Source organism: Microbacterium memoriense (assembly GCF_025398275.1).
In the GTDB taxonomy this organism is placed as follows: domain Bacteria; phylum Actinomycetota; class Actinomycetes; order Actinomycetales; family Microbacteriaceae; genus Microbacterium; species Microbacterium memoriense.
This window is the reverse complement of sequence record NZ_JAODOR010000004.1, coordinates 339,740-394,601: the sequence shown is the minus strand read 5'-3', so window position 1 is coordinate 394,601 and position 54,862 is coordinate 339,740. Positions and strand designations below refer to the sequence as shown.

General features: G+C 66.5%; 60 protein-coding genes and 3 tRNA genes (2 of these 63 cut by a window edge). 18 read left to right on the top strand and 45 right to left on the bottom strand.

Features of this window, described 5'->3' with window-relative positions:
- Positions 1 to 369: the 3' portion of an arsenate reductase ArsC gene (locus N4R40_RS04705; protein WP_261606226.1), read on the top strand. Its footprint begins 48 nt before the window's first position; the window shows 369 of its 417 coding nt (coding positions 49–417); the start codon falls outside the window, past its left edge; it ends in the stop codon at positions 367 to 369.
- Between the two features lie 242 nt (positions 370 to 611).
- Here N4R40_RS04705 and N4R40_RS04700 read toward each other — a convergent pair whose 3' ends face one another.
- The 12 genes from N4R40_RS04700 to N4R40_RS04645 form a co-directional block, all read right to left on the bottom strand.
- Positions 612 to 1,172 (bottom strand): DUF3887 domain-containing protein, encoded by a 561-nt coding sequence (locus tag N4R40_RS04700; protein ID WP_261606189.1) that lies wholly within the window; start codon positions 1,170 to 1,172, stop codon positions 612 to 614.
- A gap of 82 nt (positions 1,173 to 1,254) precedes the next feature.
- Complete coding sequence (locus N4R40_RS04695) at positions 1,255 to 1,425, bottom strand: tetratricopeptide repeat protein (RefSeq protein ID WP_261606225.1); 171 nt, start codon at positions 1,423 to 1,425, stop codon at positions 1,255 to 1,257.
- Between the two features lie 452 nt (positions 1,426 to 1,877).
- Positions 1,878 to 2,177: a transcriptional regulator gene (locus N4R40_RS04690; RefSeq protein WP_261606188.1), complete on the bottom strand. Its 300-nt coding sequence runs from the start codon at positions 2,175 to 2,177 to the stop codon at positions 1,878 to 1,880.
- Positions 2,174 to 2,536: a hypothetical protein gene (locus N4R40_RS04685; RefSeq protein ID WP_261606187.1), complete on the bottom strand. Its 363-nt coding sequence runs from the start codon at positions 2,534 to 2,536 to the stop codon at positions 2,174 to 2,176. Before N4R40_RS04685 ends, N4R40_RS04690 begins: the two co-directional genes overlap by 4 nt.
- A gap of 536 nt (positions 2,537 to 3,072) precedes the next feature.
- Positions 3,073 to 3,378, bottom strand: coding sequence for a transcriptional regulator (locus N4R40_RS04680; RefSeq protein ID WP_261606186.1), 306 nt, complete (start codon positions 3,376 to 3,378; stop codon positions 3,073 to 3,075).
- The gene (locus N4R40_RS04675; RefSeq protein ID WP_261606185.1) at positions 3,368 to 3,694 is read right to left on the bottom strand and encodes a hypothetical protein; all 327 of its coding nucleotides are present in this window, start codon (positions 3,692 to 3,694) and stop codon (positions 3,368 to 3,370) included. The genes N4R40_RS04680 and N4R40_RS04675 overlap by 11 nt, the downstream gene beginning before the upstream one ends.
- 158 nt (positions 3,695 to 3,852) lie before the next feature.
- Complete coding sequence (locus N4R40_RS04670) at positions 3,853 to 4,731, bottom strand: phosphotransferase (protein WP_261606184.1); 879 nt, start codon at positions 4,729 to 4,731, stop codon at positions 3,853 to 3,855.
- Positions 4,732 to 4,942: 211 nt separating this feature from the next.
- A complete protein-coding gene (locus tag N4R40_RS04665) occupies positions 4,943 to 5,527 on the bottom strand; it encodes a dienelactone hydrolase family protein (protein ID WP_261606183.1) in 585 nt (194 codons plus the stop codon).
- Positions 5,528 to 5,700: 173 nt separating this feature from the next.
- Complete coding sequence (locus tag N4R40_RS04660; protein WP_261606182.1) at positions 5,701 to 6,363, bottom strand: hypothetical protein; 663 nt, start codon at positions 6,361 to 6,363, stop codon at positions 5,701 to 5,703.
- A 16-nt stretch (positions 6,364 to 6,379) separates the two neighbouring features.
- On the bottom strand, positions 6,380 to 7,183 hold the full coding sequence (locus N4R40_RS04655; RefSeq protein ID WP_261606181.1) for a nuclease-related domain-containing protein: 804 nt from the start codon (positions 7,181 to 7,183) through the stop codon (positions 6,380 to 6,382).
- Positions 7,184 to 7,421: 238 nt separating this feature from the next.
- Entirely contained in the window at positions 7,422 to 8,390 is a 969-nt protein-coding gene (locus N4R40_RS04650; protein ID WP_261606180.1) for a hypothetical protein, read from the bottom strand.
- Positions 8,383 to 8,658, bottom strand: a complete 276-nt coding sequence (locus tag N4R40_RS04645; RefSeq protein WP_261606179.1) for a hypothetical protein — start codon at positions 8,656 to 8,658, stop codon at positions 8,383 to 8,385. Before N4R40_RS04645 ends, N4R40_RS04650 begins: the two co-directional genes overlap by 8 nt.
- A gap of 95 nt (positions 8,659 to 8,753) precedes the next feature.
- Here N4R40_RS04645 and N4R40_RS04640 point away from each other — a divergent pair, with 95 nt between their 5' ends.
- A complete protein-coding gene (locus tag N4R40_RS04640; protein ID WP_261606178.1) occupies positions 8,754 to 9,044 on the top strand; it encodes a hypothetical protein in 291 nt (96 codons plus the stop codon).
- A 3-nt stretch (positions 9,045 to 9,047) separates the two neighbouring features.
- Here N4R40_RS04640 and N4R40_RS04635 read toward each other — a convergent pair whose 3' ends face one another.
- The 12 genes from N4R40_RS04635 to rplU form a co-directional block, all read right to left on the bottom strand.
- Positions 9,048 to 10,199: a site-specific integrase gene (locus N4R40_RS04635; RefSeq protein WP_261606177.1), complete on the bottom strand. Its 1,152-nt coding sequence runs from the start codon at positions 10,197 to 10,199 to the stop codon at positions 9,048 to 9,050.
- Positions 10,200 to 10,315: 116 nt separating this feature from the next.
- Positions 10,316 to 10,507, bottom strand: coding sequence for a helix-turn-helix transcriptional regulator (locus N4R40_RS04630; protein ID WP_200919445.1), 192 nt, complete (start codon positions 10,505 to 10,507; stop codon positions 10,316 to 10,318).
- Between the two features lie 199 nt (positions 10,508 to 10,706).
- A tRNA-Ala gene (locus N4R40_RS04625) sits at positions 10,707 to 10,782 on the bottom strand.
- Between the two features lie 73 nt (positions 10,783 to 10,855).
- Complete coding sequence (gene rsfS, locus N4R40_RS04620; RefSeq protein WP_261606176.1) at positions 10,856 to 11,233, bottom strand: ribosome silencing factor; 378 nt, start codon at positions 11,231 to 11,233, stop codon at positions 10,856 to 10,858.
- Positions 11,230 to 12,261 (bottom strand): hypothetical protein, encoded by a 1,032-nt coding sequence (locus N4R40_RS04615; protein ID WP_261606175.1) that lies wholly within the window; start codon positions 12,259 to 12,261, stop codon positions 11,230 to 11,232. The genes rsfS and N4R40_RS04615 overlap by 4 nt, the downstream gene beginning before the upstream one ends.
- Positions 12,258 to 12,854 carry a nicotinate-nucleotide adenylyltransferase gene (gene nadD / locus N4R40_RS04610; protein ID WP_261606174.1) on the bottom strand — a complete coding sequence of 199 codons (597 nt, stop codon included), beginning with the start codon at positions 12,852 to 12,854 and terminating at the stop codon, positions 12,258 to 12,260. Before nadD ends, N4R40_RS04615 begins: the two co-directional genes overlap by 4 nt.
- A gap of 8 nt (positions 12,855 to 12,862) precedes the next feature.
- Entirely contained in the window at positions 12,863 to 13,090 is a 228-nt protein-coding gene (locus tag N4R40_RS04605) for a hypothetical protein (RefSeq protein WP_261606173.1), read from the bottom strand.
- A gap of 39 nt (positions 13,091 to 13,129) precedes the next feature.
- The gene (locus N4R40_RS04600) at positions 13,130 to 14,398 is read right to left on the bottom strand and encodes a glutamate-5-semialdehyde dehydrogenase (RefSeq protein ID WP_261606172.1); all 1,269 of its coding nucleotides are present in this window, start codon (positions 14,396 to 14,398) and stop codon (positions 13,130 to 13,132) included.
- 31 nt (positions 14,399 to 14,429) lie between these two features.
- On the bottom strand, positions 14,430 to 15,263 hold the full coding sequence (proB, locus tag N4R40_RS04595) for a glutamate 5-kinase (protein ID WP_261606171.1): 834 nt from the start codon (positions 15,261 to 15,263) through the stop codon (positions 14,430 to 14,432).
- On the bottom strand, positions 15,260 to 16,783 hold the full coding sequence (obgE, locus tag N4R40_RS04590) for a GTPase ObgE (protein WP_261606170.1): 1,524 nt from the start codon (positions 16,781 to 16,783) through the stop codon (positions 15,260 to 15,262). Before obgE ends, proB begins: the two co-directional genes overlap by 4 nt.
- 70 nt (positions 16,784 to 16,853) lie before the next feature.
- Positions 16,854 to 17,117 (bottom strand): 50S ribosomal protein L27, encoded by a 264-nt coding sequence (gene rpmA, locus N4R40_RS04585; RefSeq protein WP_261606169.1) that lies wholly within the window; start codon positions 17,115 to 17,117, stop codon positions 16,854 to 16,856.
- 18 nt (positions 17,118 to 17,135) lie between these two features.
- A complete protein-coding gene (gene rplU / locus N4R40_RS04580) occupies positions 17,136 to 17,444 on the bottom strand; it encodes a 50S ribosomal protein L21 (protein WP_261606168.1) in 309 nt (102 codons plus the stop codon).
- 192 nt (positions 17,445 to 17,636) lie between these two features.
- Between rplU and N4R40_RS04575 the strand changes: the two genes are divergently transcribed.
- Complete coding sequence (locus N4R40_RS04575) at positions 17,637 to 17,909, top strand: DUF4031 domain-containing protein (RefSeq protein WP_261606167.1); 273 nt, start codon at positions 17,637 to 17,639, stop codon at positions 17,907 to 17,909.
- A gap of 6 nt (positions 17,910 to 17,915) precedes the next feature.
- Here the strand turns inward: N4R40_RS04575 and N4R40_RS04570 are convergent, their stop codons facing one another.
- The gene (locus N4R40_RS04570; protein WP_261606166.1) at positions 17,916 to 20,204 is read right to left on the bottom strand and encodes an Rne/Rng family ribonuclease; all 2,289 of its coding nucleotides are present in this window, start codon (positions 20,202 to 20,204) and stop codon (positions 17,916 to 17,918) included.
- Between the two features lie 282 nt (positions 20,205 to 20,486).
- Here N4R40_RS04570 and N4R40_RS04565 point away from each other — a divergent pair, with 282 nt between their 5' ends.
- Positions 20,487 to 21,101, top strand: a complete 615-nt coding sequence (locus tag N4R40_RS04565; protein ID WP_261606165.1) for a vitamin K epoxide reductase family protein — start codon at positions 20,487 to 20,489, stop codon at positions 21,099 to 21,101.
- A gap of 183 nt (positions 21,102 to 21,284) precedes the next feature.
- Here the strand turns inward: N4R40_RS04565 and ndk are convergent, their stop codons facing one another.
- The 4 genes from ndk to ileS are packed head-to-tail and all read right to left on the bottom strand — an operon-like array spanning position 21,285 to position 26,827.
- Positions 21,285 to 21,698 (bottom strand): nucleoside-diphosphate kinase, encoded by a 414-nt coding sequence (gene ndk, locus N4R40_RS04560; RefSeq protein WP_261606164.1) that lies wholly within the window; start codon positions 21,696 to 21,698, stop codon positions 21,285 to 21,287.
- A 1-nt stretch (position 21,699) separates the two neighbouring features.
- The gene (locus N4R40_RS04555) at positions 21,700 to 22,098 is read right to left on the bottom strand and encodes a DUF4233 domain-containing protein (RefSeq protein ID WP_261606163.1); all 399 of its coding nucleotides are present in this window, start codon (positions 22,096 to 22,098) and stop codon (positions 21,700 to 21,702) included.
- A complete protein-coding gene (locus N4R40_RS04550; RefSeq protein ID WP_261606162.1) occupies positions 22,086 to 23,438 on the bottom strand; it encodes a bifunctional folylpolyglutamate synthase/dihydrofolate synthase in 1,353 nt (450 codons plus the stop codon). The genes N4R40_RS04555 and N4R40_RS04550 overlap by 13 nt, the downstream gene beginning before the upstream one ends.
- Complete coding sequence (gene ileS / locus N4R40_RS04545; RefSeq protein WP_261606161.1) at positions 23,435 to 26,827, bottom strand: isoleucine--tRNA ligase; 3,393 nt, start codon at positions 26,825 to 26,827, stop codon at positions 23,435 to 23,437. Before ileS ends, N4R40_RS04550 begins: the two co-directional genes overlap by 4 nt.
- A 249-nt stretch (positions 26,828 to 27,076) precedes the next feature.
- On the opposite strand from ileS, the gene N4R40_RS04540 reads away from it, so the two are divergent.
- Positions 27,077 to 27,736 (top strand): hypothetical protein, encoded by a 660-nt coding sequence (locus tag N4R40_RS04540; RefSeq protein WP_261606160.1) that lies wholly within the window; start codon positions 27,077 to 27,079, stop codon positions 27,734 to 27,736.
- Positions 27,737 to 28,058: 322 nt separating this feature from the next.
- On the opposite strand, the gene N4R40_RS04535 is transcribed toward N4R40_RS04540, so the two are convergent.
- Entirely contained in the window at positions 28,059 to 28,289 is a 231-nt protein-coding gene (locus N4R40_RS04535) for a hypothetical protein (protein WP_261606159.1), read from the bottom strand.
- Positions 28,290 to 28,658: 369 nt separating this feature from the next.
- Between N4R40_RS04535 and valS the strand changes: the two genes are divergently transcribed.
- Positions 28,659 to 31,229 carry a valine--tRNA ligase gene (valS, locus tag N4R40_RS04530; RefSeq protein WP_261606158.1) on the top strand — a complete coding sequence of 857 codons (2,571 nt, stop codon included), beginning with the start codon at positions 28,659 to 28,661 and terminating at the stop codon, positions 31,227 to 31,229.
- Position 31,230: 1 nt separating this feature from the next.
- Positions 31,231 to 31,479 (top strand): hypothetical protein, encoded by a 249-nt coding sequence (locus N4R40_RS04525; RefSeq protein WP_261606157.1) that lies wholly within the window; start codon positions 31,231 to 31,233, stop codon positions 31,477 to 31,479.
- A 7-nt stretch (positions 31,480 to 31,486) separates the two neighbouring features.
- Here the strand turns inward: N4R40_RS04525 and N4R40_RS04520 are convergent, their stop codons facing one another.
- A complete protein-coding gene (locus N4R40_RS04520) occupies positions 31,487 to 31,705 on the bottom strand; it encodes a hypothetical protein (RefSeq protein ID WP_261606156.1) in 219 nt (72 codons plus the stop codon).
- Positions 31,706 to 31,715: 10 nt separating this feature from the next.
- Positions 31,716 to 32,327: an ArsR/SmtB family transcription factor gene (locus tag N4R40_RS04515; RefSeq protein WP_261606155.1), complete on the bottom strand. Its 612-nt coding sequence runs from the start codon at positions 32,325 to 32,327 to the stop codon at positions 31,716 to 31,718.
- Between the two features lie 90 nt (positions 32,328 to 32,417).
- Between N4R40_RS04515 and N4R40_RS04510 the strand changes: the two genes are divergently transcribed.
- Together N4R40_RS04510 and N4R40_RS04505 are read left to right on the top strand one after the other, a co-directional pair.
- On the top strand, positions 32,418 to 34,475 hold the full coding sequence (locus tag N4R40_RS04510) for a M3 family metallopeptidase (RefSeq protein ID WP_261606154.1): 2,058 nt from the start codon (positions 32,418 to 32,420) through the stop codon (positions 34,473 to 34,475).
- Between the two features lie 24 nt (positions 34,476 to 34,499).
- Positions 34,500 to 34,991 (top strand): GyrI-like domain-containing protein, encoded by a 492-nt coding sequence (locus N4R40_RS04505; RefSeq protein ID WP_261606153.1) that lies wholly within the window; start codon positions 34,500 to 34,502, stop codon positions 34,989 to 34,991.
- Here N4R40_RS04505 and N4R40_RS04500 read toward each other — a convergent pair.
- From N4R40_RS04500 to N4R40_RS04470, 7 genes are all read right to left on the bottom strand, one after another.
- The gene (locus N4R40_RS04500) at positions 34,972 to 35,394 is read right to left on the bottom strand and encodes a dihydrofolate reductase family protein (RefSeq protein WP_261606152.1); all 423 of its coding nucleotides are present in this window, start codon (positions 35,392 to 35,394) and stop codon (positions 34,972 to 34,974) included. The genes N4R40_RS04505 and N4R40_RS04500 overlap by 20 nt on opposite strands.
- A gap of 33 nt (positions 35,395 to 35,427) precedes the next feature.
- Positions 35,428 to 36,216: a hypothetical protein gene (locus tag N4R40_RS04495; protein WP_261606151.1), complete on the bottom strand. Its 789-nt coding sequence runs from the start codon at positions 36,214 to 36,216 to the stop codon at positions 35,428 to 35,430.
- Between the two features lie 16 nt (positions 36,217 to 36,232).
- Complete coding sequence (gene clpX, locus N4R40_RS04490) at positions 36,233 to 37,501, bottom strand: ATP-dependent Clp protease ATP-binding subunit ClpX (RefSeq protein WP_261606150.1); 1,269 nt, start codon at positions 37,499 to 37,501, stop codon at positions 36,233 to 36,235.
- Positions 37,502 to 37,644: 143 nt separating this feature from the next.
- Positions 37,645 to 38,328, bottom strand: coding sequence for an ATP-dependent Clp protease proteolytic subunit (locus N4R40_RS04485; RefSeq protein ID WP_407665828.1), 684 nt, complete (start codon positions 38,326 to 38,328; stop codon positions 37,645 to 37,647).
- Complete coding sequence (locus tag N4R40_RS04480) at positions 38,325 to 38,927, bottom strand: ATP-dependent Clp protease proteolytic subunit (protein WP_261606149.1); 603 nt, start codon at positions 38,925 to 38,927, stop codon at positions 38,325 to 38,327. Before N4R40_RS04480 ends, N4R40_RS04485 begins: the two co-directional genes overlap by 4 nt.
- A 159-nt stretch (positions 38,928 to 39,086) precedes the next feature.
- Complete coding sequence (tig, locus tag N4R40_RS04475) at positions 39,087 to 40,586, bottom strand: trigger factor (RefSeq protein ID WP_261606148.1); 1,500 nt, start codon at positions 40,584 to 40,586, stop codon at positions 39,087 to 39,089.
- Positions 40,587 to 40,659: 73 nt separating this feature from the next.
- A tRNA-Pro gene (locus N4R40_RS04470) sits at positions 40,660 to 40,733 on the bottom strand.
- A gap of 96 nt (positions 40,734 to 40,829) precedes the next feature.
- Here N4R40_RS04470 and N4R40_RS04465 point away from each other — a divergent pair.
- Positions 40,830 to 40,903 (top strand) — tRNA-Gly (locus N4R40_RS04465).
- Positions 40,904 to 40,997: 94 nt separating this feature from the next.
- Here N4R40_RS04465 and N4R40_RS04460 read toward each other — a convergent pair.
- Positions 40,998 to 41,534, bottom strand: coding sequence for a gamma carbonic anhydrase family protein (locus N4R40_RS04460; protein WP_261606147.1), 537 nt, complete (start codon positions 41,532 to 41,534; stop codon positions 40,998 to 41,000).
- Positions 41,535 to 41,656: 122 nt separating this feature from the next.
- Between N4R40_RS04460 and N4R40_RS04455 the strand changes: the two genes are divergently transcribed.
- Positions 41,657 to 42,142, top strand: coding sequence for a Dps family protein (locus N4R40_RS04455; RefSeq protein WP_261606146.1), 486 nt, complete (start codon positions 41,657 to 41,659; stop codon positions 42,140 to 42,142).
- Positions 42,143 to 42,237: 95 nt separating this feature from the next.
- Here the strand turns inward: N4R40_RS04455 and N4R40_RS04450 are convergent, their stop codons facing one another.
- The 4 genes from N4R40_RS04450 to N4R40_RS04435 are packed head-to-tail and all read right to left on the bottom strand — an operon-like array spanning position 42,238 to position 45,925.
- A complete protein-coding gene (locus N4R40_RS04450) occupies positions 42,238 to 43,734 on the bottom strand; it encodes an amidohydrolase (protein WP_261606145.1) in 1,497 nt (498 codons plus the stop codon).
- Positions 43,731 to 44,381, bottom strand: coding sequence for an FMN-binding negative transcriptional regulator (locus tag N4R40_RS04445; RefSeq protein ID WP_261606144.1), 651 nt, complete (start codon positions 44,379 to 44,381; stop codon positions 43,731 to 43,733). The genes N4R40_RS04450 and N4R40_RS04445 overlap by 4 nt, the downstream gene beginning before the upstream one ends.
- A 7-nt stretch (positions 44,382 to 44,388) precedes the next feature.
- The gene (locus N4R40_RS04440; RefSeq protein WP_261606223.1) at positions 44,389 to 45,384 is read right to left on the bottom strand and encodes an Fpg/Nei family DNA glycosylase; all 996 of its coding nucleotides are present in this window, start codon (positions 45,382 to 45,384) and stop codon (positions 44,389 to 44,391) included.
- A 7-nt stretch (positions 45,385 to 45,391) separates the two neighbouring features.
- Complete coding sequence (locus N4R40_RS04435) at positions 45,392 to 45,925, bottom strand: ribose-5-phosphate isomerase (protein ID WP_261606143.1); 534 nt, start codon at positions 45,923 to 45,925, stop codon at positions 45,392 to 45,394.
- A 97-nt stretch (positions 45,926 to 46,022) separates the two neighbouring features.
- Here N4R40_RS04435 and pepN point away from each other — a divergent pair, with 97 nt between their 5' ends.
- The 6 genes from pepN (at position 46,023) to N4R40_RS04405 (ending at position 53,719) form a co-directional block, all read left to right on the top strand.
- Entirely contained in the window at positions 46,023 to 48,566 is a 2,544-nt protein-coding gene (gene pepN, locus N4R40_RS04430) for an aminopeptidase N (protein ID WP_261606142.1), read from the top strand.
- A 107-nt stretch (positions 48,567 to 48,673) separates the two neighbouring features.
- Positions 48,674 to 49,582, top strand: a complete 909-nt coding sequence (locus N4R40_RS04425; protein WP_261606141.1) for an ABC transporter ATP-binding protein — start codon at positions 48,674 to 48,676, stop codon at positions 49,580 to 49,582.
- Complete coding sequence (locus tag N4R40_RS04420) at positions 49,582 to 50,394, top strand: ABC transporter permease (RefSeq protein WP_261606140.1); 813 nt, start codon at positions 49,582 to 49,584, stop codon at positions 50,392 to 50,394. The genes N4R40_RS04425 and N4R40_RS04420 overlap by 1 nt, the downstream gene beginning before the upstream one ends.
- 75 nt (positions 50,395 to 50,469) lie before the next feature.
- Positions 50,470 to 51,564, top strand: a complete 1,095-nt coding sequence (locus N4R40_RS04415; RefSeq protein ID WP_261606139.1) for a mechanosensitive ion channel family protein — start codon at positions 50,470 to 50,472, stop codon at positions 51,562 to 51,564.
- The gene (locus N4R40_RS04410; protein ID WP_261606138.1) at positions 51,561 to 52,055 is read left to right on the top strand and encodes a globin; all 495 of its coding nucleotides are present in this window, start codon (positions 51,561 to 51,563) and stop codon (positions 52,053 to 52,055) included. Before N4R40_RS04415 ends, N4R40_RS04410 begins: the two co-directional genes overlap by 4 nt.
- Positions 52,052 to 53,719: an FAD-binding dehydrogenase gene (locus N4R40_RS04405; protein WP_261606137.1), complete on the top strand. Its 1,668-nt coding sequence runs from the start codon at positions 52,052 to 52,054 to the stop codon at positions 53,717 to 53,719. The genes N4R40_RS04410 and N4R40_RS04405 overlap by 4 nt, the downstream gene beginning before the upstream one ends.
- 1 nt (position 53,720) lies before the next feature.
- Here the strand turns inward: N4R40_RS04405 and N4R40_RS04400 are convergent, their stop codons facing one another.
- Positions 53,721 to 54,392, bottom strand: coding sequence for a hypothetical protein (locus N4R40_RS04400; protein WP_261606136.1), 672 nt, complete (start codon positions 54,390 to 54,392; stop codon positions 53,721 to 53,723).
- An 88-nt stretch (positions 54,393 to 54,480) separates the two neighbouring features.
- Between N4R40_RS04400 and N4R40_RS04395 the strand changes: the two genes are divergently transcribed.
- A protein-coding gene (locus tag N4R40_RS04395) for an acyl-CoA thioesterase (RefSeq protein WP_261606222.1) crosses the window boundary here: on the top strand, positions 54,481 to 54,862 show its beginning. Its footprint extends 455 nt past the window's final position; only the first 382 of its 837 coding nucleotides appear in the window; its start codon is at positions 54,481 to 54,483; its stop codon lies off the right edge, out of view.

Genomic DNA, 54,862 nt, shown 5'->3' with positions numbered 1-54,862 from the left:
CGCTCGCAGATGGCCGCCGGATTCCTCCGCGAACTCGGAGGAGGCAACATCGACGTGCTCTCTGCAGGGTCGGCGCCGAAGGATCAGATCAATCCGATCGCGATCGAGGCCATGGCCGAGGAAGGCATCGATATCGCCGACAGCGTCCCGAAGGTGCTGACCGTGGACGCCGTCAAGGAGTCCGACGTGGTGATCACGATGGGCTGCGGCGACGTGTGCCCGATTTTCCCTGGCAAGCGCTACGAAGACTGGGTGCTTGACGATCCGGCCGGACAGGGAATCGAGACCGTGCGTCCGATTCGCGACGAGATCCGTCGTCGGGTGCAGTCTTTGATCAACGATCTACTGCCCGAGCGGGTCGGGGCATGACACTCGACAGGGGGCAGGACGCTCTCTTGGCCACGGACTCGGTCCTTCACCGAGCGGCGGAACGGTTGGCGCGGAAATTCGACGGGATGGTGAGTGAGGAGACCGTCGAGCGATCCCAGACGCGGTGTGTCGTCGTCTTCAGCCCCAATGGGAGAGTCAGCACCCGCAAGCGGATCTGCGAACGAACGACATGCTGGGGCCGGGACGTCCACTACCAGCGGCCAATCGAGCAGCACGTCCCGCTAAAAGGGGAGTGGCTCGTAATCGACCGGGACGATGAGCAGTCCCACTACTCTCGATTGCTCGTCGAACGCCACGCGGCCTTGGAGTCGTCCGGCCTCGCACTCGAGGATGGTCGAGCCCACGACCGTTCCGATGATCTGTTCGTCGTCCGCCAAGGGCGCGCCGCCAGGGAGTTCCAGGCTCGTATCGACGCAGTGCTCCAGGGTCCCCACCTCTGATAGTGCCGAGCGCCATGTGTCGGCGATCAGCTCTGCAGGCAGTTCCTGCGCGGTTTGGGGATGCATGAACAGTCCAAGATCGTCATACTCGCTTGCCGCTATGAGGGCAAAGACCTTCTCAGTGCGCTCTCGCAGACTCGTGATGCTTCGGGCGACGATCCGCTCGCCGGTTGCCGGATTGACGGGTTCTCCGAATCGCTTGAATGCTGCCTGCCTGGACATATTTAGTTCCTTTCCGATATCTGCCCACGTCCGCCCCTCAGCGCGCGCGGCCAAGACTGCCTGCGTGAGTCTGGTTCGCGCCTGCGCGACGGCAGCTTGGGCTTTCCGCAACTCATCCATGATGATTAGTCAACCTCAGGTTGACAGGCGTGTCAACCTGAGGTTGACGCGGCCACTACGGTTCTTCCCAGAAGGCGGTCCCTCAGCGAGTTCCATTCTTGTCTGTCAGCTCATCGGCGCAAGACAAGATTGCTCGGCGGTAGAGGCGGAGCGTCGGGGCGAGCGGGCGCAGTGCCACTCGCAACGCCTCGAGGGGCTGTCCCGCGTCATAAAGAGCCAGGGCAAGAAACGCTCGTCCGGCTGAACCGGTGATGGCGTGTTGACCCGTGCCCGTCAGAGATCAGGACACCCTCGCCCGCGGCGCGTAACGCCTGGTCTCCCCCTTGCCAACAATCCCGGACCGCAACGCTCACTGTCACGTCGGCGGCTCGTGGTCAGGGCTATTGCGAGTCAGCGCTGTCGACCGCAGACGTAGACGCCTCAATTTCGCGAAGTCGTTTCACCGCCGACCAGGGGTAGAACGCTGACCACGCGATTGAAGCGATGGAGGCTCCCATAATCATCGAGGCGATATCCATGCGTTCACGCTACGCGCGTCTCTCCAACGTTCCCTCCGTCTTGCGACGGAGATGTAGCCCTTGCGGGCATTCCGCTTAACCGATCCTCCACAGGCGTCGGGCGATGCGCAGTCACAGCGGCCCGCCCTACCAGAATCGATCGCTTGGGTGCCACTGCGCGGCGCAGTGACGTGCGGGTGGTTTGCGCTCAGTGCTCTCCGTGGAGCAGGGCCTCAAGCGCCTGGCGGTGTCGGCGATACGCAGCGCTGCCGGCTCGCGTGATCATGTAGGTAGTGGTGCTTCCGTGCCCGCGTCCGGACTTGGTGACCTTGACGTAGTCGGCGGCTCGCAGCACTGACATCTGCTTGGACAAATCTGAATCCGAGAGCTGGAGGTGGTCGCGTAGGAAGGCGAAGTCAGTGCCATTGGTGGCAGCGAGGATAGCCATGGCCGCGAGCCGCTTGGGGGCGTGAATGACCGGGTCGAGGTCGGTCAGGGGCGAGCTCACGCCAGTCGATCCCGGACCTGCTGGACGGCGCGAGGGTACACGACCCGCTCATATGCCCAGGTCATCACCAGCGTCGTGACGAAGATGGCGCTAAGCCCGAACTGCCACCCGAGGAGCATCCACACCGCAACGCTGACCACCGCGGATCCAGCGAATGCCACGAAGCACCAGCGGTACGCGTGCTTGATCTCGCGGGGCGCAGACCTCATTCTCGGGGAGGTGCCGGACCTGACCCGGTGGGTGACGTAGAACACGCTCACGGCAATGATCGCAGCAGCTTGCAGGGTGAACCCCGCCGCCCCGCGACCCTGGCTGATGAGCACAGGTCCTGCCGCCATCGCGGTGAAGAAGCTTGCCATCAGTGGTGGGTACCACCACGGGGTCACGGGATAGTTCACGAACGGAGCGGCGGCCGCCAGTTCAACTTCTCGCAGGGCATCTTGGGCGTTTTCCATAGTGGAAAGTACAACAGGAACTTTCCAGTTGCGCAAGTGTCAAGTACCGGTGCATCTGACGGTGACTTTGCAGCTATTGCCAAGCAGTAGACCGGCGATCACCCCGCCAGACAGATGGCGAACCAATCCAGCATCCCTTCCCTCTTCACGTGCCATGCGTTGGACCATACTCACTCGAGAAGTGTGTTGAGAATCCCTTGACGCCCGGAGACCAGACAGGTATCCGGTGCATATGGAGGCCTGGTGCCGCGGGACGAATCAGTTAAGCTCGTCTCGGTGGCGCCGGTATTCTCACCGGCCCCTGTGCGCTGCAGACCTTCGGGCCGGGCTGAGCTGGCACAGCAAGAACGATCCTGACGTGTGCCTAACGGGAACTGAGCTGATCCGGACGGCAACTTGGCCAGAGGGTTCCCGCGTGCGCAAGCGCAGAATCCTGTCTGCTACTCGCCGAGCGCGATCGCCCGGAGCGCTGCGACATGCGAGTCAAAGGCCGCAGTTCCCTCGGGCGTCAGTGACACCCAGGCGACACGACGGGCGTCGGTGCGAGCCGCCGAGGACGTCTTGGCCACGGTGACCAGTCCGGCTGCCACGAGCAGCTTCAGGTGCTTGGACAGAGTTGCATCGCTCACGCCGAGGGTGTCGCGCAAGACGCCGAAATCGATGCCGGAGCCGGCGCGCAACATCCCGCATATGCGAAGGCGGAGCGGCGAGTGGATCAGCTCATCGAACCGTGCCTCAACTGACATGGCGCATTCGTTCGCGAGCCACCTTGGTGAACACGAAGGTGAGCGCCGCGATCGCCGCGAAGGCGACGACCGCCGGCGCGGCGATCCACCAATGCAGGTCGAATGATGCAAGTCCGAGGGCCACGCTGAACAGTGCAAGCACGAGGGTGAGTCCACCAAGGATGATGATCCACGGCAGCATCCCGGAACCGCTCAACTTGATGCCCGTCTTCGCTCGGTAGGCCGCGACGAGGGCAATCGTCAGTACGACCGATGCGATGATCACGGCGTTGGCGTTGCCGTCGAACGCGGGGATGACCACGAACGCGGCTGCCATGAGCCCGAAGCCAGCTGCCAGCCACCACGGTGTGCGCAGTCGCTTTGCGAGCGCAGTCCGGTCTGCATCGAGCTCGTTGAGATGGTGTGCATGAGTAGCTAGGCGACGAAAGGGTGCGTCGCCATAGACTCTGACCTGGATTCGCGGTTACGGATCCCTCAGCGGGGAATGTCCGGGGCCGCTGTCAGGCGTTGGAGAGTGGTGGTGCCGAGGTCGCTCATTGCGGGATTCGTGTGCTGGTAGTACCACACCAGTCCCATCGCCTGCGCGAAGGCCCAAGCAGCCCCGCGCAGCCACTCGTCGTCGGCGCTCCCGAGGCGTGCTCGCACAAGCTCACGCCGTTCGCGGTCGAGCATGTGCCAGACCGAGACGAGATCGAGCGCGGGATCGGCCGGCCCGAAACCGCCGGCATCCAGGACCCCGCAGACTCGATCTCCCTGGACGAGGATGTTTGCCGGGGTCAGGTCTTTATGGCTCATGACTAGTCGGTCCGAGGGAGGCAGATCCCTCAGTCGGTGCCACATCGATCGCAGCACGGCAACGTCGAGGAGTTCGGTGCTGCGAGCCAAGCACGTGGACATCCAATCGTCCTCGTCCGAGATCACGCCCCCTCGACCCTGACCGGAGAAACTCCGCCCCCGAGTGTCAGCGGCCCGCAACGACTCCAGCAACGTCGCGATGGCGCTGGCGAACGACGCGGAGGATGCCAGACCGGTCGGGCTGGCGATGTCACCCTCCAGCCAGGTTTGCATCGACCATGGCAGCGGGTACGACCAGCCCGGCAGCCCGATGCCGAGCGGACGCGGCGCGGGGAACGGGCAGCACCCAACGAACTCGACAGCCGCGTCCGATACTGTCCGAAGCCACTTCCCGACCACGCCAGGATCGACGCCCTGCAAGGGGAATCGAGCGGCAGCACCTTCTCCCACTCGGTAGATCGCGTTCACTGTTCCCGCTGAAGCGACCTCCCGAATCACCTCAGCGCGAGGCGACGGAAAGTTCGCGTCGACCAGTCGTCGCGCGATGTCCAAATCCATGTGGATTTGAGCCTCATGCATGACCACTCAGCTACTCAATCACGCCACCGTGAAGGCGTCGCCACCGCGACTTGTGGCGTCGCGGTGGCGGATCCTTCCCGCACGCCCGTCACCGGGCATCGCTCGAAAGGTGATCGAGCCTGCCAGCCGATGGTCGGGGTCTGCGCGAGGTCGCGGTCGCCGATCTCGGCGGTTAATGCCGTGGGTGGCCTCAGTGTTCCACTCGATCGAGAAACGCGAGCAAGCGGCTCACCACCAGGTCCGTCGCCTCGGCGTCGTAGCTCGGTAGCGAACTGTCCTCGAACAAGTGCTGTTCGCCTGGGTAGGTGAACAACTCGCCGTCGTCGGCTGCCGCCACGATCTCGCGCGCTGCGTCGATATCGCCCTCGCCAGCGAAGAACTCGTCGGCGTCCATACCGTGAATCTGCACGGGCACGGCATCAGGCCACGGGCCGAACGCCCACTCGCCCGACACCGGGATCGCCGACTCGAGCAGCACCGCCCCAGCGGCGCCCGCGCGCTGCTGAGCGAGCCGCTGCGCACGCATCACTCCCGACGAGACACCGAGGTACACCAGCCTCTCCGGAAGATCGGCGACTGCGGCATCCGCCCGCTCATCCACGTTAACCGCTCCGCTCTTCACGAAGGCGACCGCGTCTTCCATCGAGTCGAAGACGCGCCCGTCGTACAGGTCGGGTGCGTGCACCGTATGACCGCCGGCCCGTAACCGGTCGGCGAAGTCACGCATGCCGGGCGTCACCCCAAGGATGTGGTGGAACATCAATACGTCAGCCATATGCCTTGTCTACGCGTGACGCCCGACATCGTCCAAGGGGTCGACACAGACCACGGGTCGATGTACCTCCCGCGGAGAGAACACGACCGCCACCCTGCGGCCCCTTCTCCGGGCATCGCCCGTTTACGGATCCGCGGGTGACACAGTGTCGCCTCGCCTCGCCTCAGCTCGTTCTAGATCGCATGGCCGCGGTCGTCGACGTGCCCGACTTCAATATCCCAGTACGCGACGAAGCGCGGCTGGCGCCGCCTCCTTGAATGCGCGGTGAAGCGGTCAGCGCGTTCATGATCTAGGTCGGGGACGGGCCAGCCTGCGATCGTGGCGGAGGATGCATGCCGATACTCAGCGGTGAGCCGCTCGGCAAGTGGCTGGATCAACTCGGTCACGAGGGCGCTCATCCGGTCGACAGCGTCGGCGATGCGGCGAGCCGTGGTCTGCGGAAGATTGTGGCGGATTGTGATCGGCAGCACCTGGCGGACGGTGCCTTCCGGTGTGAGCGAGGCCAGTGGGAGCGACATCGACAGTTCCGACTGCGAATGCGCGATTGTCGTGTTCCGGTAGCCGCGAATCATGTCGTGCGTTTCAACCAGATCGTCAGGGACTGGAACATGCGAGAGGAGGCCGGACCGGACGTTGGAATGCGCGAACGCGCGCATGTAGGCGATCACGGCGTAGCTTGTCAGCGGCTGCCAGAGCGGCGATTCGTGTCCTGCTTCCAATGCATGCTCGATCGCGTCATTTGCCTCGGATAGGTCGTCCGAGTAGGAACTCAACTCGGCGAGCAGCCGTGAGTCGGGAGTGTCGGGAAGCATCGCGACGGTCGAACTCAGCGGCATGAGTCCATCATGCGACCTATCCGCCAAGGAACGTTGCGTATGCGTTGATGGAGAGGGTCGCGGCCACCACTATGCCGCCAAGCAGACCGGCCGTTCCCCACAGCATCCGCACGCGCCGCGCGGCGGCCACTTCGCGGCGAAGAGCTGCGAACGCGGTGAGATCCGGTTCCGAGGAGGCGCCGGATGTCGTAGCCCCTGTCTCCGGGCGCTTCAGCATCTCAGCGAGGCGGTCGCGCGCATCAGCCGCGAGCGTGGCTGCGCGGCGGGTGAGCCAGCGGACCAGTTCGGTGTCTCGGAGCACCGTCACGTCCACGGGTCGCTCACGGATCGTGACGCTGCGGGCTCCGACGAGAACGATCGCCGGGTAGACGTCGATCGGCTCGCCCGTGACCGCCCTCAACTTCCTGGCGATCCGCTGCGCCTCGTAGCGGGAGTTGCGCAGGTGGTCGGTCTTCTGGCCGTTGACCAAGAGACGCGTGCTTCCCACCCAGATCCGGGCGTCGTCGTGGAACTTCGTGTTGATCGTGAACACTCCCGCAGGACCGACAACGACGTGGTCGATGTCACTCCCCCGATCGCCGATGGGGACGGAATGCAGCACTGTCCAGTCGGGCCCGAGCTTCGCCAGGCGCTCCGCGACCTGTAGTTCACCGAGGGCGCCGAGATACCAGGGCCGCGAGTCGACCGATAGCGGGGCCCGACCGAACACGCGCGACACGCGCGATCGGGCAGGGACACCAGCCTGAGCGCTCAGGCACGCGGAGATTACTGACGCGGCGGGGACCGAGCCGACCTCGTCCGCAGGTGCAGCCGCCGTCATCGGCGGCGACGCCTTCGGGTCGGTGTCAGTTGTAACCAAAGTGCGCCGACGATAACCGCTACGAACATGATCACCGTCCACGGGTTCGCCGTGATCCCGGCCCACAGCATTCCGAACCCTGCGGCAATGCCGTCCCCAACGACTTCCCCATAGTCGACCATTCGCTCAGCCTAGAGGTGCGCGGCGACGCCATTCGCGAAGCGCTCGGCTCTCCCGAATATGCCCGAATGCGGATCGATCAAAGCGTGATGTCGGGTCGCCGTTGGGCGTACTCGGTCGTGAGCCAGCGAAAGATCGTCAGCGATGATGTCGGGGAGGCTGCGTTGGCGCGGAGATAGCCTCGGCTTGCGAACTCGAGAGCGTGACGGCGCGGCTCCGTGTACACGTCGAGGGGCAGCATCCCGCCCCTGAAACGGGCGCGGGATACCTCGGCGACCCTCGCCCGCAACTCGACCTCGTGATCGGCGAAGTACTCATCGGCAATCGCAAGGATCTCGCGCACGACACGTCGGTTCTCCGAACGCTCCTGCCACGCGTGCACCAGATCCGGAGGAGTCACCCCGTCCTGATCCCTGATTCGGGCGATGTCCTCGCCGCTCCGCTTCTGCGCGAAGAAGGCATCCGCCGCGGCATCGTTGTGACGTCGCTCCGCCGCGTGAACCCGGTGAACCTGTCGCTCGGGCAACCCGGCACGCGCGCGGCGACGCTGCAGGCGCCTTGCTTCGTTCTCGCGCTCACGATATGTCGCGCGTTGGTCAGGAGTGGGCGACCATGCAGGGTCGCGGCCGGCAGCCCGGGCGCGGTCGACCGCGCGGCGTCGTGCCTCGTTCGCTTTCGCCGGGTCTGCAGCCTCGCGTGCCCGTCGGCGCTCGGCGATCGCGTCGCGGTTGCGGTGGTAGTAGTCGCGCTGCGCCTGCTTGTAAGTCTCCGGGTGCTTCTGCTTGTACCGCTCGCGCGCCTGCTGGCGTTGCTCCGGGTGTTCCCTGGCCCACACCTTCGCGCGATCGATCCCCTTCTGACGCCGCGCCTTCTCCTCCCGCTCGCGCTGAGCTCGCTCACGCTCACGCTCGCGGTTCTTCCGGCGGATGTCTTCACGGTTCCGCTCACGGTATTCGGCGTAGTACGTCGGGTGGGCCTCGTTCCATGCCTTCCGTTGTGCGGCGAGGCGCGCTGCCCGCTCGTCATCGCTTGGCTGCGCGTCACTCATGGTGGTCTACTGCGAGAAGGCCGTCGAGCTCAACGAGAGCTGTGAACAGCTCCTCGCGCGTCGCGGTCGGATCGGTGATCGCTCGCGCGAAGAGCGCACGCATCCGTTCGCGCGCGACGTCGGAGACTTCACCGAGCCGGGCGAGACACCAGTCGATGTCGTCGGTGAGGCTGTAGCTCGGATCATCCACCTCGATGCCGGGGTAGTACAGGAACGCGAGCACAGCCACGTGCTCCAGGACAGCGTCAGCCCGCTCACGATCGCTCATGGCAGGAAGGTGCGCATCCTGCGCCCAACAGCTCGCGTGGCGATGTCTGTTGGTGGGGCTACTCTCATGCGTGTTCGGCCGGAGGAGGATGCACGATGGCCGAACCGCACCGATGGCACCCGCTTCTCGCAGCGCAGGAAGGTCCCACTGGCACGTGGATCTTGGTCGACAGCTTCGACCGGGTGTACGGCACTATCGAGCTCCGCCGACTGAACGCCACTGAAGTTCGCTACCGTGCCAGCTTCCGGGGCGAGGTCATCGGCTGGTCATCAACCCTCCGCCTCGCGTGCGAACGGGTCCATGGCGAGTTCCTGCGCAACCACGGCCCCGACGGCGGGCCGATCGCGAGTTGGGGCACGAACGATCGAGGCCAACCGATCGAATAGCTACTAAGCCGCTTCGACGTCTTCCTCGTCGAGGAAGTCGAGAGCTGAATCATCGCCCGCTCCGTCATCGTTCGAGAGCAGCGAGGTATCGGGGTTCACGCGTCGTAGGGTTCGCTCGAGGATTCCTGCCGGCCCCCGATCCACGCTGCGGTCGGGCTCGATGTAGTGCCCTTCTGTGATCGCAGTCGATCCGTGGCCGAGGAAGGTGGCGGCAGCGTCGGCGCTCGCCCCGCGCGCGATGACGGTTGCGCCCGTGCGCCGGTACCAGCGAAGGGTGATCCCCTCCCCCGCGAGATCCGCCAGCTCGAGGAACGCTCGGAAGGTACGTCGCACATTGAACGGGCTCAGTGGCTTGCCCGCACGATTGGCGAAGATGGTCCGTTGAGGGTCGGCGGCCGGGATACCAGCGAGCCGTGCTCGAAGGACGGCCGCGGCGAAGTCGGGGACCGCGATCCGGCGGATAGAGTGCTCGGTCTTCGGGTGGTCTTGACGCACGGCGCCACTGCCCGTGCGCAACACCACCGTCCCATTCACCGAGATCGTCATCCCGCTGGGACCGTCCTCGACATCGCACACACGGAGTGCGAGGCATTCACCGATGCGCAAAGCGGTTCCGAGGAGCACCTCGATGATGTCGCGCACCTGACCATCGGGCTTGGGCCCCTTGACGTCGGGTCCGGTCCGCCAGCGACCCGCGGCATCGCGGATTGCGTTGATCTGCTCGACGGTCAACGCCTGACGCTCGCCCTTTTGTCGGCGCAATGGACTCGTTCCCTGCACCGGATTCCGCGGGATCGCGTCGTGCCGAAGAGCAAAACCGAAGAGCTGGTTCAGAACCGTCCGCGAGTGGTGCGCGCGCGAGGGTGACACCGCATTCTCAGAGCGCAGGAACCATTCCACGCGGCCCGTCGTGATCTCACCTAGTGAGAAGTGCTCGAACTGCGGCCGCACGCGGAGGCGGAGATCATCACGGTAGTTCTTCTTCGTCCCATCCGACAGCTCGCGCAGCTCCAGATCCTCGAGCCACAGATCAGCGAGGTCACGGAAGGAGCTGCTGAGATCGAGCAGGCCTCCGGACCCGAACCCCGGTCTGTCCAGGAGTCGCTCCTTCAAACGGGCTCGAGCGGCCGACTCCGTACGTGCAGCACCTGTCACTCTGCGCAGGCGCCCGTCGGCGTCGCGAATGCGCGCCAACGCCACGTACGAAGATCCCCGCCTGCTGACGCTGATGGCTCCGTATGAGCCAATCAGCGTGCGCGGCCGCCCGCCGTTCACGACGCACCGCCGGCGTGACGCCGCTCGTCGGCCAGCTCCATGCGCTGCACCCACGCGTCGATCTCGCTCTCGCGAAACCTCAGCTGCGTGCCGACGCGGAATCCACGGGGTCCACGGCCCTTGCTCCGCAGGTCGTAGATCGTCTGCACGGAGACTTTGAGTTGCGCGGCAAGCTCAGCCAGCGACACGTAGTTCCCGTGTCCCGACTCTGAGGTGCCAACGCCGTCCATATAGCGAAGGTGCGCGGGCGATGCCGCGTACCTTCCAGATACTTCGAGAAGGTCCGAGAGCGCACTGCGGCGACCCGGCGAAGTGTCCAGTAAACGACTACCAAACATTCAAGCTCCCTGATCAGGGAGTGAAGATTTGGTGCTTTACCGGGAGTTTTGGTGGACCTGAGGGGACTCGAACCCCTGACCCCCTGCATGCCATGCAGGTGCGCTACCAGCTGCGCCACAGGCCCATCTCATTGGGTTGTCACCGCTCGCGGCAACCCTGCAAGCTTACTACATCGAGCGGCCGCCGACGAACACGGGTCAGCTTGCGGGGGCCCCTGCATCCGCCGTGATCGGGATGATCGGGCAGTCCTTCCACAGGCGCTCGAGGCCGTAGAAGATGCGCTCCTGCTCGTGGAACACGTGGGCCACGAGATCACCGAAATCGAGCAGGACCCAGCGCGATTCCTGGCGACCCTCGCGGCGCAACCGCTTCACGCCCACCTCGAGCATGGCCTCTTCGATGGCGTCGGCGATCGCGGCGACGTTCCGCTCACTGTTACCGGTGATGAGGAGGAAAGCGTCCACGAGCGGCAACGGCTCGGAGACATCGAAGGCGACGAGGTCCTCGCCGCCCTTACTCTCGGCCGCGCGGGCGGCGATCTGGACGATCTCGTGGGTGTGGTCAGATGCGGTCATGAGAATGCTCCGGTGACGAGCGCGACGATCAGTACGCCGGTCAGCGCGAGGGCCAACGCTCCCGCGGTGATGACGAGGGCCAACATGAGTCGACCACCCTTCTCCGGGGCGGGCGGCTTGATGATGTCTTCAGCGCTCTTGATGGTGCTGATCGCGGCACTCGCAGCGATCGGCGTGGGGGAAGAAGATGCGGGCAGTTCGCCGTCGATCAGCACGGCGTCGACGTCCTTGCCGTCTGCCGTCCCGGGAACCGTGCCGGTGGAACCGAAATGGTCCGGCAGATTGAATGTGCCGGTGATCAGGACTTCGCCGGTCGCCGTGACCGGCGATGCGAACGACCCGGTCTCCGGCGTCTGCGAAAGAATGAGCGCGTTCGTCGCCGCGAGCGAACCGGTCGCCCCCGAGCCGCGCGACAGAAGCTGATCGAAGGATGCCGGGAGCTCCACCTCGACGGCCTGCCCGGTCAAGAGACCCGAACCGAACGTCGGTGCGATCACCGGCCGAGGGGCAGGCTCCTCATCCTCTCCCGGCTGCTCTTCGTCCCGTTCGACACGTGATTCACCGTCGCTCGGAGGCACCATTTCGGCCTCCACGACCTCGGGTGACTCGTTGGACTCCACGTCGGGCGACACGTCATCGGCGGAGGACTCCCCCGCGGCTTCCGTGGCGTCGGGTGCCGCCTCGACCGGAACCGCGGCGAGGGGACCGAACTCGGAGACGATCGGCACGGACGCCGTGCGGATGCGCTCTTGCTGACGAGCGCGACGCCGCGTGAGCGCGGGCGAATCGAGATCGACGTCCGCGGCCGGCGGCGGCGCATCGGCGACGGCGGTGGGCTCGGCAGCCCGCGCGAGCGGAGCCGCAACCGGCGCCGGCGTCTCGATTTCTGTCGCGTTGGCCGCGGCTGCCTCCGCTTCAGCGCCTGCGAGATCCTCAGGCGTGATGATGGGCGTGGATGCGGTGTTGCGCAACTCACGCAGCTGACGACGTGTCAGCTGTGGGGAATCGGGCTGGTCGGGTGTGCTCATGCCTCGCTCCGGTAAAGGTCGTGCTTCGCAATGTATTGGACGACGCCGTCGGGAACGAGATACCACACCGGGTGACCCCGACGAACTCTCGCGCGGCAGTCCGTGGATGAGATCGACAGTGCGGGGATCTCGAGCTGACTGACGTCTTCACTCGGGAGCCCCTCGGTGCTGAGAACGTGTCCGGGCCGGGACACAGCCACGAAGTGAGCAAGTTCCCACAGCTCGTCGTGGTTGCGCCAGCCGATGATCTGCGCGATGGCGTCGGCGCCCGTGATGAAGAACAGATCGGCGTCGGGACGCGCCGCCTTCAGATCGCGGAGCGTGTCGATCGTAAAGGTGGGTCCGCCGCGGTCGATGTCGACGCGACTCACGGTGAATCGCGGGTTGGACGCGGTCGCAATCACCGTCATCAGATATCGATGCTCGCTCTCGGTGACTTTGTCTTTCTGCCAGGGCAGACCGGTCGGGACGAAAACGACCTCGTCGAGTCCGAAAGACTGCGCCACTTCACTCGCGGCGACGAGGTGCCCGTGATGGATCGGGTCGAACGTGCCGCCCATCACCCCGATCCGCGGGGCACGCGCAGAAGACATCGGGCGGCCTAGTGGTGGCCGTGTCCCGCCTGGGAATGGTCGACCGGGCTCGCCTTCGCGTAGGCGTCGGCCTTGTGCGCGTGGCGGTTGGCGACGTTGCGGTAAGACAGTGTCACCGCGCCGAGCGCGAGGAAGACGACGAAGGCGATCACGCCGAAGATGAACGTCTCGGCCTGGACGTTGCCGTGCTCTGCTACCTCGGTTGAGGCGAGGGCGACGATCGTGGCGAAAGTCATTCGTACTCCGTTCGGGTCGGGTTCATCCAGCTTAGGCGGTCAGGGGCGGATCTGCCCGGCGCCACGAGCGAGCCACTTGGTGCTCGTGAGTTCGGGCAGGCCCATCGGGCCGCGCGCGTGCAGTTTCTGGGTGGAGATGCCCACCTCGGCGCCGAAGCCGAACTCGCCCCCGTCGGTGAACCGGGTCGACGCGTTGGCCATGACGACAGCAGAATCGACCTCGGCCAGGAAACGCTCGGCGTGTTTCTCATCGGTCGTGATGATCGACTCGGTGTGGTGCGTCGAGTAGCGCAGGATGTGGGCGAGAGCAGCATCCAGATCGTCGACGATCCGGAGTGACACATCGAGACTCATGTGCTCGGTCGACCAGTCGGCTTCGGTCGTGGGGATGGCCTCGGGAACGAAGGCACGCACCTCTTCGTCACCGTGGATGGTCACTCCCGCCGCCCGGAGTGCGGCCGACACCGGCGGAATGAGGCGCTCCGCCCCGCCCCGGAGGACGAGGACGGTCTCGACCGCATTGCAGACGCTCGGGCGCTGCGCCTTGGCGTTGACGATGATCCGCTCGGCCCACTCCACCGGTGCCGACTCATCGAGGACGATGTGCACGACCCCCGCACCGGTTTCGATCACCGGCACGGAAGATTGGGTGACGACCGTCTCGATCAGTTCCGCACTGCCGCGCGGCACGAGGACGTCGACGAGACCGCGCGCCTGCATGAGGGCGTGCGCTCCGTCGCGGCCGAAGTCATCGACCGTCTGGATCGCTTCCGGGTCGATGCCCAGCGCATCCAACGCGGCACGCATGACGGCGACGAGCGCCGCGTTCGTCTGCTGTGCGGCCGTGCCACCCCGCAACACCACCGCATTGCCGGACCGAAGTGCGAGTGCGGCGATGTCGACCGTCACGTTCGGGCGCGCTTCGTAGATCGAGCCGACGACACCGAACGGCACCGCCACCTTCTGCAAGTGCACTCCGTTGGAGAGCACCCGCTCCTCGAGGATGCGGCCGACGGGATCCGGCAGATCGGCGACATCGCGCACTGCGGCGGCGAGGGAGTGCACACGCGGGAGATCGAGCCGGAGGCGGTCGGCGAGGCCGTCGGAAATCCCGTTCGCCCGGCCGCGCTCGAGATCGTCCGCGTTGGCGGCGATGATCCGATCCGCGGCGCCCGCAACGGCGTCAGCGATCGCGCGCAGGGCTTCGGCCTTGGCTTCGTCTGTGAGGAGGCCGATCTGCCGGGACGCGTCCTTCGCGAGCACGAGGCGCTCGTGTGCGGTGGCGGCGATCGTGGCAGTCGTGGTCATCGCGCCAGTCTACCGAGCCGTTCGCGGCCGGTCAGGATACGGAGACCGCGCGCACCGAGCCGGTCGCGCTGGCGGGAGTGACGCCGGGAGCAGGTGCGAACCACGTTCCGATCTGGGCGCCCTCCAAAGCGTCGGCGACCAGATCAGCGCTGGTGACCAGTACACCGATTCCGGATGCGGTGGCCAGGCGCGCGGCAGAAGCTTTCGTCGCCGCTCCCCCGGTGCCGACACTGTTGACGACGACCGAGCCGAACTCGAACCCGCTCATGTCGTCGTCGTGCGCCACGACGTCGATCGGACGTGCGCCGGGTTCGCTCGGCGGGCGCGTGTAGAGCGACTCGATGTCGCTCAGCAGCACCAGGGCGTCCGCTCCGATGAGCTGCGCGACCAGCGCCGCCAACCGGTCGTTGTCACCGAAGCGGATCTCGTGCGTCGCGACGGTGTCGTTCTCGTTGACGATCGGGAGGATGCGCAGCCCCAGGAGTCGCTCCATCGCCCGGCGCGCGTTCGAGCGGTGCGTCGGGTTCTCCAGATCACCGGCCGTGAGCAGAACCTGACCGGCCACGATCTCGAACGGGCGCAGCGCGTCCTGGTAACGATAGATCAGCACGTTCTGCCCGACCGCGGCGGCTGCCTGCTGTGTCGCAAGGTCGACGGGCCGTTCTTCCAGAGCGAGGTAGGGCATGCCCGTCGCAATGGCTCCGGATGAGACCAGCACGACCTCGGTGCCGCGTGCGTGGGCGGCGGCGAGGGCTTCGACGATCGGCTGGATCTTCCCGGCGTTCTCTCCGCTGATCGAGGACGAGCCGACTTTGACGACGACACGGCGCGCGCCGACGAGGCCCGCACGATCCTGCACGCTCACTCCTGCTCGTCCTCCACAGCGTTGGTTCCCTGAGCGCGCCGCACAGCGATGCGTTCCGCCTCGAGCTCGGCGCGGGCGTCCGCCTTGGCATCCATGCGCTCGTGATACCAGTCACGGCGCTGCGCGGTCGTCCGTCGCGGGTTGAGATCCAGGCGCGGGTCGGTGCCACGGGGCGCGGTCATCAGTTCGGCCGCCGACGACAGCGCCGGGTGCCAGTCGAAGACGATCGCATCGCCTTCGCCGATGACAACCGTCGATCCGGCGATCGCGCCGACGCGGAAGAGTTCGTCTTCCACGCCCAGCTTCTCGAGTCGGTCGGCGAGGAAGCCGACGGCCTCTTCGTTCTGGAAGTCACACTGCTGGACCCAACGCACCGGCTTGTCGCCGAGGATGCGGTAGATGTTGCCGTAGGTACCGCCCTCGACGCGGATCTCGAACTCCTTCACCGACCCCTTCGGGCGGATGACGACCCGCTCCGGTTCGGGCGTGGCCGCGAGGACCGCGCGGTGCTGCGCGATGATGTCGGCCAGTGCGAACGACAGCTGGCGAAGACCTGCGTGACTGACCGTGGAGATGTCGAACACCCGATAGCCGCGCGCTTCCAGATCGGGTCGCACAAGGTCGGCGAGGTCCTGCGCCTCGGGCACATCGATCTTGTTCAGAGCGATGAGCTGCGGACGCTCCAGAAGCGGCAGCTGTCCCTCCGGCACCGGATAATTGCCGAGTTCGGCGAGGATGACATCAAGATCGGACAGCGGGTCGCGTCCCGGCTCGAGCGTCGCGCAATCCAGAACATGCACGAGGGTCGTGCAGCGCTCGACGTGACGGAGGAACTCCAGTCCGAGCCCCTTGCCCTCACTGGCGCCCTCGATGAGCCCCGGCACGTCAGCGACGGTGTAGCGGATGTCGCCGGCCTGCACGACACCGAGGTTCGGGTGCAGGGTGGTGAACGGATAGTCGGCGATCTTCGGCCGGGCTGCGGAGAGCGCTGCGATGAGGCTCGACTTGCCTGCAGATGGATACCCGACCAAAGCGACGTCGGCGACCGTCTTCAACTCGAGGAAGACATCGCCTTCCCATCCGGGCGTGCCGAGCAACGCGAATCCGGGTGCCTTGCGCTTGGGGTTTGCCAACGCAGCGTTGCCGAGCCCGCCCTGTCCCCCGGGAGCGGCGACGTAGCGCATGCCCGGGACCACGAGGTCGATGATCGTCTCACCGGCGGCATCCTTCACCACGGTGCCCACCGGCACGCGCAGTTCGACGCTCTCGCCGTTGGCGCCGGATCGGTGGTCGCCCATGCCGAACCCGCCGTTGTCACCCGAGCGGTGGGGCGAGTGGTGGTAGGACAGCAACGTCGTCACCTGCGGGTCCGCGACCAGGACGACGTCGCCGCCGTGCCCGCCGTTACCGCCATCCGGACCGGCCAGCGGTTTGAACTTCTCGCGCTTGACGGAGACGCATCCGTTGCCGCCCTTGCCCGCGCGCAAGTGCAGCGTCACGCGATCGACGAAGGTGACCATGGAGTTCTCCTTGGGGAAATGAGAGAGGGGCGGGCCGAAGCCCGCCCCTCATCACAGGATTGTGTGTGCGTTACTCGGCCGCGACCAGCGACACGATGTTGACGACCTTGCGGCCGCCCTTCTGGCCGAACTCGACTGCGCCGGCCTCGAGGGCGAACAGCGTGTCGTCGCCACCACGGCCGACGTTGGCGCCGGGGTGGAAGTGCGTGCCGCGCTGGCGGACGATGATCTCGCCGGCGAGGACCTTCTGGCCGCCGAAGCGCTTCACGCCGAGGCGCTGAGCGTTGGAATCACGACCGTTACGGGTGGAGCTTGCGCCCTTTTTGTGTGCCATCTCTACGTCTCCCGAGACTTACTTGATGCCGGTGATCTTGACGCGCGTGAGGTCCTGGCGGTGCCCCTGGCGCTTCTTGTAGCCGGTCTTGTTCTTGAACTTCTGAATCACGATCTTGGGGCCGCGCTCTTCACCGAGGACCTCGGCGGTCACGGTGACCTTCGCGAGCTTGTCGGCATCCGTCGTGACGGCATCGCCGTCGACGTACAGAACGGCGGGAAGCTCGAGCTTCTCGCCGACCTTCGCCTTCTGACGATCGAGAACGACGATCGTGCCGACCTCAACCTTTTCCTGACGGCCACCGGCGCGCACAACTGCGTAAACCACTTCACACCTGTTTCTTCTGTTGGAGCGCACGGCTCCGATTGTCTTTGTGAGACTGGGAAGTCTTTGGTGCGGCCCTCGACTCACAGGTACAGAGGGGTACACGGCGCACCAAGGGTCTACTTTACCGGATGCCGGGCAATCGGGCAAAAGCACCCGTCTGGCGTGTCGCGGCGATCTCTAAGATGAATCGACATGGGCATTCTCATCGACGACGCACGCTGGCCCGCACACGGCCGTTTGTGGGCCCATCTGGTCAGCGACAGCGACCTCGACGAGCTCCACGCCTTCGCGGAGACCCATGGAATTCCGCGTCGTGCGTTCGACCTCGATCACTACGACGTGCCCGAGGACGCCGTGCCGAGGTTGATCACCGGCGGCGCCGAGCACGTCTCGGGGCACGACCTCGTGCGGCGACTGATCGCCTCGGGCCTGCGGGTCACGGCGCGCGAACGCCGCGCCCGCTAGGCCGATTCAGTCCTCGCTCGCCGCCGTGGCGACGGGCGTCCCGGTCAGGCCCGCCGTCGTCACGCGACGACGCCCTCGGCCTTGGCCCGGAGCCTTGGGTTCGGGCAGGGCGCTGAGCACCGAGTCGAGAAGCAGGTCTTTCTCCGTGCGCGGGCGGTTCTCCGTCGCGGCAGGCTCACGCTTCTTGCGCACCTTTTTCGGGCGCTCGGGCGCGACTTCGACGATCGGCTCGGCGACGGCGTCCTCCGTCACGGTGTGGATGGTGGATGCCGCGATCTGCGCGAGCGCCGACTTGGCGCCCTCGGTGATCACGTGTGTGCCGCCGGTCGCGTTCGAACCCGTGGAGGGAGCCGGCGCGCTGTTTTGACGCGGACGACGCCCGCCGCTCTGCTGTGCCTGCGGACCGGTGCGGTGCTTGACGACGGGATCGTGGTGGACGATCACACCGCGGCCGGCACACACCTCACACGCCTCGCTGAAGGTCTCGAGCAACCCGAGGCCGAGCTTCTTGCGCGTCATCTGGACGAGGCCGAGAGAAGTCACCTCTGCGACCTGGTGCTTCGTGCGATCGCGGCTGAGGCATTCCACCACACGGCGCAGCACCAGATCGCGGTTCGACTCGAGCACCATGTCGATGAAGTCGACCACGATGATCCCGCCGATGTCGCGGAGCCGCAGCTGACGGACGATTTCTTCGGCAGCCTCGAGGTTGTTCTTCGTGACGGTCTCTTCCAAGTTGCCGCCCGTGCCGACGAACTTGCCGGTATTGACGTCGACGACCGTCATCGCCTCGGTGCGATCGATCACGAGCGATCCACCCGACGGCAACCAGACCTTGCGGTCGAGCGCCTTCTCGATCTGTTCGCTCACACGGAACCGATCGAACGGGTCCTGGTCGTCCTCGTACTTCTCGATGCGCTCGAGCAGGTCCGGGGCGACGCCGGACAGATACGCGGTGATCGTCTGGTGTGCGTCTTCGCCCTGAATGAGCATCTTCGTGAAATCTTCGTTGAAGACGTCACGCACGATCTTGACCAGGAGGTCGGGCTCGGCGTGCAGCAGAGCCGGCGCCTGGATCGATTCGACCTGGCTCGAGATGTGCTCCCACTGGGCGGTGAGGCGTTGCACGTCACGGGTGAGCTGGTCTTCCGTCGCACCCTCGGCCGCGGTACGCACGATGACACCGCTCGACTCGGGCAGCACCTCTTTGAGGATCCGCTTGAGACGTGCGCGCTCGGTATCGGGGAGCTTTCGGGAAATACCGTTCATCGCGCCACCGGGGACGTAGACGAGATACCGGCCGGGAAGCGAGATCTGGCTCGTCAGACGAGCACCCTTGTGTCCGACCGGGTCCTTGGTGACCTGGACCAGGACGCGGTCCCCCGACTTGAGCGCCAGTTCGATACGGCGAGGCTGGTTGCCGGTTTCCACAGCATCCCAGTCGACCTCACCGGAGTAGAGGACGGCGTTGCGGCCACGGCCGATGTCGACGAAGGCCGCCTCCATGCTCGGGAGGACGTTCTGCACCCGACCGAGGTAGACGTTGCCGATGAGCGACGATTCCTGGCTCCGGGCGACGTAGTGCTCGACGAGGACGTTGTCCTCGAGAACGGCGATCTGGATGCGGCCGTTCTTGGAGCGCACGATCATGTCGCGATCGACGGCTTCGCGACGCGCGAGGAACTCCGCTTCCGTGACGACCGTGCGACGACGCCCGGCCTCACGTCCGTCGCGACGACGCTGCTTCTTCGCCTCGAGGCGCGTGGATCCCTTGATGCGCTGCGGCTCGGTGATGAGTTCGACCGCGCGGCGACGCGGCGGGGTGGATTGCTGAGCGGGCTGTTGCTGCTGCGCGGGGGCGTCATCAGCCTCACCCGAGGTGCCTCCCGTGCGACGGCGGGTACGACGACGCGCACTCGCGGACGACTCGGGTGTCTCTTCATCGCGCCCATCCACGCGCGTGGGCACCGCGAGTGGCGGCGGTGCATGGAAGAACAACTGCGTCGACACCGCGGACACGAACGTCTCCGGGATGAGGCCCAGTGTCACGGCGGTGACCGGTTGCGGATCAGTCGGGACCTCTGCGGCGGGCTCCGCAGCGGCGGTTTCGCCGGCGGCCGCCTCGACGTCGACGTCCTCCGACGCGTCCGTGGCTCCCGCCGAGGACTCTCCCTCGACGGCAGCGACGTCGGCCACCACGGCGGCGATCTCGGCGTCTGCGAGCGTCGGCTCGGCAGTCAGCTCGGGCGCGTCGTCGGTGGTCGGAGTGGGCTGGTCATTGTGCTCATCGGCCATCTCTGGCTGCTCCTAGCGGGACGGCTCCGCGTGCCGTCCTACGAAAATCTGGCGGTGCCGCTCCGTTCCGGAGGGCCCGCGAACTCATCAGGTCTGCAACGTGAGCCCGCTCATGGGCTGAGGCTCGTGCTGCCTAGGGCGTTCATCGCCCGAAGTCTTCGGTGATACTCGTTCGCGGCGCGGCCGCGGGGTATCACCGTTCATTATCGCACTATCCCGTTCCGATTGCGCGAACGCCGAGGCATCCAGCTGGGGGCGATGCGCGAATGGGATAATCGCGGCATGCCTTCACGCCCCGTCACTGCTCGCCCGACCGTGTTGGCGATCTGGATGGTGATCGCCGGTGTGATCGGCTGGATCGCCGCGTTCGCGCTCACGATCGAAAAGTTCGACAAGCTGGTGAATCCGACCGATGCGGCTTCCTGCGACTTCAGTGTGATCGTGCAGTGCTCTGCCAACCTCGATTCGCCGCAGGGCAGTGTGTTCGGTTTCCCGAACCCGGTCCTGGGGCTCGCGGGCTGGGTCGCGCCGCTCGTGGTCGGCATGGCGATCCTGGCCGGCGCTCGCTTCGCCCGGTGGTTCTGGTGGGCCTTTGCCGCAGGCATCACGTTCGCCTTTGGATTCGTCCTCTGGCTCATCGGACAGAGCATCTTCGTGCTCAGCACTCTCTGCCCGTGGTGCATGGTGACGTGGCTCGTCACGATCCCCACGTTCTACGCCGTCTGGGTGCACATGCTCCGCTCCGGTGCCGTGTCACGGTCACAGAAGGTGCGTGCGGCAGGAGCGGCACTCACGTCCTGGGTGCCGCTGATGGCGATCGTGACGTACGCGATCGTCCTGCTCCTCGCGCAAATACGACTCGACGCGATCCCTCAGCTCGTCGACATCATCTTCTGACACCTGAGGTTCGGCTGGCCCGCTGATCGCCGCTGGGGCCTGCTGAGGGGCGCAAACTGTCGGTATCTGCGGCTCCAAGCGGCAGATCGCGCCACCTGGACGCCCGCCGGTGGCGAGCATCCACTGATCTGGAGTGGATCACGGCTACCCGCATCGGTGGTCGTGTGTCACGACCACCCGCGCTCAAAACCAGATCTGGAGTTCGCGTGCCGCCGACTCGGGGCTGTCGCTGCCGTGCACAAGGTTCTGCTGGACCTTGAGTCCCCAGTCGCGGCCGAAATCCCCGCGGATCGTGCCGGGAGCCGCCGTCGTCGGATCGGTCGTGCCGGCGAGGGAGCGGAATCCTTCGATCACGCGGTTGCCGGCGAGCCGGATTGCGACAGACGGGCCGGACAGCATGAAATCCAGGAGCGGCTCGTAGAAGGGCTTTCCCGCGTGCTCGGCATAGTGCTGCTCGAGCAGGTCGCGGTCGGGCTCGACGAGCTTGATGTCGACGAGCGCGTAACCCTTGGCTTCGATGCGGTGAAGGATCGCGCCGGTCAAGCCGCGGGCAACACCGTCCGGCTTGACGAGGACGAGGGTTTCTTCCGTGGGCATATCAGTCTCCGTTCGTTGCGGGATCGGCGCGGTGCGCGTTTCGGCGGTCCAGCGCTCCGCCCTTGATCGTCGCATACGCGTACATCGCACCGAAAATGAGCGCGACGACGGCGAGGGCAGGAACGAGGAACCCGCCGAGGGCGAGCACGAGTTGCCACACCCAGCCGAGGCCGATTCCCCAGCGGTGCTGCAGAACACCCGTGGTGGCGATCATGAGGAGCGCGAGCACGGCACCGGCCACGATCCCCCACCAGGGCGCGATTCCGGCCGGCACCTGATTGAGGCCGTAGAGCGCCAAGCCGCCGAGGAAGACCACGATCGATTCGAAGCCGAGTACCACTGCCGCGAGCGATTCTTCCGCGCCGCGGACACGCCGCTGGCGCCCGGTCACGCCCGCCACCCGTCCTTCCAATCCTGAGCGGCGGCAAGCTGCACGGCTTCGCCGGCGAGAACGACACTTCCCGCGATGACGACGGCTCGTCGGTCGGATGCCGCGGCCCACGCGCGCGCCGCTTCCGCGGCCTCATCGAGGTCACGGTGGACCGTCACCGGAATTCCGGTCGGTTCGACGAGGTCGGCGACTTCATCGGCCTCGGCGGCACGCTCGGAGTCGGGCGCGGTCGCGAACACATGCGCCGCCGCCGGCGCCAGGCGGGCGACGATTCCGGCCACGTCCTTGTCTGCGAACACGCCGAGGACGATGCCCCACTCGTCGAAGTCGAAGGACTGCCCGAGGGCGCGGACGAGCGCATCCGCTCCGTGCGGATTGTGGGCGCTGTCGACGAGAACCGTCGGGGCGACACCGATGAGTTGCAGCCGCCCGGGCGACGTCACCTGAGCGAGACCGTCCGTGAGGACATCGGGCGCGATCGGCTGGGCTCCCCCACCGATCAACGACTCGACCGCAGCGATCGCCAGGGCGGCATTGTGTCCCTGGTGTGCGCCGTAGAGCGGTAGGTAGAGATCGTCGTACGTGCCGGCAAGGCCGCGCACCGACACCATCTGGCCGCCGACGGCGAGGTGCGCGTCAGTGACGGCGAAGGCGTCATCCTCACCTGCGAGCGTGGCTTCTCGGGCCGCAGCCGCCGCACGCAGGACCTGCGCCGCCTCCGGGAGCTGCTGAGCCGATACGACTGCAGCGCCCTGTTTGATGATGCCGGCCTTCACACCGGCGATCTCCTCGATCGTCTCGCCGAGGCGGTCCTGATGATCGAGGCTGATCGGCGCGAACACCGCGACATCTCCGTCGGCCGCATTGGTCGAATCCCACGATCCGCCCATACCCACCTCGATCACGGCGACATCCACCGGCGCGTCGGCGAAAGCGGCGAACGCGAGCACGGTCAGCAGCTCGAAGAAGGTCAGCGTTGCGTCACCGCTCGCGGAGAGCTCAGCATCGACCAGGTCCACGAACGGAGAGATCTCGTCCCAGGCGTCCGCCACGAGGCCGTCGTCGATCGGCTCACCGTCGATCATGATCCGCTCCGTGAAGCGTTCCAGGTGCGGGCTCGTGAACAGCCCCGTGCGCAGTCCGTGCGCACGCACGATCGACTCGATGATCCGGCTCGTGGATGTCTTCCCGTTGGTTCCGGTCACGTGGACGACACGGTAGGTGCGCTGCGGGTCATCGAGCAGCTCCAGCACGCGTCGGGTGCGCTCGACGCGGGGTTGTACCCACTGCTCGCCCTGGCGGGTGAAGAGTGCCGAGTAGACGGCATCCGCTCTCGTACGGTCGCTCATGCACCGCCTCCGATCCGTGTCACGGCGACGTGGATGCCGCCCTCATTCGCGTACTGTCCGGCGGTGACAAAGCCGACGTGCTCCGGGACGGCGCCGAAGGCCAGCGGATGCCAGACGTCCGCCGAGGCGTCCGCGGGGAGGTGCACATCGCGACCGATGACGGCCAGCGTGTGCTGGAGCGCGAGAGTCTCGCCCGCGACGTCAGCGGTCTCGAACGCGGCGCTCACCGCATCGGCGTCGGCGGGTGAGGCGAAAAGCAGCTGCAGGTGGATGCGGTCGCTCACATCGAACCCCGCTGCCTTGCGTGTGTCCTGGACGGCGCGGATGATGTCGCGCGCGAGCCCTTCCGCTTCCAATTCCGGCGTCGTGGTCGTGTCCAGGAGAACGAAACCGCCCTCCGGGATGATCGCGAGCGCCTCGCCCTCGGGGCGCCCCGTCGTCTCCAGGACGAGTTCGTACTCCCCCGGCTCCAGTGCCACGCCGCCGGCCGTGACGACGCCCTCCGTCTGCGACCAGTCACCGGCGCGCGCGGCACCGATGACCTGCTGCACCTGTTTGCCGAGTCGCGGTCCCGCCGCGCGCGCGTTCACGGCGAGACGGTGGGTGATGCCGTAGTCCGCTGCGGTGCTCTCGGCGAAGGCGACGAGCTCGACCGACTTGACGTTCAGCTCCTCGCGGAGGATCTCCTCGAACTGCGCGAGATCACCGGCATCCGGAACGACCACCGTCAGGCGCCGCAGAGGCAGGCGCACGCGCTTGCCCTCCTTCTTGCGGAGCGCATTGGCGATGCTCGAGACCGAACGGACGGTATCCATCGCCGTGCGGATGTCTTCGGCCTGGGCGAACGCATCCGCGTCGGGCCAGTCCTGCAGGTGGACGCTTCGTCCACCGGTGAGTCCCTGCCAGACCTGCTCGGCGACGAGGGGGATCAGTGGCGCGGCCACACGAGTGAGTGTCTCGAGAACCGTGTAGAGCGTGTCGAATGCCTCGGTGGATGCCGGGTCTTCCGAGACGCCCAGCCAGAAGCGGTCGCGCGACCGGCGGATGTACCAGTTGGTCAACGCCTCGACGAAGTCACGCAGGCGCGCAGCGGCCGTCGTCGAATCGAGCGACTCGAGGTCGGCGGCGACGTCACGGACGAGGTCGCCCGTGAGCGCGAGGATGTACCGGTCGAGCACGTTCGTCGAGTCGGTGCGCCACCGTGCGTCGTATCCGCCGGGGGCGGCGACATTCGCGTATGTCGAGAAGAAGTACCACGAGCTCCACAGCGGCAGGAGGAACTCGCGCACACCGGCGCGGATGCCTTCTTCGGTCACGATGAGGTTGCCCCCGCGCAGCACCGAGGAGGCCATCAGGAACCAGCGCATCGCGTCCGAACCGTCGCGATCGAGTACTTCGCTGACGTCCGGATAGTTGCGAAGCGATTTCGACATCTTCTGTCCGTCGCTGCCGAGCACGATGCCATGGCATGCGACGCCGGTGAACGCGGGGCGGTCGAACAGCGCGCCCGAGAGCACGTGCATGACGTAGAACCAGCCGCGGGTCTGTCCGATGTATTCGACGATGAAGTCCGCGGGCGCGTGTTCGTCGAACCAATCGCGATTCTCGAACGGATAGTGCACCTGCGCGTAGGGCATGGATCCCGAGTCGAACCACACGTCGAAGACGTCCTCGATACGGCGCATCGTCGAGCGGCCGGTCGGGTCATCGGGGTTCGGGCGGGTCAACTCGTCGATGAACGGCCGGTGCAGATCGACCTCTCCCGCCTCGTTCTGCGGCAGACGGCCGAAGTCGCGCTCGATGTCGGCGAGCGACCCATAGACATCGGTCCGCGGGTAGGTCGGGTCATCGCTCTTCCACACCGGGATCGGCGAACCCCAGAAGCGGTTGCGGCTGATCGACCAGTCGCGCGCGCCCTCGAGCCACTTGCCGAACTGCCCATGCTTGACGTTTTCGGGGGCCCATGTGATCTGCTCATTGAGCTCGACGAGGCGTTCCTTGATCGCCGTGACGCGCACGAACCAGCTCGAGACGGCTTTGTAGATCAGCGGGTTCCGGCAGCGCCAGCAGTGCGGATACGAGTGCTCGTAGCTGGCTTCGCGCAGCAGGCGCCCCTCGGCCGTCAGCAGCCGGATGAGCGGGCGGTTGGCATCCATCCACAGCTCGCCCGCGACATCGGTCACCTGCGGGAGGAATCGTCCACCGTCGTCCAAGCTCATGATGAGGGGGATGCCGGCGGCTTCGGTCACCCGCTGGTCGTCTTCACCGTAGGCCGGAGCCTGGTGGACGATGCCGGTGCCGTCGGTCGTCGTGACGTAGTCATCGACGAGGATCCGCCAGGCCTTCTCGGTCCCCCACGTGTCGGCATCGGCGTAGTAGTCGAAGAGCGCGTCGTAGTGGACATCGGCCAGATCTGCGCCGCGCACGGTCTGTTGAACCGCAGCGTGGGCCTCTTCCGCCGTGGCGTAGCCCAGGTCCTTCGCGTAGCCGGCGAGGAGGTCCTCGGCCAGCAGATAACGGTGCGACTCCCCCTCGGCGCGGTCCTCATGGACGTCTGCGGCACCGGCGGGCCCGCCCGGGACGACGACATAGGTGATCTCGGGACCCACGGCGAGAGCAAGGTTGGTGGGAAGAGTCCACGGGGTCGTCGTCCAGGCGAGCGCGCGCACTCCGGTGAGACCCAGCGTTTCGGCCTTGACGCCCACCAGGGGGAAAGTGACCGTCACCGACGGGTCCTGCCGCATCTTGTAGACGTCGTCGTCCATGCGCAGTTCATGGTTGCTGAGCGGGGTCTCGTCCCGCCAGCAGTAGGGCAGCACGCGGTAGCCCTCGTACGCGAGGCCCTTGTCCCACAGCTCGCTGAACGCCCACAGGACCGACTCCATGAAGCCCGTGTCCAGCGTCTTATAGCCGCGCTCGAAGTCGACCCAGCGCGCCTGACGCGTGACGTAGTCCTGCCATTGCTGCGTGTACTCGAGTACCGATTCGCGGGCCTTCGCGTTGAACGCGGCGAGCCCCATCTGCTCGATTTCGCTCTTTTCGGTGATCCCGAGCTGCTTCATCGCCTCGAGCTCGGCGGGAAGCCCGTGCGTGTCCCACCCGAAGACGCGGTCGACCTTCTTGCCGCGCATCGTCTGGAACCGCGGGAAAAGGTCCTTGGCATAACCGGTCAGGAGATGACCGTAGTGCGGCAGACCGTTGGCGAACGGCGGACCGTCGTAGAACACCCATTCGTCGGCGCCCTCGCGCTGCGCAATCGAGGCGCGGAACGTGTCGTCCTGCTCCCAGAAGTCGAGGATGTTCCGCTCGATCTCGGGAAAGCGTGGGCTGGGCACGACGGAATCGGCGGCCGCGCCGAAGGCGGATCCAGACGGGCGAGGGTAGGTCATTGTCACTCCAGCAGGTGCTCGTGCTTCTTGCGTGCTCCTGCGAGGACGATCTTCCGATCGCGGTACCACCCCGCTTGCCCGACGCGGATGCGGCGAACCCCTCTCACTGCGGCTGTGACGGGCCTGCCCCGCGCGGTTCTACTTGTCCGGAGGGACGTTCTTCCGCGAGCTCCCCGGTGATGTCCGGATCGATGCTGATGTCTCCATCCTACCCGGGTGGTGCGCGACGCGCACCGTAGGGTGGATGCCATGGCTCGCCCGCGTACCGGTCCCACTCTGCCGCGAGATATCCACCCGGACCTTCCTCCCGTGTTGGCGCCACACACCGGGCTCGAGCCGCGCAGCGACCTGTTCGGCGTGCGGATCGAGAATCTCTCGGGCTCGGTGTCGAACGTGCACGGGCAACTGATGGAAGCGCGCATCGACGGCGCCCAGGTCGACCGGTGGGATACCACGGGTGCGGCATGGACCGATGTCGCGGTCGGCGATCTCCGTGCGACCGAACTCGTCGCCCGCGAGAGCGCGTGGCGCACGGTGGAGATCGACGGCGGGCGGATCGCCACGGTCGACGCCCTCCGCGCTGCCTGGGACGGCGTGAGCCTACGGGGCCTGCGGATCGACTACCTCAACCTTGCGTCCGCCACTGTCAGCGACCTCCTGGTCGTGGACTGCGAAATCGGAGCGCTCGACATCCCCCAGGCCCGACTGACTCGCGTCGCCTTCCGCAACTGCCGTATCGACGAAGTCGACACCCGCGGGCTTCGCGCCGAACACGTCGACCTCCGAGGGCTCGAGGCCCTCCGTTTCACCGACCCCCGAGGACTTGCCGGTGCGACCCTCTCCATGCGTCAGACCGAGCTGCACGGTGCCGCCTTCGCCGCAGCCCTCGGCATCCGTTTGGCGCCGTGATCGTGCAAACCGCGCGTCTCTCCCTCCGGGAGATGACGGACGCCGATCGCCCGTCGCTCCTCGCCAACGGGAGAGGTACGACGCCGACGGTTTCGGCTTACGTCGTTTCCTGAGGAGATGCGGGATGCTGAGGACCAAAAGCCCCGGATAGATCCTCAGGATCCGACATCTCCTCGGCATCCTTCACCGAGCGAGGTGCACACCCTGCGCGACCGCGCGCATGATCAGGGCCTGCACTTCGTGCCATCGGTCCACCACCTGCGAATACCCCACCCGGATCACGTGACACACGAGCAACATGAGCTCCGCGTCATGCGCAATGTCACTCGTTCGCTGGGCACCCCCGCAACCCGGGTAGCGTCACGAGTCGCTTGTCCAGCGCTGATTCCCACACCGTCAGCGCTTCCTCGAACGGCAGACAGTGCGCGACGAGCGACAGCACGTTCTCCACGCTGTCGACGAGTGCATCAGGATGCCGGGGCACGACTGGGCGTGCCCAGTGCACGGTCGCCCCGCCCGCACGAACTCCACCCGCGCTGGGCGCTGCCGCCACGTGTGGATGATCGCTCCCACGGAGGATCCACAACCCGAGCCGCCGTGCTTGTGTGATGCACGAGAGCACGACCCCCGCGCGCGCCGCGGCGACAAGTAACGGATCGGCATCCCTCACGGCCACCCACCCCTCTCTCGGTCGAAGCAGCAGAGCGGACAGCTTGGTCGATCGTCATGCTTCGCCGTGTCGCGTCGGCGGCGCCCGGGCGACCCGCGCAGCGCGATCTGTGGACGAATGTGCGGATCAGCCTGCTGGGGAGGAAACGCTCGCGGCACCCATCACGCCGTCCGGCGCGCCGGTAGACTCGTCCAGGCATCCACACTCAGGCACGCTCACACAGTGCCGCACATATCGCTCGAGGAGACAGTCATGACCAGCATTCCCGACAAGCCGGCACTGGAAGGCCTCGAGCAGAAGTGGGATGCCGCATGGACGGCGCAGGGCACCTACCTCTTCGATCGTGACGCGGCGAAGGCGACGGGCCGCGCGGGAGTGTTCTCCATCGACACCCCACCGCCGACGGCCTCCGGATCGCTCCACATCGGCCACGTCTTCAGCTACACCCACACCGACGTGAAGGTGCGCTACGAGCGCATGCGCGGGAAGACGGTGTTCTACCCGATGGGGTGGGACGACAACGGTCTGCCGACCGAACGCCGCGTACAGAACTACTACGGTGTGCGCTGCGACCCCTCGCTGCCCTTCGATCCCGACTTCACTCCCCCGTTCCATGGCGATGCGAAGAGCCTGAAGCCCGCCGATCAGGTGCCCATCAGCCGCCCCAACTTCATCGCGCTGTGCGAAGAGCTCACGCTCGAAGATGAGAAGGCGTTCGAGGCGGTCTTCCGGCAGCTGGGGCTCTCGGTCGACTGGAACCAGACGTACCGAACGATCTCGAAGGACACCATCCGCACGAGCCAGTTCGCCTTCTTGCGCAACCTCGAACGCGGCGAGGCGTACCAGTCGATGGCGCCGACCCTGTGGGACATCGACTTCCGCTCGGCGATCGCTCAGGCCGAGCTCGAAGACCGCGACCAGCAGGCGAGCTATCACCGCATCGCTTTCCACAAAACCGACGGCTCCGGCGACGTCCACATCGAGACCACTCGTCCCGAGTTGCTCGCGGCGTGTGTCGCCCTGGTCGCCAACCCCGATGACGAGCGGTACCAGCCCTACTTCGGTCAGACCGTGCGCACGCCGCTGTTCGACGTCGAGGTGCCGATCCTCGCTCACCCGCTCGCGCAGAAGGACAAGGGATCGGGTATCGCCATGATCTGCACGTTCGGCGATGTGACCGACATCGTCTGGTGGCGCGAGCTGGATCTCCCCAACCGCTCGATCCTGGGCCTCGACGGCCGGATCCTTCCCGATGCGCCGGACGCCCTCGTGACCGACGCCGCGCGTGCCGCATACGCCGAGATCGCCGGGCTGACGGTCTTCAGCGCGAAGAAGAAGATGGTCGAACTGCTGGAGGCGTCCGGCGAGCTTCTCGAGGTGTCGAAGCCGTTCACGCATCCCGTGAAGTTCTACGAAAAGGGTGACCGGGCGCTGGAGATCGTCTCGACCCGCCAGTGGTACCTCCGCAACGGCGCGCGCGACGGAGCCCTCCGCGACAAGCTCATCGCGCTCGGCGCGGGCATGGACTGGCACCCCGACTTCATGCGGGTGCGCTACGAGAACTGGACGAACGGTCTCACCGGCGACTGGTTGGTCTCGCGCCAGCGGTTCTTCGGCGTGCCTATTCCGGTCTGGTATGGCCTGGACGAGAACGGCGAGCGAGATTTCGACCGGATCATCACCCCGGATGCCGCCTCCCTTCCGATCGATCCGACGACGGATGTCCCCGACGGCTACACCGAGTCCCAGCGCGGCGTCGCCGGTGGGTTCGAAGCGGAGAAAGACATCTTCGACACGTGGGCGACGTCGTCCTTGACCCCGCAGCTGGCCGGCGGCTGGCAGCGCGACGATGAGCTCTGGAACCTGGTGGCGCCCTTCGACGTGCGTCCGCAGGGGCAGGACATCATCCGCACCTGGCTGTTCTCGACGATGCTCCGCAGTGCTCTGGAAGATGATCGTGCCCCGTGGACGGATGCGTCCATCTCCGGCTTCATCGTCGACCCGGATCGCAAGAAGATGTCGAAGTCCAAGGGCAACGTCGTCACCCCCGCCGACATCCTCGATCAGCACGGCACGGATGCCGTCCGGTACTGGTCGGCGTCGAGCCGGCTCGGTGCCGATGCTGCTTTCGACCCGCAGAACCCGACGCAGGTGAAGATCGGCCGGCGCCTCGCGATCAAGGTGCTCAACGCCGCGAAGTTCGTTCTGTCGTTCCCCGTTCCCGACGGCGCGGAGATCACGCACGCACTCGACGCGTCGATGCTCGCCACCCTCGACCAGGTCGTCGTGAACGCGACGCGGGCTTTCGAGGCGTTCGATCACGCTCGAGCGCTCGAAGTGACCGAGGCCTTCTTCTGGACGTTCTGTGACGACTATCTAGAGCTCGTGAAGGAGCGCGCGTACAACCAGACGGATGCCGGTCAGGCCTCCGCGGCGCTCGCTCTGCGCCTCGCGCTCTCGACTCTCTTGCGCCTGCTCGCTCCCGTGCTCGCCTTCGCCACGGAAGAGGCATGGTCCTGGTTCGAGGACGGCTCCATCCACACGTCGACGTGGCCGGAGCCGCTCGGTATCGACGGTGACCCCGCGGTGCTCACGGCGACGAGCGCAGCGCTCATCGGCATCCGACGTGCGAAGACGGAGGCGAAGGCCTCGCAGAAGACCCCCGTCGCGACCCTGACGATCACTGCGCCCGAGGCGACCCTGGACGTCCTGCGACTCGCGGAAGGTGACCTGCGCGCGGTCGGCCGGATCGACGCGGTCAGCTATGCGGCGGGCGAGTCGCTGTCGGTCGGCGACATCGTGCTCGCGCCTCAGGAGGCGTGAGATGCAACTCGGGACCCGATGGACGAGCGGTCAGCAGCCTCCGGCGGCGGTACCGACCTCGTTGCACGCGCAGATTGCCGCGGTCGATGCGGCTGTGCCGGGAGACGGTCTCGGCCAACCCCGCCCGCGCTGGACGCTCACGTTCTTGGAAGGCCGTCCGATCGCCGAGTTGGACACCGGCGCGATCGTCGAGGCCACCGCGAACGGTGACGTCATCGTGCGCCACGACGACGAGGACGAGTTCGGCTGAGTCGGCCTCAGCGGCGAAGCACTCCCCACACGACCGACCGGGCGCGCATTCGCTCACGCTGATCGTCGGAGAACGAGGCGCATGCGTCGTGCCGCTCGGAGCGCCGACGCGCGCTCCGAGCCGCTGCGTGTGTGAACCAGCGGCCGGCGGCGAGAAGGGCGCGTTCGAAGAGCGTGCCGTTCGCTGCGGCATCAGTCCACGCGGACGTCGCGGTGTACGTGGTCATCGGATCCTCCTCACTCGGGGAGAGGAAAAAGGTCGGCGCGGATGGTGACCGGACGCACGCCGTCACCGGTCTGATCCCGGTAGGTCGTCACGTACTCATCGATGAGTGCCTGGACTTTCTCGGAAAGCTCACGCAACTGCGTCGGATTGAGCCGTGCCGTTGCGGTCGTGATGATGGTGGAGTCCCGCCACTCGCCGTCCATGTCCGGGGTGAGTCCGCGGTCGATGAACTCCATCAGCTGCTGGTGTCGCCGGTTGAGGGTTTCGGTGACGACGACCTGTGTCGCGGCCCGTCCCGAGGGCGTCCGGAGCGCTTCGGGGTTTCCGAACGAGACCGCACCGTGTGGGCGCTCCCACCACCGCTCACGGGCCGTCCCCCGATCGGGCACTTCACGGATCAGGTCTTGCTTGGCGAGGGCGCGCAAGTGATAGCTGGTGGATCCCGACGATTCATGCAACCGCTCGGCGAGCGAACTCGCCGTCTGCGGGCCGTACTGGCTCAGGATGTCGAAGATCCGCACGCGAATGGGATGCGCGAGCGCGCGGAGGGCGCCCGCATCCAGCATCCGCTCCCCTGTGTCGGGGGTCTGTCGCGCCTGATCTGGATCGTCTTGCGAAGCCATACTCCAAAGATAGCTTTGCAAGTCATGTTTTGCAAGACATCTTTTGCAAAACCTACTTTGCTTATTCGGGTGCGGAGATAGGGTGAGGGGATGACGGATGCTTCTTCGAATCCCCTCCTCACCCCGAGCGCCCTGCCCTACGGGCTCCCGGACTATCGGGAGATCACGCCGGCGCATTACCTGCCCGCATTCGAAGCCGCGTTCGCCGAGCATCGCATCGAGATCGACGCGATCACCCGTGTCCGATCGATGCCGACGTTCGAGAACACCATGATCCCGCTCGAGCAATCCGGAGATCTGCTCGGACGCGTGGCACGGACGTTCTACACGGTGTCATCGGCCGACGCGACGGCCCAGATTCAGGAGATCGAGGAAACGCTTGCTCCCCTCATGTCCGCCCATCAAGATGCGATCGGACTGGACGGCGCCTTGTATTGGCGCATCAAGACGCTTCACGATCAGCTCGATCAATTGGAGCTCGCGCCCGAGGACCGGTACCTGGTCGAACGCCGCTACCGCGAGATGACCCACGCCGGGGCGGGACTCGACGACGCGCAGAAGGCGACGCTGACCGACCTGAACCAGCGCCTCTCCATCCTCACGACGACGTTCGAGAAGAACCTCCTCGCCGACACGAACGACCTCGCCGTCGTGTTCGATGATGCGGACGAGCTCGACGGTCTCACGGCCGGGGAACTCTCGGCGGCTGCGCAGAACGCCGAGGACCGCGGGCTTCCCGGGCGCTACGTCATCACGCTGACGCTGTTCACCGGGCATCCGTACCTCTCGACGCTGACGCGACGCGAAAGCCGCGAGCGTCTGCTCACGGCATCCCGCTCACGCGGATCACGCGGCAACGAGAACGACAACCGCGAGGTGCTTCGCACGATCGTCCGGCTCCGCGCCGAGCGAGCGTCGCTACTCGGCTATGACAGCCATGCCGCGTACGTGACGAGCGACGAGACAGCGGGGTCTCCTGCGGCCGTCCACGCACTCCTTCGCCGCCTCGCGGTACCCGCCGCTCGCAACGCGGGGCGCGAGCAAGCCGCTTTGCAGGCGATTGTGGATGCCGGGGACGCGCCGTTCGCCCTGGACGCACATGATTGGGCGTATTACACCGAGAAGGTCCGCGCGGCCGAGTACGACCTCGACAGAACGGCCCTGCGTCCCTGGTTCGAAGCCGAGCGCGTGCTGCATGACGGTGTGTTCCGCGCAGCCACCGCGCTTTACGGAGTGACGTTCACGGAACGTCCGGATGTGCCGGCCTACCACCCCGATGCTCGCGTCTTCGAACTGCACAACGCGGACGGCAGCGCGCTGGGGCTCTTCGTCCTCGATCTCTACACCCGCGATTCCAAACGGGGTGGTGCGTGGATGAACTCGATCGTGTCGCAGTCCCGGCTGCGTGGGACCGACCCGATCGTCGTCAACAACCTGAATGTGCCCAAGCCCGCAGCCGGCCAGCCGACATTGCTGACGCTCGACGAGGTCACCACGCTTTTCCACGAATTCGGCCACGCCCTGCACGGACTGTTCGCCGTCGTGACCTACCCGCACTTCGCAGGGACGGCCGTGTTCCGCGACTTCGTAGAGTTCCCCAGCCAGGTCAACGAGATGTGGATTCTGTGGCCCGAGGTGCTGACCGGCTATGCGCGCCACGTCGACACCGACGAGCCGCTTCCCCGCAGCGTCGTGGACAAGCTGCACGCGTCCGAAGCGTTCAACCAGGGGTTTGCCACGAGCGAGTATCTCGCCGCCTCATGGATCGACCAGGCCTGGCACTCGCTCACGGCAGAGCAGGCGGCCGCCGATCTCGACGTGGCTGCGTTCGAGGCTGCGGCTCTCACCGACATCGGGCTGGACAATCCCGTGGTGCCCACTCGCTACTCCTCGACGTACTTCGCGCACGTGTTCTCCGGCGGATACAGCGCGGGCTACTACTCCTACATCTGGAGTGAAGTGCTCGACGCCGACACGGTGGAATGGTTCGGTGAGAACGGTGGACTCACGCGCGAGAACGGTGACCGGTTCCGGAGCCGCTTGCTCGGCGTGGGCGGGTCGAAGGACCCGCTCGAGGCCTACCGCGACTTCCGCGGGCGTGACGCCGACATCGCCCCGCTCCTGCACCGCCGCGGACTGGACAGCTGACGCCACCGGCGCCAGGATCGGGTTATGACCGATCCTGCGTTCCCGGCTGAGCCGTTCACCCACGGCGAGCGGATCACGCTCGCTGCCAGTCCCCTCGCCGTCGTCCGACATGAAGCCGTGCGCGTGAGCGACCTGCAGGCGTTGTTCGACACCAACTACGGTGCGATCGCGCTCCTGTTCGGCACGGGTGAGTTAGTGCCTGCAGGCCCCGCGGTGGCGGTGTACGACGGCGACCCCGCCGACGTGTTCGACCTCGAGATCGGGTTTCCCGTCGTGGAGGCACCGATCGACGCGATCGACGTCGCGGGGGTGAGCGTGGTCGGCTCCCACCTCCCGCCCGGGCCGGCTGTCGCGTCCACATTGTTCGGGCCCTACAGCGACCTGCCCTCGGCCTGGGCCGCCCTTGCCAGGTCCGGACCCGCGCCCGCCGGCGTGTGGATCGAGAGCTACGTATCGGACCCGTCCGAGGCTCCCGAGCAGCTCCGCACCGATCTGATCATGCCGGTTCGGGTGTAGGCGCCGCGTCGACCGAGTAGACGACGCGGGCGAACTGTCCGAGGGCGCTGGCGTGCATCAAGCGCAAGCGGTCTGCTTCAATTCGACGCGGCAACAGCGGTGCGCCACCGGCGAGGAGAACCGGTGCGAAGGAGACGGCGATCTCGTCGAGCGCACCCGCGTCGAAGAATTGTCCGACGACGTGAAACGCGTGCCAGTTCTCCGGGTGGAGCAGAATGTCGTCGTGATCGAGCAACCACTCATATGTCGTCGAACCCTCGACGAGCACGGACGCGGCGGTGGGGATCAGCGCAGCATCCGGTTCCTCACCACCCTCGACGGCGAAGAGCCATTCGAGTGAGTTCTGCCCATCGGCGATGAAGCCGTTGAGCGATGCCGCCGTATCGAAGATCACGCGTCCCATACGGCGAGGCTACCGACAGCAGCCGACACGCCTTCAGAGAGGAGGTGCGGTGTACAACTCCACTCGGCACCCCATCTCGCCCGGGGCGAGTTGGATGCGATCGAAGGACACCGGCTCGACCGTACCGTCGGTGCGGCGCACCCGGACGACGCACTCCCCCGTCCCCGCGATCCCGACGGCGGCGACGAGCTCTCCGTCCGGCGTGACCGTCGTATCGATCGAGAGACCCGGTTCGGGGAACGCCGCGCGAACGACGGACTCCAGCGAGGCCGCATCGGCAGCGGACAGCACGGCGCTCACACGGGCGGCGGTATCTGGCGCGAGGGCCGGCTCCGGCCGAGCGCTCGGCGTCGGAAAAGCGCTTCCGACCGCACAGTCGCGCTCGTCGTAGGAGACGTACTCCGTGGAGCGCACGTGAAAGCGGAAACACTTCTCTGCGGCGCCCGGGGTGAGGCGGCGTTGAAAGATCACGCCCTGACTCACCGGGTCGACGCGTGCGCTGATGATCACATCGACGTCGGCACCGTCGGGCAACGAGGTGTCCCCCGACCAGGCGAACGGTTGGACCTTGCCGTCGCTCGATGTGAAGTGATGCGCGGCGAGCGTCTCGGCGTCGACGCCTTCCGACCAGTATCCGAGATTCTCTGCGATGGCCCGTGCGCGATTGTCCACCTGCTCACGAGCGAGCGCGTCCCCATCCTGTGGGGACAAGAGGACGGCAATCAGGACGGCGAATCCCGCCGCGCTGAGAGCGACGATGCCGATCATCACCGCAACGACGATGCCGATCGTCCGCATCATCCGTCCGCGCTGAGCACGCATGGATGCCCGTGCCGACTCAGGCGGTCTTGCGCTTCTGCTGCAGCACGAGGGTCGGCGCAGCTCCGTCGCTGACGGCGGCTCGGGTGACGATGACTTTCGCGACGTCCTCGGTCGACGGGATGTCGAACATGATGGGTCCGAGCACGTCCTCGAGGATGGCCCGGAGCCCGCGGGCACCGGTCTTACGCGCGACAGCGAGATCGGCGATGGCGAGCAGAGCGTCATCGTCGAACTCAAGTTCGACACCGTCGAGCTGGAACATCCGCTGATACTGCTTGACGAAAGCGTTCTTCGGACCCGTGAGGATCTCGATCAATGCTGCCTGGTCGAGCGGAGCGACAGACGTGACGACGGGAAGACGCCCGATGAACTCCGGAATCAGGCCGAACTTGTGCAGGTCTTCGGGCTCGACCTCACTGAAGAGGTCGAGCTCTTTGCCCTTCTCCTGCAACGGGGCTCCGAAGCCGACACCGTGCTTGCCGACGCGCGAAGAGATGATCTCCTCGAGACCCGCGAATGCGCCGGCCACGATGAACAGCACGTTCGTGGTGTCGATCTGGATGAACTCCTGGTGCGGGTGCTTGCGCCCGCCCTGCGGAGGGACCGACGCGACCGTCCCCTCGAGGATCTTCAGCAGGGCCTGCTGCACACCCTCACCGGAGACGTCACGCGTGATTGACGGGTTCTCGGCCTTACGGGCGATCTTGTCGACCTCGTCGATATAGATGATTCCGGTCTCGGCACGCTTGACATCGAAGTCCGCGGCCTGAAGGAGCTTCAGGAGGATGTTCTCGACGTCCTCGCCCACGTAGCCCGCCTCGGTCAGCGCCGTGGCATCGGCGACGGCGAACGGCACGTTCAGCCGCTTCGCGAGGGTCTGGGCCAGATACGTCTTGCCACAGCCGGTCGGGCCGAGGAGCAGGATGTTGCTCTTGGCGATCTCGACTTCGTCGACCCGCTGTTCCGCAGGCTGGAGCGTGCCGTGGGCGCGCACACGCTTGTAGTGGTTGTAGACAGCGACCGACAGAGCGCGCTTCGCGGCATCCTGTCCGACGACGTACTCCGCCAGGAAGGAGAAGATTTCACGCGGCTTCGGCAGATCGAAATCGGCGACGGCGCCCTCACCGGACTCGGCCATGCGCTCTTCGATGATCTCGTTGCAGAGCTCGACGCACTCGTCGCAGATGTAGACACCGGGACCGGCGATCAACTGCTGTACTTGCTTCTGGCTCTTGCCGCAGAAGGAGCACTTGAACAGGTCGGCACTTTCACCGATACGAGCCATGATGCTCCTCTTTCGTCGAACCACCCAGAATGCTGTTCGAGCCTAACCGCAACCGGCGACATCTCGGCGGATTGAGACGGGGGTGTGGAGGGCGGACGCACGAAGCCCCGCCGATCCGAACGACCGGCGGGGCTTCAGACACGTCAGGACGTGATCGCGGCGGCTGCCGGAATCCGCTTGCGCGACGTAAGCACCTGGTCGACGATGCCGTACGTGAGCGCCTCCTGAGCGGAGAGGATCTTGTCGCGGTCGATGTCCTTGTTCACCTCGACCTGGGTCTTGTTCGTGTGCTTGGCCATCGTCTCTTCGAGCCAGGTGCGCATCCGGAGGATCTCCGCCGCCTGGATCTCGATGTCGGATGCCTGACCGTGACCGGCTTCGCCGACCGCGGGCTGGTGGATCAGGATGCGGGCGTTCGGAAGCGCAAGACGCTTGCCCGGCGCGCCGGCAGCCAAGAGCACCGAAGCGGCGGATGCCGCCTGACCGAGCACGACGGTCTGGATCTGCGGAGACACGTACTGCATCGTGTCGTAGATCGCCGTCATGGCCGTGAAGGATCCACCCGGCGAGTTGATGTACATGATGATGTCGCGGTCGGGATCCTGAGACTCCAACACGAGCAGCTGCGCCATGACGTCATCGGCCGAGGCGTCGTCGACCTGCACACCCAAGAAGATCACGCGATCTTCGAACAGCTTGTTGTACGGGTCCTGGCGCTTGTACCCGTACGCCGTACGCTCCTCGAACTGCGGCAGGATGTAGCGGCTCGAAGGCATCTGCAGGCCAGCGGCCGAGTGCTGAGGGGATCCGAAGGCGGGGGTGTTCACAGTGCGCTTCCTTCGTTGGTTTCGGTGCCGCCGCCGCCGACGACGTCAGTGGCGGATTCGCGGATGTGGTCGACGAAACCGTAGGCGAGCGCTTCCTCAGCGGTGAACCAGCGGTCCCGATCGCCGTCCGCGTTGACCTGCTCGACGGACTTTCCCGTCTGTGCGGCAGTGATCTCCGCAAGGCGGTTCTTCATCGAGATGATGAGCTGCGCCTGGGTCTGGATGTCGCTCGAGGTGCCACCGAAGCCACCGTGCGGCTGGTGCAGCAGCACGCGGGCGTTCGGTGTGATGTACCGCTTGCCCTTCGTGCCGGCCGTCAGCAGCAGCTGGCCCATCGAGGCGGCCATACCGATGCCGACCGTGACGATGTCATTGGGGACGAACTGCATCGTGTCGTAGATCGCCATGCCGGCGGTGATCGATCCACCCGGCGAGTTGACGTAGAGGAAGATGTCCTTCTCGGAGTCTTCCGCGGCGAGGAGGAGGATCTTCGCGCAGATCTCGTTCGCGTTCTCGTCGCGCACCTCCGACCCCAGCCAGATGATGCGGTCACGCAGCAGTCTGTCGAAGACGCTGGTCGCGATAAGTGGTTCAGCCATGAATGCTCCTGGTGTGCGGTTTTGCGTTCGTCACCGAATCTACCCACGCGCCGACGGCCCTCTGCCCGTGTTCGCCGTCGGCGGAGCGCGTGTCGGCCGTGAACGACGACGCGGGGGTGGATGCCATGGCATCCACCCCCGCGTACGACACGCTACGTATTACTCAGCAGCCTTCTTCGCCGGAGCCTTCTTAGCGGCGGGCTTCTTGGCGGGTGCCTTCTCGGCGGCCGGGGCCTCCGACTCGTCAGCCTTCTTGGCCGGGGCCTTCTTGGCAGCGGGCTTCTTGGCGGGAGCCTTCTTGGCCGGAGCCGCGTCGTCGGCCGCGGCGCCCGCGATCTCCTGGGCTTCCTCCACGACCTCTTCCTCAGCGGCGGCTTCGTCGTCTTCGGCGACGAAACCGGTCAGGTCGACAGCCTTGCCGTTCGTGTCGACGACCGTGACCTTGCCGAGCACGATCGCGAGCGCCTTGTTGCGCGCGACTTCGCCGACCATGGCCGGCAGCTGGTTGCCCTGCTGCAGAGCGTCGACGAACTCCTGCGGAGCCATGCCGTATTGCGCGGCCGACTGGATGAGGTACTGCGTGAGCTCTTCCTGCGAGACCTGGACCTCGTGCGCCTCGGCGAGCTTGTCGAGGATCATCTGAGTGCGGAACTGCTTCTGCGACGCCTCGGTGACCTCGGCGCGGTGCTCGTCGTCCTCGAGGCGGCCTTCGCCCTCGAGATGCTGGTGGACCTCGTCCTCGACCAGCTGAGCCGGCACCGGGATCTCGATCTGCTCGATCAGGGTCTCGACGAGCTTGTCGCGCGCGGCGGCACCCTGCGTGAAGACGGACTGCTCGACGACGCGGGCCACGAGGCTGTCACGCAGCTCGGCGATCGTGTCGAACTCGCTCGCCATCTGGGCGAAGTCATCATCGGCCTCGGGAAGCTCGCGCTCCTTGACGGCGACGACGGAGACAGAGACCTCGGCCTCTTCACCCGCGTGGTCGCCGCCTACGAGGGTCGAACGGAACGTCGTGTCCTCGCCGGCGGTGAGCGACTCGAGAGCCTCGTCGATGCCCTCGAGCAGTTCACCCGAGCCGACCTCGTAGGAAACGCCCTCGGCGCGGTCGATCTCGTTGCCGTCGATGGTGGCCACGAGGTTGAGCTCGACGAAATCACCGGGCGCGGCGGGACGGTCGACCGTGATCAGCGTGCCGAAGCGGCCACGCAGGCGGTCGAGTTCGGCATCCACTGCGGCTTCGTCGGTCTCGACAGCGTCGATCTCGACCGTGATCGTGGACAGCTCCGGCAGGTCGAACTCGGGACGGACGTCGACCTCGACCTCGACCTCGAGATCGCCCGAGAAGTCCTTCTCGTTCGGCCACACCGTGACCTCGGCAGCCGGACGACCGACAACGCGCACCTCGGTCTCGGCGACGGCCTGGCGGTAGAACCCGTCGAGGCCTTCGCTGACGGCGTGCTCGATGACCGCGGTGCGGCCGACGCGCTGATCGATGATCGGCGCGGGGACCTTGCCCTTACGGAAGCCGGGAATCTGGATGTCCTGGGCGATGTGCTCGTAGGCGTGCGCAATGGCGGGCTTGAGCTCGTCCGGCGTGACCGTGATGTGGAGCTTCACCCGGGTGGGGCTGAGCGTCTCGACGGTGCTGGTGACCATACCTGTTCGTTCTCCTTGTGTCCCGGTCGCGCAGGGGCGCATCCGTGTGGGTCTGGGGTTCATGGGGCCGAAGTCGGGGCGACAGGATTTGAACCTGCGGCCTCCCGCTCCCAAAGCGGGCGCTCTACCAAGCTGAGCTACGCCCCGGGCGCGCACATTCATGTGCGCCGAAAACGGCCGTTGGTCAGTCTAGCCGACATGACCTTGTAGACTCATCTGGTCGCCGCGTTTACCCGCGGTTCCGGGGCTGTAGCTTAGTGGTAAAGCCTCTGTCTTCCAAACAGATGATGCGAGTTCGATTCTCGTCAGCCCCTCCAACGTCCCGACGTGCCACCTCAGGTGGTGCGGCGGGACGTTCGTGTTGAAGCGGATCGAACTCTGGAGTGGGCCCACGCCGCCCGAGGTACTGAACTAGATGACCTGCGCAGCAGCGTGAGTTGCGGAATGCGCGCGGTAGATCTCGGCGTTGCGCAGGATCCCGGCCTTCTCGTCTTCCGTGAGCTCGCGGCGCACCTTGCCGGGTACGCCGGCGACGAGCGACCCGTCGGGCACGACGGTGCCCTCCAGCACGACCGCTCCCCCGGCGATCAGGCATCCGCTGCCGATCTGCGCGCCCGAGAGTACGACGCTCCCCATACCGATCAGTGAGCCGTCGCCGATCGAACACCCGTGGACGACGGCGTTGTGCCCGACCGAGACGCCACGACCGATGACGACGGGATGCCCGGCATCCACATGAACGGACACGTTGTCCTGCAGGTTGCTGCCGGCACCGAGCGTGATCGACGAGCTGTCACCGCGCACGACCGCGTTGTACCAGACGCTGGCACCCTCGGCGAGGGTGACGTCACCGATCACGCGCGCGCCGGAAGCGACGAAAGCCGTCTCGTGCAGGCGGGGTGCGCGAGCACCCAGGGACAGGATCGAAGCGTCTTCGGCGACCGTCATGGCCCTGACACTAGCGGCTGTAAGCCGAGCCTTCACTTGCTTGCGGAATGTTCCTCACTGAGTAGCGTTGTTCCTGACAGCAGGCGCAGCAGTGCGCCCTGAGCTCTCAAGGAGGACGAGAAATGACGAAAACGCAGACGATCTCGATGACGACCGCAGGCCCCGAGGCATCCGCCAGCACCGCCCAGTTCCTCACGCCGGTGGTCCTGGGACTTCAGTCCCTCGCCGTCAACGGCAAGCAGGCGCACTGGAACGTGCGCGGCTCGAACTTCATCGCGATCCACGAACTCCTCGACACCCTCGTCGCGAACGCGCAGGCATCCGCCGACCTCGCCGCCGAGCGCATCGTGGCTCTCGGGTTGCCGATCGACGGTCGCGTGTCGACGATCGCCGCCAAGACGCCGCCGACCGCGGTGCCGGCCGGCTTCACGCCGTGGCAGCAGATCATCGTCGCGGTCATCAGCGACATGGATGCCGTCATCGCCGACGTCCAGACCGCGATCGACGGACTCGACGAGACCGACCTCACCAGCCAGGACGTCGCGATCTCGATCAAGGCCGGACTCGAGAAGGACCGCTGGTTCCTCTCCGCGCACCTCGCCGAGTAATCTTCTCCGAAAAGCCCCGGGCCCTGTGGTCCGGGGCTTTTCGGTGCGCGCGATGGGCAGGGAATGAGGAGATGCGGGATGCTGCGGTCCGATATTCAGACGTGCGTGAGACGCCCGGCGATCATGGTCGCGGCGACCGCGGTTGCGCGCAGCGACGGCTCATCTGCCGCGAGCGGGTCACGGTCGACAACGGCGAGGTCCGCGAGGGTTCCGGGCGCGAGTGCGCTGCCGGTGTGCGATCCGCCGGCGGTGGATGCCGCCAGAGCCGTCGCGGCATCCACTCCTTGACCGGGCTGCCAGGGGTCACGGCCGTCGCGCGTGCGATGGATGGCCGCGGCCATCGCCGCCCACGGATCGAGCGGCGAGACGGGGGCATCCGACCCGAACAGCAGGTTGGCCCCGGCGTCGGCGAGGGCGCGCAACGGATAGGGCACGGCGGTCTGGGTCGCCCAGATCGCATCGGTCATGTCACGGTCATCGATCGCGTGCTCCGGCTGCACACTTGCCGCCACGCCCACCCGGGCGAAACGTGCGATGTCGGCGTGCGCGACCAGTTGCGCATGCTCGATCGTCCCGTGCGCGCCGGCGATCGCGAAGGCATCGAGCGCATTCGTGTTCGCGAGATCGCCGATCGCGTGGACGGCGCACGCGAGACCGGCTCCCGTCGCCCGGGTGAGGAGCGCGATGAGCTCCTCCGCCGGAACCGTCAGCACGCCGTGATTGTGCGGATCACCGGGGTACGCGTGCGAGCAGGCAGCGGTGCGCGTACCGAGCGAACCATCCGTGATGACCTTCAGCGATCCGACGCGCACGCGGCCCGCTGGATCGAGGGCGACACCGGTCGCGAGGCCCTCCGCGATCGCGCGCTCCAGGTGGTCGGGGTAGACGCCGAACGACACACGCGTTGCATCGAACCCCGCATCCACCCGGCGCGCCCAGGCTTCGGCATTCCAGGCCATGTCGAAGTCGACGACACCGACAACCCCGCGGGCGGCGGCGGACTGGAGACTGGTCGCGACGAGTGCGTCGCTGGAGAGCGGATCGGCTGCGTTCAACCGGCGCGAGATCTCGAACGCGGGCGCTTCGCGGAGAACTCCGGATGGCGTGAGGTCGAAGCCCTCCCGGAGGAGCGCGGCCGAATTGAGCCAGACGCTGTGGACGTCGGCATTGATGAGGTAGGTCGGCACGTCGCCGGTCGCGGCATCCAGCACGGCGCGCTCCATGGCATCGGGCCATAAGGCGTCGCGGAAGCCCGTGCCGACGCGACGGCCATCCGGGAGCACCGGGGCACGACCCATGAGCGCAGCTGCTTCTGCTGCGGATGCTGCCTCGCCCAGGTCCTCGCGCTGAGCGGCGAGGGCCCACTGCACCGTGTGTACGTGATGGTCCCAGAGGCCCGGCACGACCCAGCCGCCGGCGGCATCGAGCACCCCACCGCGGCGCGGAAGAGCGCCGGCCGGCGCGATGTCGGCGATGAGTCCACCGCGCAGGTGGATGTCGACGGGATCGGGCCCGAACGGGTCGAGCCGTTCCCCACCGGTCAACCGTGCGTTCGTGATGGTGTCGACGCGGTCACCGCGTGCCAGGCTCACCGCGTGCCTCGCGCCGCGCGCAGGACCTCGTGTGCTCGACGCATCTCTGCGGGCAAGCGTGGATCGCCATACCCACCGCTCTCCCGCTCGAGCTGGAGGATGATCTCGTCCACAACGTCGTCCGGTCGGTTCTGGCTGAGCTTTCGCTTGGCGACAACCGTGGTGGGCGTGAGACGGAAACCGACGGTGCCGCCCTCGAGCCTCCGCACGAAATCCGGATCGTTGGGAAGCTTCCAGAGGAAACGCGGATCCGCCTGAGCAGACTCGAACCGGCGGACGAGGCGATCGAGGACGACGAGGTTCTCCCCCGGCGTGAGGATCTCCGGGACGCCGGAGAGATGCACGGAAACGAAGTTCCAGGTCGGAACGTTGGGCCCGTCGCCGTACCACCCCGGCGAGATGTAACCGTGGGGACCTTGCACGATCACGAGCAGTTCGCCCTCACCCAGGCCGAGAATGGCGTCATCCGGCTTGCCGACGTGGCCCACGATCGTCAGGTCGTCGCGTTCCTCGTCCAGCAGCACCGCGTAGTGCGAAGCGACGAGCCCGGCGCCGGTGGCACTGACCAGAGTCATCCAGGGGTTCTGGTCGATGACGCGACGCAACTCCGTCACATCGGTCATCGCGAAACTCGGATTCTGTCTCATCTCATCCTCACACCTGACACGTCGGACACCAGTAGAGCTTGCGCGCGGCCATCTCTTCGAGAACGATCGACGTGCCACAGACCCGGCAGGGTAACCCGGCGCGGTGGTAGACCCAATGGCGGTCGTCGCGATGCGCCATCGCGAGCCGATAGGCCTCGGGATCGAGGTCGTCCATCGTCATCATCTGACCGGTCTCGACGCCGATCGCCAGCAGCCGCACCCAGTCGCGCCAGAGCGCGCGGACGACGTCGTCCGGGACATCGCGCCCGGGCGTGTGCGGGTCGAGATTCGCGCGGAACAAGAGCTCGGCGCGGTACACATTGCCGATCCCGCTGACGACGCTCTGATCCATCAGGAGGAGACCGATCGGGGTGGGCTTGCGGCGCACGACCGACACGAAGCGTTCTTCGCCCTGCGCCGAGTCGTCGACGAGCGGGTCGGGCCCGAGTTTGGCCACCGTTGCTGCGACCTCGTCAGGAGACTGCAGCTGGCAGGCGGTCGGACCGCGCAGATCCGCGCAGGTCATCTCGGTCAGCAGTCGCAATCGCACCTGACCGACGACCGGCGGGGGCCATTCGTCCGCCGCGTCACCGAGACCGCGTGTCTGCTCACTCATCCGCACGTTGACGCGGGCACGGCGGGGCGCTCCGATCGAGCTCAAAGAGTTCTCCCCCGCCCCATCGAAGATCGGGGGGAGGTCTGTGCCGCGCTGATTCGTCTGCCCGATCCGCCCATTCGCGGAGGCAATCGTCGGGTCGACCTGGATCTCCCCCGCAAAGTCCCACGCGCCGTACATGCCGAGGTGCACCCGCAACCAGAGGTCGTCGTCGAACTCGAGGAACATCTGTTTGCCGACAGCGCGCACCTGCGTCGCCGAGCGTCCGTCGAGGATCGATGCACCTTCTGCGAACCGCCCCTGCGGGCTGGATGCCGACACGCGTCGTCCGACGATGTTTCGCTCGAACTGGCGTGCGATGCGGTGAACGGAATGACCTTCGGGCACTGCGTACTCAGCCGGCTTCAGGATCCATCGCATCAACCGACTCGCCGCCGGTGACGGCCGCGCGGGGGTCGAGCTCGAGTGAACCGTCGGCCTCGAAGGCGGCGAGCTGCGCGATACGACGCGCATGACGCTCCTCGCCGGAGAACGGGGTCGCGATGAACCGGTCGATGAAGCCGATCGCCTCCTGAACCGTGTGCTGGCGCGCACCGATCGCGATGACGTTCGCGTCGTTGTGCTCGCGGGCGAGTTCCGCTGTCGCGATGCTCCACACGAGCGCAGCACGCACGCCCTCGACCTTGTTCGCCGCAATCTGCTCGCCGTTGCCGGAACCGCCGAACACGACGCCGAGCGTCGGGGTACCGGCATCCTGATCGCGGACGACAGCCTGCGCGGCACGAATGCAGAACGCCGGATAGTCATCGAGCGGGTCGTAGTCGATCGGACCGTGGTCGACGACGTCGTGTCCCTGCTCGGCCAGATGGTGCTGCAGCTGGGTCGAGAACTCGAGCCCGGCATGGTCCGTGGCGATGTGGATGCGCATGCCCCCCATCCTATGAAGCCGTAGGCTGGTCGGGTTGCCGCCGGCGCCAGCAGCGCCCGTCCGCGGTGGCACACCCTGAACCCACGGGAGTACTGCAGTGCCTGGAGAGAACCTCACCCGCAGCGAGGCGCAGCAGCGCCGCGCGATCGTATCGACGAACGCGTACGAGATCGCGCTGGATCTGACGACCGGTCCGGAGGTGTTCCGCAGCCGCACGGTCATCCGCTTCACCGCGACCGAGGGCGCGTCCACGTTCGTCGATCTGATCGCGCGCGACGTGCACGAAATCACGCTGAACGGCCGCTCGGTCGACCCGGCGTCCGCCTACGCCGACTCGCGCATCACTCTTGACGCACTCGCCACCGAGAACGAGCTCATCGTCGAGGCCGACGGCCTCTACACGAACACGGGCGAAGGGCTGCACCGCTTCGTCGATCCCGCCGACGGCGAGGTCTACCTGTACTCGCAGTTCGAGGTTCCCGATTCGCGACGCGTGTTCGCCGTGTTCGAGCAGCCTGACCTGAAGGCGACGTTCCAGTTCACCGTGACCGCGCCGGCGTCGTGGAAGGTCATCTCCAACTCGCCGACCCCGGTTCCCGCCGTCGACGGCGCGAACGCGATCTGGACGTTCGAGCCCACGCCGCGCATCTCCTCCTACATCACGGCGATCGTCGCGGGGCCCTACGAAGAGACGTTCTCCGAGCTCACCAGCGCCTCCGGCCGGGTCATCCCGCTCGGTGTGTACGGACGCAAGAGCCTCTGGCAGCACCTCGATGCCGACTACATCTTCGACAAGACCCGCGAGGGCTTCGCGTACTACGAGGAGAAGTTCGGCGTTCCCTACCCGTTCGCCAAGTACGACCAGCTCTTCGTGCCGGAATTCAATGCCGGCGCTATGGAGAATGCGGGCGCGGTGACATTCACCGAGACCTACGTGTTCCGCTCGAAAGTGACGGATGCCGTCAAGGAGCGTCGTGTCGTGACGATCCTGCACGAACTCGCGCACATGTGGTTCGGCGACCTCGTGACCATGAAGTGGTGGAACGATCTGTGGCTCAACGAGTCGTTCGCCGAATGGGCATCGACGATCGCGACGGCTGAGGCGACCGAGTGGACCGAGGCATGGACGACGTTCAACGCCATGGAGAAGACCTGGGCCTATCGCCAGGACCAGCTTCCCTCCACCCACCCCGTCGTCGCGACGATCAACGACCTCGAAGACGTGCAGGTGAACTTCGACGGCATCACCTACGCCAAGGGTGGTTCGGTCCTCAAGCAGCTCGCTGCATGGGTCGGCATCGAGGCGTTCTTCGCGGGCGTCTCCCAGTACTTCCAGAAGCACGCCTGGGGGAACACCGAACTCAGCGACCTGCTGGTCGAACTGGAAGCCACGAGCGGTCGCGAGCTCGAAACGTGGTCGAAGAAGTGGCTCGAGACGGCGGGTGTCAACACCCTCTCCCCCGAGATCAAGACCGACGCCGACGGCGTCATCACCCGCTTCGCGATCGTCCAGACGGCACCGGCCGACTACCCGACCATCCGCCCGCACCGCCTGGGCGTCGGCTTCTACACGCTCGAGGGCGAGACGCTGGTGCGCACCCACCACGTCGAGCTCGATGTCGACGGCGACCTGACCGAGGTGCCTGAGCTCAAGGGTCTCACTCAACCGGATCTCGTTCTGCTGAACGACGAGGACCTCGCCTACGCGAAGATCCGCCTGGATCCCCGGTCGCTGCACACCGCCATCGCTCATCTCGGCAAGATCACCGACCCGCTCGCACGGTCACTCGTGTGGGGTGCCGCCTGGGACCAGACGCGGGATGCGGAAGCCTCGGCATCCGACTACGTCGATCTGGTGCTGCGCAACATCGGCGCCGAAACCGAATCGACCACGATCCGCACGACCCTCGGTCAGCTGCAATTGGCGGCGAACTCGTACGTGACACCCGACACCCGCACGGCGACGCGGCAGAAGGTCGCCGATGGCCTGTGGGCCCTCGCCCAGTCCGCCGCCGCGGGCAGCGACAGCCAGCTGCAGTTCGCGACGGCGTTCGCCTCCGCGGCCGCGACGAGCGCGCAGTGGGAGACCGTTCGCGCCTTGCGCGACGGCGAGACGGTGCTCGAAGGGCTGGAGATCGACGCGGACCTGTCCTGGGCGTTGCTGGTCTCGCTCGCCGCGGGGGGCCTCGTCACAGCGTCAGACATCGACGCCGCGCTCGCGGCCGACAACACCGCCAAGGGCGGGGAGTTCGCGGCGCAGGCGAAGGCCGCACTGCCGACCGTGGCCGACAAGCAGATCGCGTGGGCATCGCTCGTGGACACCGAGGGCCTGCCCAATACGGTGATCCGGTCCGCCGCGGTGGGGCTCACGCATCCGGCCGGCGTCGATGCGCTGCCGGAGTTCATCGAGCCGTACTTCGACATGCTGCTGCCGATCTGGAGTTCGCGGACCTATCAGATCGCGAACTACCTCATCGTCGGGCTCTACCCGGCACCGTTGGCCAACGCGGCGCTGCGGGACGCGACACGGGGATGGCTCGAGGTCCACACGGATGCCGCGTCGGCTCTTCGCCGACTCGTCAGCGAGAACCTCGCCGGCGTCGAGCGTGCGATCGCCGTGCAGGAGCGCGACGCTGAGTAGCGAAGACCACCACCGGCGGCGGCCTCCTCCTTCGGGCGGAGGCCGCCGCCGTATGATCATCCCGAGGTCGGATGCGTGGTCCTCCGCACGCCGGTAGCGTCGAAACCATGATCGTTGCAGAGAACCTCACCAAACGCTTTGGCGACAAGGCTGCGGTGTCGGACGCCTCCTTCACCGTGCAGTCCGGAAAAGTCACCGGCTTCCTCGGGCCGAACGGCGCCGGGAAGTCCACGACGATGCGGATGATCGTCGGGCTCGACAAGCCCACGTCCGGCACAGTCACCGTCGACGGGCGCCCGTATTCCTCATTGCGGTCGCCGCTCACCGAGGTCGGGGTGCTCCTGGACGCGAAGGCGGTCCACACCGGCCGCAGTGCGCGCAATCACCTCTTGGCCATGGCCGCAACGCACGGCATCCCGCGTTCGCGAGTGGACGAGGTGATCGCGCTGACCGGCATCGCCTCCGTGGCGCGGCGTCGTGCCGGGAAGTTCTCGCTCGGCATGGGTCAGCGGCTGGGCATCGCGGCGGCGCTTCTCGGTGACCCCCGCACGCTGATTCTCGATGAGCCGGTGAACGGCCTCGACCCGGAGGGCGTCATCTGGGTGCGTCAATTCGTCCGCGCCCTCGCCGCGGAAGGGCGCACCGTTCTGCTGTCCAGCCATCTGATGAGCGAAATGGCGCTCACCGCCGACCACGTCATCGTGCTCGGACGCGGACGAGTTCTCGCCGATGCCTCCCTCGATGACTTGGTGGGGGCCTGGACCCGCTCGGTCGTGACGGTTCGCAGCCCGCGCGCGGCAGATCTCGCCCGCGCGATCGACGGCCCGGATGTGACCGTCGCCGACGTCGCGCCGGGCGTCCTGGAAGTCAGCGGGCTCGCCGCCGCCACCATCGGCGACGCCGCCGCGGCACACGGCATCCCCCTGCACGAACTCACCCCCCGCGCGGGATCGCTCGAAGACGCGTATCTCGCGCTCACCGAAAACGCCGTCGAGTACAAGACGAAGGACGCCTGATGACCGCCGCCTCCGCCCCCACGCGGGCTCGCTCGACCTCGTCCGTGCCGCGGACGGCACGGCTTTCCTTCCTGCGGGTGCTGCGCAGCGAGCTGGTCAAGCTCGCGACACTGCGTTCGACCTGGTGGTCGCTCGGAATCACGGTAGCGCTTTCGGTGGGGATCGCGTTGCTCATCGCTGCGGCCTCTCGCGACTTCGGCGGCGATTTCCCCGCGGTGAACGCGATCACGGCACCGATGCAGTTCACGATGCTCGTCGCCGGGATCTTCGGTGCCATGGCGATCACCGGTGAGTACTCGACCGGCATGATCCGATCCACACTGACCGCTGAGCCGCGCCGCGGCGGCGTCGTGCTGGCCAAGGCGATCGCGGTCGCCCTGTTCCTCCTGATCACGGTCCTCGTCAGCACCCTGATCGCCGTCGTCAGCACCGCGCCGCTCCTCGGCGACGCGGGAATCGACTGGAACGACACGGATGCTTCCACCGTGCCACTCGCGAACAGCCTCCTCGCCATGGTCGCGTTCGGGCTCATCGGACTCGGCTGGGGATTCATCATTCGCAACGGGGCGGGTGCCATCGCCGCTACCGTCGGACTCCTCTTCGTCGCGCCGATCATCTTGAGCCTGTTCACGATCGGCGGCGAGGCATGGCTCTGGCTCGTCGACCTCGCCCAGTACCTCCCGATGGGCGCCGCTTCCACGCTCACCAGCGGTGGTGCGATCGAGAACGCCGTGCCCGTCATCACCCTGCTCGCGTGGCCCGTCGGCACGCTCCTCGTCGGATGGATGATCCTCCGCACGCGCGACGCGTGAAGCATCCGCGGCGCACCCTCGTGACAACTGAGGTGCGCCGCGGATCACACGGGGACACTCGTTAGGATCGTCCCGATGAGCATCCTCCCGATCGACACCGCACCTCCCGCCGACTGGTCGTGGGGATGGTGGGGCAATCTCGCCCTGGTCTTGGGCGTGAGACTCTTGGCCATCGCCGGGATCATCCTCGGCGCTTTGGTGCTGTCGTGGCTGCTCCGGTTCGCGATTCGCCGAGTCGTGCGCAGGATCGTCGCCGGCGCGAAATCGAAAGCGAACGTGGACGACACCCGCGCCATCGACGCGTCTCCGCTGGCGCAGGTCCGGCTCGTCCAGCGCACGCGCACGCTCGGCACGATTCTGCAGAACATCGTCAACATCGCGCTCGCGATCATCGCTCTGCTGATGATCGTCAATGTCATCGATCAGAGCGTGCTCGGGTCGTTTGCGTTGCTGTCGGCCGCGATCGGCGCCGGTCTCGGGTTCGGTGCGCAGAACATCGTCAAAGACGTCCTCAACGGCATCTTCATCGTCGCGGAGGACCAAGTAGGCATCGGCGACGTCGTCGATCTCGGCCTGGCCACCGGTATCGTCGAGTACGTCAGCGTCCGCATCACCCACGTGCGCGACGTCAACGGCACACTCTGGTATGTGCGCAACGGCGAAATCACCCGAATCGGCAATATGTCGCAAGGCTGGTCAAGGGTGATCATCGACCTCGCCGTGGCTGCGGACTCCGACGTGAACCAGGTCGAGAAGGCCATGCTCCACGCCGCGAAAGATCTCGCGAAAGATCCCAAGTGGCGCACTCGTGTCATCGAGCAGCCCGAAGTCTGGGGGCTCGAATCCGTCTCCGGCGACGCGCTCGTCATCCGCCTGGTCATGAAGACACGCGCCGGATCGAAGGATGACGTGGCCCGAGAGCTGCGGATGCGACTCAAGCACGCGATCGACGATCTGGGACTCACCCTGCCGCAGCTCAACTCGATCACACTGTCCGGGCTCGAGGGCGCTCAGCGCGTCCGCGGTGCCAATCCGCCCAAGACCCACCCGACGCCGATCACGGTCGAGAAGCCGCTGTGGAAGCCGAAGCGTGCGGCAAAGCCCAAAGCGACACCGGAGGACCCGGGCTCAGCACCGAGCCCTGACACGAAGACGGAGCCCAGCTCATGACCGACGACAGCCCGATCAGCTTCTACGACGAGGTCGGTGGGCACGACACCTTCGTCCGTCTGGTCGATGCGTTCTATCGCGGCGTCGCGCAGGATGAGGTCCTGAAGCCGATGTACCCCGAAGACGACCTCGGTCCGGCCGCGGATCGTCTCACGATGTTCCTCGAGCAGTACTGGGGAGGCCCGAACACCTACAGCCAGCGCCGCGGGCACCCTCGCCTGCGCATGCGCCACGTTCCCTTCCACGTGAATCCGGATGCGCGGGACCGCTGGCTTCTGCATATGCGTACGGCGTTGGACGAGGTGCAGCTCTCGCCGTTGCACGCCGCGACGCTGTGGGACTACCTCGAGCGAGCCGCTTTCGCGATGGTCAACACGTTCGAACCCTCCGGCATCGGCCCCGCGCGCCCGGCGGGTGCGGCCGGACTCCTGGTGCACCCGGACACGGCGGACCCCGCCGCATCACCCCCGACGACACAGGAGTCGCCATGACCATCAGTCACACTCACTCAGCGGATGTCCTCGTCGTCGGCTGGGGCCTCGCCGGGCTCGTTGCCGCGAGCGAAGCCGCTGCCGCGGGAAGGAGCGTCGTGATCGTCGATCAGGAATCCCGTCCCAACCTCGGCGGACAGGCTTTCTGGTCCTTCGGTGGGCTGTTGTTCATCGACTCCCCCGAGCAACGGCGCATGGGCATCTCGGACTCGTACGACCTCGCGCGTCAGGATTGGTTCGCAACGGCAGGGTTCGATCGCGAAGAGGACCACTGGCCGCGTCAGTGGGCCGAGGCCTACCTGCAGTTCGCGCACACCGAGAAGCGGGCGTGGCTCCGCGAGAAGGGCGTCGGGTTCTTCCCGGTCGTCGGATGGGCCGAACGCGGTGGGTACACCGCGACGGGCCCGGGCAATTCCGTCCCCCGCTTCCACATCACCTGGGGTACCGGGCCCGGAATCGTCGCCCCCTTCCAGGCTGACGTCGAAGCCGGTGAAGCGGCCAGCCGCATCACGATCCTCCCGCGCCACAAGGTGACGGTGCTCACAACGGTCGACGGCACGGTCGTCGGCGCGTCCGGCGATATTCTCGCGCCCTCCGGCGCGGCACGGGGCGCTGCCACGTCACGGGAGGTGGTCGGCGCCTTCAGCGTCTCCGCATCCGCCACGATTGTCTCTTCCGGAGGCATCGGAGGCAACCACGACCTCGTCCGCGCTCAGTGGCCGACGCGCCTCGGCACGGCGCCCGAAAAGATGATCTCCGGCGTCCCCGCCTTCGTGGACGGATCCATGCAACCCGTCACGCAGACCGCCGGCGCGAGGCTCATCAACGGCGACCGGATGTGGCACTACGTCGAAGGCATCCAGAACTGGAACCCGATCTGGCCCGATCACGGCATCCGGATCCTCCCCGGGCCCTCCTCGATCTGGCTCGACGCGACCGGTCGACGTCTACCCGTCCCCCTGTTCCCCGGATTCGACACCCTCGGCACTCTCGAGCATCTCCGCACTACCGGACATGACCACTCCTGGTTCGTCCTGTCCCGGGCGATCGTGGAGAAGGAATTCACCCTCTCCGGCAGCGAGCAGAATCCGGACCTCACCGGGAAGAACGTTCCCTTGCTCGTGAAGTCGAGGCTCGGGAAGGGTGCGGCGGGCCCCGTTCAGGCGTTCCTCGACCACGGAGCGGACTTCGTCGTGCGCGATGACCTCGATTCCCTCATCGACGGGATGCGGGCGCTGCCGGGCGGCGATGTCCTCGACGGGCACCGTGTGCGCCTCGAAGTCGAAGCGCGCGATCGGGAGATGGACAACGACTTCACCAAGGACGCGCAGGTGGCGATGCTGCGGTCCGCGCGCTCGTACCGTGGCGATCGGTTGGTCCGCACCGCGACGCCACACAAGATCCTCGATCCGAAATCGGGTCCGCTCATTGCGGTGAAGCTCCACATCCTGACCCGCAAGTCTTTGGGTGGCATCGAGACCGATCTGTCCGGGCGCGCGCTCGGCGCCGACGGTCGACCCGTCCCGGGCCTCTACGCGGCGGGCGAAGCCTCCGGCTTCGGCGGGGGCGGCGTGCACGGGTACCGTGCGTTGGAGGGCACGTTCCTCGGCGGATGCCTGTTCTCCGGCCGCGTCGCCGGCCGAGCAGCGGCCGCCGCCGTCTGATTCAGGCTGACGGGCCTGTCGCTCGGACGCCGGTGAGTCCCGACCGGACGGTTCCGCGGGTAAGCACGTGACCGCGGGTGAGACTGAGTCGCGTCCACGGGCCGAGCCGGCGTACCGCTGCGACCTCTTCGCCGCCGATGAAGCCCAGAGCGAATGCCGCGAACGCGACGCCGAGGGGAAGCCCGTCGAGTTCATCGTCGGGACGGCCCCACACGTCGGCGCGGACGGCGCGAACGATCTCTTCTCCCGCCGACGTCGGGACGGCTTCCGCGACGGCAGCGATCCCCCATTGCGCTCGTGCGGCGAGCGTCGCCGCGGAGAGCTCGCCCGCGGGCTCCCACCCGGAGCGCGGAGCAGAGATCCCCGCCCACGGTGCCGATACTGCCGATTCAGGCAAGAGGAGCTCACACGGATCGTCGGTCGCCGCGAGCGACGATGCCTCGACGACGAGGTCGCATTCCAACTCGGGGTCCACCCGCACGAGCCGCATCCCCAACACGGTCGGCGTCGCGTCCAGCAGGTTTTCCGGTGCGAGCGGTGCAGACGTCAGCGCAAGCGTGCCGCCGGCCGCCCGCAACCGCACGGCGCCGTCTCCGAGACGCACCGCCCGCTGCGCGAAGGTCAACGCGTCGGCCGCGGTGGGGGCATCGGGGAACAGAAGGCGAGGTGACATCCGCTCTAAACTATCAAGCGGACGGCCCACAACAGGTGGCTTGCCTCGGACGGGAGCAGACGTGACGGAGCAGACCGATCCGGTGACGATGATGCTGGGGGTGCTCGATCTCGCTTCCAGCGACGCCCGCACAACGGAAGACATCTTCACCGGCGACTCGCACCCCATGCCGACGGGGCGCATCTTCGGTGGGCAGGTGCTCGCGCAGGCCATCATCGCCGCGGACCGGACGACGGACGACGATCGCGTTCCCCACTCGATGCACGGCTACTTCCTGCGGCCCGGAGATGCGTCCCGTGGGCTCACGCTGTCGGTGGATCGCATCCATGACGGTCGGTCCTTCTCGACGCGGCGCACGCAAGCCTTCCAGAACGGCGTGCCGATCTTCTCGATGATTTCCTCGTTCGAGCGCGAGGACCCGGGGCTCGACCACCAGAGCGCGATGCCGGAGGGTGTGCCGACACCCGAGT

Excerpts from the sequence above, each read along its gene's own strand:
- N4R40_RS04660 (WP_261606182.1), bottom strand. The coding sequence starts at position 6,363 with ATGCCGCTGAGTTCGACCGTCGCGATGCTTCCCGACACTCCCGACTCA.
- N4R40_RS04565 (WP_261606165.1), top strand. The coding sequence starts at position 20,487 with ATGCCTTCACGCCCCGTCACTGCTCGCCCGACCGTGTTGGCGATCTGG.
- N4R40_RS04550 (WP_261606162.1), bottom strand. The coding sequence starts at position 23,438 with ATGAGCGACCGTACGAGAGCGGATGCCGTCTACTCGGCACTCTTCACC.
- N4R40_RS04605 (WP_261606173.1), bottom strand. The coding sequence starts at position 13,090 with ATGACTTTCGCCACGATCGTCGCCCTCGCCTCAACCGAGGTAGCAGAG.
- N4R40_RS04460 (WP_261606147.1), bottom strand. The coding sequence starts at position 41,534 with ATGACGGTCGCCGAAGACGCTTCGATCCTGTCCCTGGGTGCTCGCGCA.
- N4R40_RS04655 (WP_261606181.1), bottom strand. The coding sequence starts at position 7,183 with ATGACGGCGGCTGCACCTGCGGACGAGGTCGGCTCGGTCCCCGCCGCG.
- ndk (WP_261606164.1), bottom strand. The coding sequence starts at position 21,698 with ATGCCCACGGAAGAAACCCTCGTCCTCGTCAAGCCGGACGGTGTTGCC.
- N4R40_RS04505 (WP_261606153.1), top strand. The coding sequence starts at position 34,500 with ATGACCGATCCTGCGTTCCCGGCTGAGCCGTTCACCCACGGCGAGCGG.
- N4R40_RS04650 (WP_261606180.1), bottom strand. The coding sequence starts at position 8,390 with ATGAGTGACGCGCAGCCAAGCGATGACGAGCGGGCAGCGCGCCTCGCC.
- N4R40_RS04645 (WP_261606179.1), bottom strand. The coding sequence starts at position 8,658 with ATGAGCGATCGTGAGCGGGCTGACGCTGTCCTGGAGCACGTGGCTGTG.
- N4R40_RS04670 (WP_261606184.1), bottom strand. The coding sequence starts at position 4,731 with ATGGATTTGGACATCGCGCGACGACTGGTCGACGCGAACTTTCCGTCG.
- tig (WP_261606148.1), bottom strand. The coding sequence starts at position 40,586 with ATGGTCACCAGCACCGTCGAGACGCTCAGCCCCACCCGGGTGAAGCTC.
- N4R40_RS04575 (WP_261606167.1), top strand. The coding sequence starts at position 17,637 with ATGGGCATTCTCATCGACGACGCACGCTGGCCCGCACACGGCCGTTTG.
- N4R40_RS04675 (WP_261606185.1), bottom strand. The coding sequence starts at position 3,694 with ATGGCAGCCGCGTTCGTGGTCATCCCCGCGTTCGACGGCAACGCCAAC.
- N4R40_RS04615 (WP_261606175.1), bottom strand. The coding sequence starts at position 12,261 with ATGAGCACACCCGACCAGCCCGATTCCCCACAGCTGACACGTCGTCAG.
- rsfS (WP_261606176.1), bottom strand. The coding sequence starts at position 11,233 with ATGACCGCATCTGACCACACCCACGAGATCGTCCAGATCGCCGCCCGC.
- N4R40_RS04700 (WP_261606189.1), bottom strand. The coding sequence starts at position 1,172 with ATGGATGAGTTGCGGAAAGCCCAAGCTGCCGTCGCGCAGGCGCGAACC.
- N4R40_RS04405 (WP_261606137.1), top strand. The coding sequence starts at position 52,052 with ATGACCATCAGTCACACTCACTCAGCGGATGTCCTCGTCGTCGGCTGG.
- N4R40_RS04480 (WP_261606149.1), bottom strand. The coding sequence starts at position 38,927 with ATGGCTGAACCACTTATCGCGACCAGCGTCTTCGACAGACTGCTGCGT.
- N4R40_RS04415 (WP_261606139.1), top strand. The coding sequence starts at position 50,470 with ATGAGCATCCTCCCGATCGACACCGCACCTCCCGCCGACTGGTCGTGG.
- N4R40_RS04665 (WP_261606183.1), bottom strand. The coding sequence starts at position 5,527 with ATGGCTGACGTATTGATGTTCCACCACATCCTTGGGGTGACGCCCGGC.
- N4R40_RS04640 (WP_261606178.1), top strand. The coding sequence starts at position 8,754 with ATGGCCGAACCGCACCGATGGCACCCGCTTCTCGCAGCGCAGGAAGGT.
- nadD (WP_261606174.1), bottom strand. The coding sequence starts at position 12,854 with ATGTCTTCTGCGCGTGCCCCGCGGATCGGGGTGATGGGCGGCACGTTC.
- N4R40_RS04525 (WP_261606157.1), top strand. The coding sequence starts at position 31,231 with ATGCAACTCGGGACCCGATGGACGAGCGGTCAGCAGCCTCCGGCGGCG.
- N4R40_RS04680 (WP_261606186.1), bottom strand. The coding sequence starts at position 3,378 with ATGTCAGTTGAGGCACGGTTCGATGAGCTGATCCACTCGCCGCTCCGC.
- N4R40_RS04520 (WP_261606156.1), bottom strand. The coding sequence starts at position 31,705 with ATGACCACGTACACCGCGACGTCCGCGTGGACTGATGCCGCAGCGAAC.
- ileS (WP_261606161.1), bottom strand. The coding sequence starts at position 26,827 with ATGACCTACCCTCGCCCGTCTGGATCCGCCTTCGGCGCGGCCGCCGAT.
- clpX (WP_261606150.1), bottom strand. The coding sequence starts at position 37,501 with ATGGCTCGTATCGGTGAAAGTGCCGACCTGTTCAAGTGCTCCTTCTGC.
- obgE (WP_261606170.1), bottom strand. The coding sequence starts at position 16,783 with ATGGTCACCTTCGTCGATCGCGTGACGCTGCACTTGCGCGCGGGCAAG.
- N4R40_RS04600 (WP_261606172.1), bottom strand. The coding sequence starts at position 14,398 with ATGACCACGACTGCCACGATCGCCGCCACCGCACACGAGCGCCTCGTG.
- rpmA (WP_261606169.1), bottom strand. The coding sequence starts at position 17,117 with ATGGCACACAAAAAGGGCGCAAGCTCCACCCGTAACGGTCGTGATTCC.
- N4R40_RS04540 (WP_261606160.1), top strand. The coding sequence starts at position 27,077 with ATGGCTCGCCCGCGTACCGGTCCCACTCTGCCGCGAGATATCCACCCG.
- N4R40_RS04510 (WP_261606154.1), top strand. The coding sequence starts at position 32,418 with ATGACGGATGCTTCTTCGAATCCCCTCCTCACCCCGAGCGCCCTGCCC.
- N4R40_RS04455 (WP_261606146.1), top strand. The coding sequence starts at position 41,657 with ATGACGAAAACGCAGACGATCTCGATGACGACCGCAGGCCCCGAGGCA.
- N4R40_RS04400 (WP_261606136.1), bottom strand. The coding sequence starts at position 54,392 with ATGTCACCTCGCCTTCTGTTCCCCGATGCCCCCACCGCGGCCGACGCG.
- N4R40_RS04495 (WP_261606151.1), bottom strand. The coding sequence starts at position 36,216 with ATGCGTGCTCAGCGCGGACGGATGATGCGGACGATCGGCATCGTCGTT.
- N4R40_RS04515 (WP_261606155.1), bottom strand. The coding sequence starts at position 32,327 with ATGGCTTCGCAAGACGATCCAGATCAGGCGCGACAGACCCCCGACACA.
- N4R40_RS04500 (WP_261606152.1), bottom strand. The coding sequence starts at position 35,394 with ATGGGACGCGTGATCTTCGATACGGCGGCATCGCTCAACGGCTTCATC.
- N4R40_RS04570 (WP_261606166.1), bottom strand. The coding sequence starts at position 20,204 with ATGGCCGATGAGCACAATGACCAGCCCACTCCGACCACCGACGACGCG.
- N4R40_RS04435 (WP_261606143.1), bottom strand. The coding sequence starts at position 45,925 with ATGCGCATCCACATCGCCACGGACCATGCCGGGCTCGAGTTCTCGACC.
- N4R40_RS04445 (WP_261606144.1), bottom strand. The coding sequence starts at position 44,381 with ATGAGACAGAATCCGAGTTTCGCGATGACCGATGTGACGGAGTTGCGT.
- valS (WP_261606158.1), top strand. The coding sequence starts at position 28,659 with ATGACCAGCATTCCCGACAAGCCGGCACTGGAAGGCCTCGAGCAGAAG.
- N4R40_RS04410 (WP_261606138.1), top strand. The coding sequence starts at position 51,561 with ATGACCGACGACAGCCCGATCAGCTTCTACGACGAGGTCGGTGGGCAC.
- N4R40_RS04685 (WP_261606187.1), bottom strand. The coding sequence starts at position 2,536 with ATGGCAAGCTTCTTCACCGCGATGGCGGCAGGACCTGTGCTCATCAGC.
- N4R40_RS04420 (WP_261606140.1), top strand. The coding sequence starts at position 49,582 with ATGACCGCCGCCTCCGCCCCCACGCGGGCTCGCTCGACCTCGTCCGTG.
- N4R40_RS04425 (WP_261606141.1), top strand. The coding sequence starts at position 48,674 with ATGATCGTTGCAGAGAACCTCACCAAACGCTTTGGCGACAAGGCTGCG.